This is a genomic window from Modestobacter lacusdianchii (assembly GCF_054177765.1).
This window is the reverse complement of record NZ_JBJJTJ010000004.1, coordinates 168,498-215,763: the sequence shown is the minus strand read 5'-3', so window position 1 is coordinate 215,763 and position 47,266 is coordinate 168,498. Positions and strand designations below refer to the sequence as shown.

The following is a 47,266-nucleotide window of genomic DNA, read 5'->3' as shown; positions in this document are numbered from 1 at the left end:
CGCGGGCGGGGGTCCAGCCGCCACCGGGCGGGGGTGAGGTCGACGGCCTGGTCGACCAGCAGGGCGGCCGCGCGGCCGATCATGGCGGCGCCGGCGCCGCGGGCGGGCAGCTCGGGCAGGTGCGGCAGGTCGGGCAGCTCCCCGACCACCAGCCGCATCGCCTCCAGCGGGTCGGTGCCCGGCAGCGACCCGACGCCAGAGGCCGGCCCCCACGGTGTGGGGACCGGCCTCAGGTCATCGCTGCCGGCAGGGTCGCCGGCCGGGGTGGTGACGTCGTCGGGGAGGTCGTTCGGCGTGGCCACGGTGTCGACCGTAGCCCGCCGTCCCGGCCTCACCGGCAACGGTCAGGCCCCGCCGGTGCTCACCGGCCGAAGAGCAGCTTCAGCCGCTTGACCAGCTCCAGCCAGTACGGGTCGAGGGTGAACGTGTCGCTCGCCGTCTCCCCCGACGCCCCGGTGAGGGTCACCGTGTGCTCACCGGCCGGCAGCAGCAGCGGCACCCGCCCGGTGGCGGTGACGTCGCCGTTGCGGTCGGCCTTCACGGTGCCCAGCTTCGCGCCGTTGGACAGCGTGACGGTGACCTTCTCCCCGGGCGTGAACGCGGTGCCGATGACGGTCACCCGGTCACCACGGAAGGGGGTGTCGTCGCTGATCGCCGCGGTGGCGTCGCAGGCCGGACCCACCCGCCCCGGCCCGTTCAGGCCGGAGGTGCCGTCCACGGTGGTCGACGGGGCCGGCTCCACCGTGCTGCCACCGAGACCGGTCGCCGGCTCCGGCGTCGGGAACGTGGCCGCCTGACCGTGGTCGGCCGCCGGCGGCGTCACCGGGGAGTTCGCCTCGAAGTAGGCGACCGCGGTGTCGACGTCGACCGGGCCGGTGGCCGGGTCGGTGCCGTTGGTGAACGCGGTGAAGGCGTCACCGCCACCGATCAGGAAGGAGTTGGCCACCACGCGGTAGGACGCCGCCGGGTCGACGACCTCGCCGTCCAGGGTGATCGACGCCGGGTCGACCCGCTGCCCGTAGGGCTGGCTCAGGTCGTACCGGTAGGAGAAGCCCTCCGAGGTGCCCAGCCGCAGGTTGTTGCCCCGCGGTCCGCCGTTGGCCTGGAACTGCTGCTCCAGCACCGCCCGGATGTCGGCGCCGGTGAGCGTCACGACGTTCACCGTGTTGCCGAACGGCTGCACGTTGAACAGCTCGGCGTAGGTGGTCTCGCCGGCCAGGATGTCGGTGCGCAGGCCGCCCGGGTTCATGAACGCGACCACCGGCTCCCCGAAGGAGGGGTCGGCCTGGATCGCGGCCAGCTGCATCTCGGCGACCAGGTTGCCCAGGCTCGACTCGCCGTCCCGGACCGGGACGAAGACGCCGTCGGGACCGAAGGTGCCGGCCCGGCGGATGTCGGCCGCGGCCTCACCGACCACCCGGTCGCCGGCCTCGGCGGCCTGGGCGGTCCAGTAGTCGACGATCCGGTCGAGCTCCGGGTCCTCGGCGTCGCGCACGTTCAGCACGTTGCCGGCCCGGTAGTCCGCGCAGAGCCGGTCGACGTCACCGGTCCGCCCGTCCAGGACCAGGCGGATGTCGGTGAACATCCGGCCGTAGTACTCGGCCTGGGTGACCAGCCGCGGCTGGCCCTCGGGGTCGGTGAGCATGCAGTTGTAGCCCTGGTGGCTGTGCGCGCTGACGATCAGGTCGACGGCCGCGACGGTCTCGGCGTTGATGTCGACGATCGGGCCGGTGAGCTGGGCGCACCCGTTGGGGTCGGTGGCGTCCGTGCCCGGGTTCTCCCCGCCCTCGTGCACCAGCGCGACGATCGCCTCGACGCCCTGCGCCTGCAGCTCGGGCACGTAGCGGTTGATCGCCTCGGCCTCGTCGACGAACTCGACGTCGGCGATGCCGGACGGCGAGACGATGGTCGGGGTGGTGTCGGTGACCACGCCGATGAAGCCGAGCTTCTTCCCGCCGCCGACCTCCACCACGGAGTACGCCGGCAGCATCGGCTCGCCGGTCTCCCGGGAGACCACGTTCGCGGCCAGGTAGGGGAACTCGGTGCCGGCGAACGCCTCGCCGGTGCTGTCGGTGAAGCAGCCGGTGACGCCGGGCTCGACGCCCTCGCAGGCGGTCACGTCGTCGGTGGCGGTGCCGTCGGTGGCGCCGGAGACCCGGCGCAGCTCGTCGGTGCCGCGGTCGAACTCGTGGTTGCCGACGACGGAGACGGCCATGTCCAGGGCGTTGGCGACCTCGATGGTCGACTCGTCCCGGAAGACGCTGGACTCGAACGGCGAGGCGCCGATCACGTCGCCCAGGCCGATCAGCAGGGAGTCGTCCGCGGCGCCGCCGTCGGCGACGAAGTCCGCGGTGGCCCGGTCGATGGTCGCGGCGAGGCTCGCGGCGCCGCCGACCTCGACGACGACGTCGTCCGCCGTGCCGTACAGCCCGTCGGTGCCGGGCGAGGTGCCCTCGCCGTCGTCGCCGGTGGGCTGGTTGATCCGGCCGTGGAAGTCGTTGACGGTGAGCAGCTGGACCGGGACGTCGGCGGCCGGGGCCGTCGGCTTCGACGGACCGTGCGGGGCGGCAGAGGCCACCGTGGGCAGCCCGACGACGGCGATCGTCGCCGCCGTCAGGGCTGCCAGGGAGAGGCGCGTTCGGCGCAAGGAGGGTCCTCCTGGACAGGCGTCACCGGGCCGACCTCAGGGGCGGCCACCAGCGACACGATCGACCCCGCCCGGGCGAGCGGGACACTGCGGACCGGCCGGAACCGATCCGTCACGGCACGCTAGCTCGCCCGATCGGGTGAGCCAAGAGCCAGCTGTGAAACGTCGGGTGCGGTTAACCCGCGCGACAGACGGCGGCCTGGCCGAGCACCCGGTCACCCCGGGCGGCATCGGGTGCGTACAGCACCGCCGACTGCCCCGGTGCCACCCCGCGCTGCCGCTCGAGCAGCTCGATCCGCAGGCCGCCGCCCTCGGTGGCCGAGACCGCGCAGGGCACCGGGGAGCCGTGCGCCCGCAGCTGCACCTGGGCGGTGAAGGGCAGGTCGGGCACCGGCCCGGTCCAGCTGGGGGTGCCGGTGACGACCTCGCCGACCTCGGCCTGCTCGGCGGTGCCGATGGTGACCGTGCGGCTGACCGGCTCGATGCCGAGCACGTAGCGCGGCCGCTGGTCGCCCGCGGTGACCCCCAGGCCGCGGCGCTGCCCGACGGTGAAGCCGTAGGCGCCGGCGTGCGTGCCCACGGTCGCCCCGGTGGCCGCGTCCACGACCGGGCCGGGCTGCTCGCCCAGCCGGCGGGCGAGGAAGCCGCGGGTGTCACCGTCGGAGATGAAGCAGATGTCGTGCGAGTCGGGCTTGGTCGCGACCGCGTAGCCCCGCTCGGCGGCGAGCTCGCGCACCCGCTCCTTGGTCATCGACCCGAGCGGGAACACCGCGCCGGCGAGCTGGTCGGCGGTGAGCACCCCCAGCACGTAGGACTGGTCCTTGGCCGCGTCCACCGACCGCCGCAGCTCACCGTCGGCGAGCCGGGCGTGGTGGCCGGTGACGACGGCGTCGAAGCCCAGGGCCCGGGCCCGGTCCAGCACCGCGGAGAACTTGATCTTCTCGTTGCAGCGCAGGCAGGGGTTCGGCGTCCGGCCGGCGGCGTACTCGGCGACGAAGTCCTCGACGACGTCCTCGCGGAACCGGTCGGCGAGGTCCCAGACGTAGAACGGGATGCCGAGGGAGTCCGCGACCCGGCGGGCGTCGTGGGCGTCCTCGACGCTGCAGCAGCCGCGGGCGCCGCTGCGCAGCGTCTGGCGGTCCGGGGAGAGCGCGAGGTGCACGCCGGTGACGTCGTGGCCGGCCTCGACGGCCAGCGCGGCGGCGACCGCGGAGTCCACTCCCCCGCTCATCGCGGCGATGACCCTCATCGGGCACCCGCCCGGCGGGCCCGCTCGACGACCGGGCCGATCACCTCGAGCAGGGCGTCGACGTCGGCGTCGGTGGAGGTGTGCCCCAGGCTGAACCGCAGCGAGCTGCGGGCCCGCGCGGCGTCGGCACCCGCGGCGAGCAGCACGTGGCTCGGGCGCGCCACACCCGCGCTGCACGCCGACCCGGTGGAGCACTCGATGCCGCGGGCGTCCAGCAGCATCAGCAGGGCGTCACCCTCGGCGCCGGGGAAGGACAGGTGCGCGTTGCCCGGCAGCCGGCCGGGGCCACCGGCGACGACGTCGTCCAGGGCCGGGCCGTTCAGCTGCGCGTCGGGCACCTGGGCGATCACGCCGGCGACCAGCCGGTCGCGCAGCGCGGTGAGCCGTGCGGTGCGCTCGCCCCGGTCGGCGACGGCGGCCTGCACGGCCGTGGCCAGGCCCACGATCGCGGCGACGTCGAGCGTGCCGGAGCGGACGTCGCGCTCCTGCCCACCCCCGTGCAGCAGGGGCGTGCACTCGGCGTCCCGGCGCAGCAGCAGGGCCCCGGCGCCCATCGGCCCACCCAGCTTGTGGCCGGTCATGGTGAGCGCGTCGACCCCGCTGCCGGAGAAGTCGAGCGGCAGCTGACCGACCGCCTGCACCGCGTCGGTGTGCAGCGGCACCCCGACCTCGTGGGCGACCTCGGCCAGCGCGGCGAGGTCGCTGACCGCGCCGATCTCGTTGTTGGCCCACATCACGCTGGCCACGGCGACGTCCCGCCCGTCGCCGAGCGCGTCGGCCAGCGACTCGGGCGCCACCCGGCCGGAGGGCTCGACGCGCAGCCAGGTGACCTCGGCCGCGTCGTGCTTCTCCAGCCACTCCACGCTGTCCAGGACGGCGTGGTGCTCGGCCGGGCTGGCCACGATCCGGCGCCGGCGCTGGTCGGCGGTGCGCCGGGCCCAGTAGAGGCCCTTGACGGCGAGGTTGTCGCCCTCGGTGCCACCGGCGGTGAACAGCACCTCCGACGGCCGGGCGCCCAGCGCCGCGGCCAGCTGCTCACGCGACTGCTCGGCCACCCGCCGGGCCTCCCGGCCGCTGGCGTGCAGCGAGGACGCGTTGCCGACCCGGCCCAGCTGCTCGGCCATCGCCGCGAGCGCGGCGGGGAGCATCGGCGTCGTGGCCGCGTGGTCGAGGTAGGTCATGGCACGGCCAGCGTAGGCGTCGCCCACCGGGGCGTGCCCGGCCGCGTCCGGCTGGTGGAAGTGCGCACGGCCTGTCGTCTCCTCGACCCGGTCGGACGTGCGTCGGGCGCCGACCCGGAGGCCGGCGCCCGACGCGACGTGCTGGTACCGCCCTCCCGAGGGAGGGCCCTGCTGCTACTTGCGGGCGGCGATCTGCTCGGTGGCGGCCGGGACGACGGTGTTCAGGTCACCGACGACGCCGAAGTCGGCCAGCTCGAAGATCGGCGCCTCGGGGTCCTTGTTGACCGCGACGATCGTCTTCGAGGTCTGCATGCCCGCCCGGTGCTGGATCGCACCGGAGATGCCGACGGCGATGTAGAGCTGGGGCGAGACCGTCTTGCCGGTCTGCCCGACCTGGAAGGAGTGCGGGTAGAAGCCGGAGTCGACGGCGGCCCGGGAGGCGCCGACGGCGGCCCCCAGGGAGTCGGCGAGGCCCTCGATGACGGAGAAGTTCTCCGCGCTGGCCACGCCGCGCCCACCGGAGACCACGATCGAGGCCTCGGTCAGCTCGGGCCGGTTGGACTTCTGCTCCACCACGCGGTCGAGCACCCGGGTCTGCTTGGCGGCCTCGGAGACGGTGACCGGCACGGTCTCCTCGGTGCCTGCGGCCGGGGCCGGCTCGGGGGTGACCGAGTTGCCGCGCAGGGTGTAGATCGGGGTGCCGACGGTGACCTGCGAGTGCACGATCGTCGCCCCGGCGAAGGCCACCTGGGTGGCGGTGCCGTCGGCGGCGATCTCGGTGACGTCGGTCAGGAAGCCGCTGCCGGTCTTGATGGCCAGCCGGCCGGCGATCTCCTTGCCCTCCGGGGAGGACGGGATGACCACGGCGGCGGGCTGCCTGTCGGTGACCAGCTGGGCCAGCACCTCGGCCTTGGGCGCGACCAGGTAGGCGTCGACGTCCTCGGACTCGGCGACGTAGACCTTGGCCGCGCCGTACTCGGCCAGCGTGTCCTTGATGCCGGCGGCGGTGCCGGGGGCGCCGATGACGACGGCCGAGGGCTCACCGAGGGCACGCGCCGCGGTCAGCGCCTCCAGGGTGGTCTTGCGGGGCCCGCCGGCGGCGGGGTTGAGCTCGGCCAGGACCAGGACCTCAGCCATGGGGATCGTCTCCTCTTCGAGTACGGGTGTCGGGGCTCGGCGGCCGGGTCAGACGATCTTCTGGGCGGCCAGGTAGCCCACGAGCTTCTCGGCCCCGTCGCCCTCGTCGGTGACCTTCACGCCCTCGCCCTTGGGCGGGCGGCCGGCGAACTCGAGGACCTTGCTGGTGGCGGTGGCCAGGCCGACGGTGCCCGGGTCGATGCCCAGGTCGGCCAGCGTCTTGGTCTCCACCGGCTTCTTCTTGGCGGCCATGATCCCCTTGAAGGAGGGGTAGCGCGGCTCGTTGATCGTGTCCCAGGTGGAGACGATCGCCGGCAGCGGCGCCTCGACCTCCCAGTACCCACCGTCGGTCTGCCGCTCGATCTTGGCCATCGAGCCCTCGATCGTGAGCTTGCGGGCGCCGGACAGCTGCGGGATGCCCAGCCGCTCGGACAGCAGCGCCGGCATCACCGACACCTGCCCGTCGGTGGACTCGGCGCCGCACAGCACCAGGTCGTACTCCAGCTGCGACAGCGCCGCGGCGATGATCGCGCTGGTCTGCGGCGCGCAGGCGCCGTGGATCGCCGGGTCGGAGACGTGCACCGCCTTGTCCGCGCCCATCGACAGGGCCTTGCGGATGGCGTCGGTGGCGGTGTCGGGGCCGACGGTCAGCACGGTGACCTCGCCGCCGTGGGCCTCCTTGACCGTCAGCGCCTCCTCGATGGCGTACTCGTCCATCTCGTTGATCACGTTGTCGGCGGTCGCCCGCGCGACGGTGTTGTCCGACGGGTCCAGCTTCCGCTCGCTGCCGGAGTCGGGGACCTGCTTGACCAGAACGACGATGTTCATCGTCAGACCATCCTCCGTGTCGTCTCGTGGCACGGGCGGTGCCCGCCTCGCTGCCGATCATCGAGGCTACTTGCGGGTAACACCCGCTGGGCAGGGAGGGGGTTGGTGACCCGGGTCACCCGGCGGGCGCCCACTCCCCGGTGCGGGCGAAGTGCTCCAGGACGGCGGTGTGCGGCGCCAGGTCCAGGCCCTGACCGGCCACCCACTGGTCGTCGTAGTAGGTGCAGGCGTAGCGCTCGCCGCCGTCGCACAGCAACGTGACCACGCTCCCGGTGCGCCCGGCCGCGACCATCTCGGCCACCAGGGAGAACGCCCCCCACAGGTTGGTCCCGGTCGACGCCCCCGCCCGGCGGCCGGTCGCCCGCTCCAGGTGCCGCATCGCGGCCAGCGACGCGGCGTCGGGCACGCACACCATCCGGTCGACGATCGTCGGCACGAACGACGGCTCCACCCGCGGGCGCCCGATGCCCTCGATCCGCGAGCCGCGGCCGGTCGTGGCCGGGTCGGCGTCCCGCCAGCCGGGGAAGAACGCCGAGCCCTCCGGGTCGACGACGGCCAGCCGGGTGGGCAGCCGGCGGTACCGCACGTACCGGCCGATGGTCGCGCTGGTGCCGCCGGTGCCGGCGCCGACCACCACCCACTCCGGCACCGGGTGCCGCTCCCGGCCCATCTGCTCGAACACCGACTCGGCGATGTTGTTGTTGCCCCGCCAGTCGGTGGCCCGCTCGGCGTTGGTGAACTGGTCCAGGTAGTGCCCACCGGTCTCGGCGGCGATCCGGCGGGCCTCGTCGTAGACGCTGCCGGCGTCGGCGACCAGGTGGCAGCGGCCGCCGTGGAACTCGATCAGCGCGATCTTCTCCGCGCTCGTCGTCGCCGGCATCACCGCCACGAACGGCAGGCCCAGCATCCGGGCGAAGTAGGCCTCGCTGACCGCGGTCGAGCCGCTGGAGGCCTCCACCACGGTGCTGCCCTCGTGCAGCTGCCCCGAGCACAGCGCGTAGAGGAACAGCGAGCGGGCCAGCCGGTGCTTCAGGCTGCCGGTCGGGTGCGTCGACTCGTCCTTGAGGTAGAGGTCGACGCCCCACTCCGGGGGCAGCGGGTAGACCAGCAGGTGGGTGTCGGCGCTGCGGTGCGCGTCGGCCTCGACCAAGGCCACCGCTCGCTCGACCCAGGCGCGGTCGGTGCGGTCGGAGCGGTCGACGTCAGCGGGGCCCGGAGCGGTCACCCCGGCATGATCCCGCACCACCGCCGTCCGGCTCGGTGTGCCTGGGGACGGTCAGCGGCCGGTGAAGGTCGCCTTGCCGGGGCCCTGCTCCAGGAACGAGCGCATGCCGGTCGCCTGGTCCTCGGTGTCGAACAGCTCGGCGAACAGCCGGCTCTCCAGCGCCAGGCCGGTGTCCAGGTCGCCGTCCAGCCCCTCGTCGATCGCGCGCTTGGCCGCGGCCAGGGCCAGCGGCGGGCCGGCGGCGAACTTGCGGGCCATCGCCACGGCGGTCGGGTAGACCTCCTCGTCCGGGACGACGGCGTCGGCCAGCCCCATCTCCAGGGCCTCCTCGGCGCCCACGTGCCGGCCGGTGAACACCAGGTCCTTGGCCTTGGCCGGACCGACCAGCCGGGCCAGCCGCTGGGTGCCGCCCGCGCCCGGGATCACGCCCAGCTGGATCTCCGGCTGCCCCACCTTGGCGCTGCTGCCCAGCACCCGGAAGTCGGCGCACAGTGCCAGTTCGTATCCCCCGCCCAGGGCGTAGCCGGTGACCGCGGCGATCACCGGCTTGGGGATGCGGGCCACCGCGGTGAACGACGCGGTCAGCTCCCGACCCCAGGCGACCATGCTCGCGCCGGTCAGCTGGGACATCGCCTTGATGTCGGCGCCGGCGGCGAACACCCGCTCACCGCCGTAGAGCACGACGGCCCGCACGTCGGCCCGCTCGGTCGCCTGCAGTGCCGCCGCCCGGACCTCCCGGTGCAGCTGCTCGTCGATCGCGTTCATCTTCGGCCGGTCGAGCCGGATGGTGCCGACGCCGTCCTCGACCTGCAGGGTGACGAACTCCGGGTCTGCCATGACTGCCTCCTGCTGGTGGTCCGGGACGTCCTCGTCCGCCGCAGCCTAGGGCGGCGTCTCAGGCAGCGCGGCGCGCGCTGAACCGGCCGCCCTCGCGCTTGACGTCCAGCGGCAGGCCGAACGCCTCGGACAGCAACGGGGCGGTGAGCACCTCGTCGACCGGGCCGGCCGAGACGACCTCACCGCCGCGCAGCAGCAGCGCGTGGGTGTAGCCCGGCGGGATCTCCTCGACGTGGTGGGTGACCAGCACCTGCGCCGGGGCGTTCGGGTCCTCCGCCAGCGCGGACAACCGGGCGACCAGGTCCTCCCGGCCGCCGAGGTCCAGTCCGGCGCCGGGCTCGTCGAGCAGCAGCAGCTCCGGGTCGGTCATCAGGGCACGGGCGATCTGGGTGCGCTTGCGCTCCCCCTCCGACAGCGTGCCGAAGGGCCGGTGCGCCATCCGGGCCACGCCCCACTGCTGCATCAGCACCGCGGCCCGGGTCAGGTCGGCGACGTCGTAGCGCTCCCGCCACCGGCCGACGACGGCGTACCCGGCGCTGACCACGATGTCGCCCACCCGCTCGCTCGGGTTGATCCGCTGGGCGAGCGCCGCGCTGGTCAGCCCGATGCGGGGGCGCAGCTCGAAGACGTCGACCGCGCCGAGGGTCTCCCCGAGGATCCCGACCTCCCCGCGGGTGGGGTGCAGCTGCGCGCCGACCAGCTGCAGCAGCGTGGTCTTCCCCGCCCCGTTGGGGCCCAGCAGGACCCAGCGTTCCTCGGGCCGGACGGTCCAGTCGACCCCGCGCAACAGGTGCGCCTGGCCTCGGACGACGTCCACACCCCGGATCTCGACGACCGGCTCAGTCCACACGTGGCCCATCAGACCATCCCGCCCCGCGTCGCGGGCACCGGGCTCGGGGCGAGTCGGGCACGATGGCCGACGTGACCGATCTGAGCGCGTCGACCGCCGGCCGGCAGGTGGAGGTGTGGCCCGGCGTCCCGGCGCCGCTGGGCGCCCACTGGGACGGCACCGGCACCAACTTCGCCCTCTGGTCGGCGGGCGCCTCAGCGGTCGACCTGTGCCTGTTCGACCCCGACGGCAGCGAGCACCGCCAGCGCCTGCAGGAGACCACCCACCAGGTCTGGCACGGCCGGCTGCCCGGCGTCGGGCCGGGCCAGCGCTACGGCTACCGGGTGCACGGGCACCACGACCCGGCCTCCGGGGCCCGGTACAACCCGGCGAAGCTGCTGCTGGACCCCTACGCCCGGGCCGTGGACGGCGAGCTGCGCCTGGACGACGCGCTGTTCGGCTGGGACCGCACCGACCCCACCCGCCCCGACCCCGCCGACTCCGCACCGTTCGTGCCCCGCGGCGTGGTCATCCACGACTCCTTCCCGTGGGAGGGCGACACGGTGCTGCGCACCCCGTGGTCGGACACCGTCGTCTACGAGGTGCACGTCAAGGGCGCGACCATGCGGCACCCGGACGTCCCGCCGGCGCTGCGCGGCACCTACGCGGGCCTGGCCCACCCGGCGTTCGTCGAGCACCTGGTCTCCCTGGGGGTGACCGCGGTCGAGCTGCTGCCGGTGCACCACTTCGTCAGCGAGCCGCACCTGCTGCGCCGCGACCTCACCAACCACTGGGGCTACAACACCCTGGGCTACTTCGCCCCGCACGCCGCCTACAGCTCGATGGGCTCGGGCGGGGCCCAGGTGACCGAGTTCAAGGCGATGGTCAAGGCACTGCACGCCGCGGGCATCGAGGTGATCCTCGACGTCGTCTACAACCACACGGCCGAGGGCGACCACACCGGCCCGACGCTGTCCTTCCGCGGCATCGACAACGGCGGCTACTACCGGCTGAACGGCGAGGACCCCTCCCGCTACACCGACTACACCGGCTGCGGCAACACCCTCGACGTCCGCCGTCCGCCGGTGCTGGCGCTGCTGATGGACTCGCTGCGCTACTGGGTGACCGAGATGCACGTGGACGGGTTCCGCTTCGACCTCGCCTCGGCGCTCGCCCGCTCCATGCACGACGTCGACCGGCTGTCGGCCTTCTTCGACGTCGTCCACCAGGACCCGGTGGTCAGCACGGTGAAGCTGATCGCCGAGCCGTGGGACGTCGGCGAGGGCGGCTACCAGGTGGGCAACTTCCCGCCGCCGTGGACCGAGTGGAACGGCAAGTACCGGGACACCGTGCGCGACGTCTGGTCCGGCGCCCGGGTCGGGGTGCGGGACCTCGCCTACCGGCTGACCGGCTCCTCGGACCTGTACCGCTCCGACGGCCGTCGCCCCTTCGCCTCGGTCAACTTCGTCACCGCCCACGACGGCTTCACCATGGCCGACCTGGTGACCTACGAGCAGAAGCGCAACGAGGCCAACGGCGAGGACAACCGGGACGGCGAGAGCCACAACCGCAACTGGAACTGCGGCGTCGAAGGCCCCACCGACGACCCCGCGGTGACCGAGCTGCGGGCCCGCCAGGTGCGCAACCACCTGGCCACGCTGCTGCTGTCCACCGGCGTGCCGATGCTCACCGCCGGTGACGAGCTGGGCCGCACCCAGGGCGGCAACAACAACGCCTACTGCCAGGACAACGAGGTCTCCTGGCTGGACTGGGGCGCCATCGACGCGGACCTGTGGAGCTTCGTCGCGCACGCCATCGCGCTGCGCCGCAGCTCACCGGCGCTGCGCCAGGAGGCCTTCTTCGAGGGCAGCGAGGTGCCCGGCACCGGCGGGACCCGCGACCTGGCCTGGTTCGCCCCGGGCGGTGAGCAGCTGGCCAGCAGCGACTGGTTCGACACCGGCCTGCAGACCATCGGCATGTACCTCGACGGCCGGGGGCTGCGGCTGCGCGACCAGCGCGGCCGGCCGGTCATCGACGACTCCTGGCTGATCTGGCTGCACGCCGGCGCCGACCCGGTGGACGTCGTCCTGCCCGGGGCCCCGTGGGGCGACGGCTACGAGCTGGTGCTGGCCACCGAGTACGCCACCGGCACCCCGCCCGAACCCACGGCGCTGGCGCCCGGGCGCGCGCAGCTGCCCGGCCGGTCGGTCTGGGCGCTGCGCGTGCTGCGCAACGTCTGAGGCGATCCTCCGGATCGCTCCGCGGCCAGCGGCCGTCCCGACGACGGTGAGCCGCCCCGTCGCTCGACCGCGGGACCCTCCGGGCCCCACTCCTCCCGATCACCCGGCCCCGGCTCACCCACGCCGTCCAGGTCCGCCGGAACGCGAGAGGCCCCGTTCCCGGGTGGGAACGGGGCCTCTCGGCGTGGGACTGCCTACTCGGCGGCCTGCTCGAAGGTGATGACGGTCCAGCCGAGCAGCAGCCGGTCGCCGTCGGCGAGGGGGTGCGGCACGCCCGGCTCCAGCTGGGTCCACTCGGTGGCCTCGGGGCCGGCGACGTGGGTGCCGTTCAGCGAGCCGAGGTCGGTCAGCGAGACCTCCCGGCCGGAGCGCTGGATCGCGGCGTGGGCCGAGGACAGCACGTTCTGGGTGTCGGCGATCGGGACCGGGCGGGCCGTGCCGCCGGTGACCAGGTCGTGGCCGTCGGGACGGCGACCGAGCACGAGGTCCTCGTCGACGGTGACGACCATGCCGTCGTCGAAGCGCAGCACCGGCGCGGCCGGCGGCTCGGGCCGCCAGAACGCGGTCTGCTCGCCGCCCTGGCCGACCGGCTGGCTGGCGATCCGGCCGGAGTTGCCGAAGCCGGCGTCGGACCCTGCGGTGAACGACTCGCCGCTGGGCAGCGCGGTGGCCGGCGGGACGACCGAGGCCGACGCGGGGGCGGCCAGCTGCAGCAGCGCACCGGAACCCGGGACGGTGCCCTCGACCAGGTCGAGGGCGACGCCCGGTGGCATGGCGGCGGCCGGCTGCCCCGGGCCGACGTAGAGGGTCTGGCCGAGGGAGAACCCGGCGGCGAGCGTGCAGCCGTCGACGGCGGAGCCCGACACCGGCACCCCGTCCACGGCCGGCTGGCCCTTGCCCGACCACAGCGCCACGCCGGTGCCGGTGCCGCCGGTGGTGTCGGCGAGCACCAGGGCGAAGGAGGCCGGGCCGTCGGCCAGCCGGGTCACCTGCCCGGCCACCGCCGCCAGCACCCGGTCGGCGCCGGGACCGGCGACCCCCAGGCAGGCGTGCAGCGCCGCCACCAGCGCCGGCGACCCGGGGGCGTCGACCCACAGCAGGCCACCGCCACGGCGGGCGACGACAGAGTCTCCGGGGAGCACCTCACAGCGGTCGGGCATGACGGCCAGCCTAATGACCGCACGGGGCTCCGGTGACCGCGCGGCACCGTGGCACGCCGTGTCATCCGTCCGTTGTGCACGACCAGTACCAGCGGTCACACCCGTCGCAGCACGGTGGACACCGACCGGGGTCGGATGACCACCTACTGTGCCTGACCGGACGACGAGCATGCGACGGTCCGCACCCGAAACGGCCCTGCTGCAGGGGCCCGCGCCGAGCTCGCGAGGCGTGGGGGGCAGCAGGGTCCTTCATCAGGCGTTGACCACGAGCCCCAGCTCGGCCGGCACCACGAGGGCCGCCGAGTGCGGCAGCACCCGCACCGTGTACCCGAAGGCGCCGGTGCGGGTCAGCGGCACCGTGCCGGTGAACCAGTGCCGCGACCCCTCGGTGTGCTCGTGCCGCAGCGGCGCCGTCGTCACCGCGTGCAGCCGGTCGGCGTCGTCCACCCGCCCGTAGGCCGCCTCGACCAGGACGTCGGACGGGGCGAGCCCGGGCAGCTCGACCTCGGCCCGCAGGTCGATGCCGCCACCGATCTCCGGGGTCTCCCCCACCCCGGTGGCCTCCACGTGCGCCACCCGCACGCCGGGCCAGTTCTCCAGCAGTCGCGCCCGCCAGACCGCCTCGGCCCGGGCCGCCTCGTACCCGTCGCCCGCCATCGCCCGCGCCGACCCGGCCGCGGGCACGTACAGCCGCTGCACGTAGTCGCGCACCATCCGGGTGGCCAGCACCTTGGGGCCGGTCTCCCGGAGGGTGTCGCGGACCATCTCCACCCAGCGGGTCGGGACGCCGTCGCCGTCCACCTCGTAGAAGCGGGGCAGCACCTGCCGGTCGAGCAGCTCGTAGATGGCCTGGGCCTCCACCTCGTCCCGCCGGTCGGGGTCGGCGACCCCGTCTGCGGTCGGGATCGCCCAGCCGTTCTGGCCGTCGAACCACTCGTCCCACCAGCCGTCGCGGATGGAGAGGTTGAGCCCGCCGTTGAGCGCGGACTTCATGCCCGAGGTGCCGCAGGCCTCCAGCGGGCGCAGCGGGTTGTTCAGCCAGACGTCGCAGCCCCAGTACAGGTAGCGGGCCATGCCGATGTCGTAGTTGGGCAGGAAGGCGATCCGGTGCCGGATCTCCGGGTCGTCGGCGAACTTCACCATCTGCTGGATCAGCTGCTTGCCGCCGTCGTCGGCCGGGTGGCTCTTGCCCGCGATGACCAGCTGCATCGGCCGCTGCTCGTCCAGCAGCAGCGCCTTGAGCCGCGCCGGGTCGCGCAGCATCAGGGTGAGCCGCTTGTACGACGGCACGCGCCGGGCGAACCCGACGGTGAGCACGTCGGGGTCGAAGGCCGTCTCGATCCAGCCCAGCTCGGCCTCGGCCGCACCGCGGGACAGCGCGGTCGCCCGCACCCGCCGCCGCACCTCCTCCACCAGCCGGCCACGCAGCAGCCGCCGGGTGGCCCACAGCTCCCCGGAGGAGATCCGGTCGACCCCGTCGAAGTGCACGTCGCCGTCGACGTCCAGGGGGTCGCCCTGGCTGGTGGTCTGGGTGCCCAGCTCCACCAGCTCCCGGGCCGTCCAGGTCGGGGCGTGCACCCCGTTGGTGATCGACCCGATCGGGACGTCGTCGGCGTCGAAGCCGGGCCACAGGGCACCGAACATGTCCCGGCTGACGTGCCCGTGCAGCTGGCTCACCCCGTTGGCCCGCTGCCCCAGCCGCAGGCCCATGTGCGCCATGTTGAACTTGCTCGGGTCCTCCTCGGCGCCCAGCGGCAGCAGCTGGTCGACCGGGACGCCGAAGCCGGCGAAGTAGCGCTCGATCAGCGCCCGCGGGAAGCGGTCGATGCCCGCGGGCACCGGCGTGTGCGTGGTGAACACCGTGCCGCCGCGCACCGCCTGCAGGGCCTCGGCGAAGGACAGCCCGTGCGACTCGGTCAGCTCCCGGATGCGCTCGACGCCCTGGAAGCCGGCGTGGCCCTCGTTGGCGTGGAACACCTCCGGCTGCGGGGTGCCGGTGAGCGAGCAGAAGGCCCGCAGCGCCCGGACGCCGCCGATGCCCAGCAGCATCTCCTGGCGGAGCCGGTGGTCCTCCCCGCCGCCGTAGAGCCGGTCGGTGACCCCGCGCTCGGCCGGGGCGTTCTCCTCGATGTCGCTGTCCAGCAGCAGCAGCGAGACGCGGCCGACCTGGGCCCGGTACACGTGGGCGTGCAGCAACCGGCCCTCCGGCAGCGGCACGGTGATCAGCACCGCGTTCCGGTCGGCGTCGCGCAGCAGCTTCAGCGGCAGGCCGTGCGGGTCGAGCGCCGGGTAGTGCTCCAGCTGCCAGCCGTCGGCGGACAGCCCCTGGGAGAAGTAGCCCGACCGGTACAGCAGGCCGACGCCGATCAGCGGGACCCCGAGGTCGGAGGCGGCCTTCAGGTGGTCCCCGGCGAGGATGCCCAGCCCGCCGGAGTACTGCGGGAGGACCTCGGTGATGCCGAACTCGGCGGAGAAGTAGGCGATCGAGGTGGGCGCCCCGGGACCGAGGGACTGGTACCAGTGCGGCGCCTGCAGGTAGTCGCGGAGGTCGTCGGCGGCGGCCTGCAGCCGGCCGAGGAACTCCCGGTCGTCGGCCAGCGTCGCCAGCCGCTCTGCGGACACCTCGCCGAGCACCCGGACCGGGTCACCGCCGCAGCTGCCCCACAGCTCGGGGTCCAGGGCCTCGAACAGGTCGCGGGTCTCGGGGTGCCACGACCAGCGCAGGTTCGTGACCAGCTGGGACAGCGGCAGCAGCGCCTCGGGGAGGGCGGCGCGGACGGTCAGTCTGCGGAGGGCTCGCACCCGGCCGACCCTAGCGGCCGGAGACGTCCGGCAGCGGTCCGAGAGCGAGCTGGGTCACATCCGCCCGGCTCCGCGGTGTCCACGCCGTCCCCCGGTCTCCCCCTCCCGGCTGACTGCGCAGGCCGCCGAGGTGCCCGCTGGCTTCGATCTAGATAGCGTTGCGGCGATGACTGGCCGCGCTGACCTCCGCCTCGGCATCTCCGATGTCGCCCCCGTCGTGTCCTGCGGGTCGTTCTCGACCCGCGCCGTGGTCGGTGAGCACCTGCCGATCACCGCCACCGTCTTCCGCGAGGGCCACGACGCCGTCGCGGCCAACGTCGTCCTCACGCCCCCGGACGGGGACGCCGCGGCGCAGCCGCTGGTGCGGATGACCAAGTTCGGCCCCGAGCCCGACCGGTGGGTCGCCACCGTCGTGCCCGACCGCGAGGGGCTGTGGAGCTACCACGTCGAGGCGTGGGACGACCCGCTGAGCACCTGGCACCACGACGTCGAGGTGAAGGTCGAGGCCGGGCAGGGCCCCGACGAACTGGCCAACGACCTCGAGTCCGGGGCACGGCTGCTCGAGGAGGTCGCCGGCGGCGCCCCCGACGAGCACCGCGACGCCCTCCTCGGCGCGGCCGCCGCCCTCCGCGACGGGTCGCTGGAGCTGACCGCCCGGATCGCCCCGGCGCTCTCCCCCGCGCTGCAGCGCGTGCTGCACGACCACCCGGTGCGCCGGCTGGTCACCCCCTCCCAGCGGATCGAGCTGTGGGTCGACCGCCCGCGCGCGCTCTACGGCTCCTGGTACGAGTTCTTCCCCCGCTCGGAGGGCCCGGTGGTCGGCGGCACCCCGACCCACGGCACCTTCGCCCAGGCCGCCGAGCGGCTGCCGGCGATCGCCGACATGGCCTTCGACGTCGTCTACCTGCCCCCGATCCACCCGATCGGCAAGGTCAACCGCAAGGGCAAGAACAACACCCTGGTGGCCGAGCCCGACGACGTCGGCTCACCGTGGGCGATCGGCAGCGACGAGGGCGGGCACGACGCCGTCCACCCGCAGCTGGGCACCCTCGACGACTTCAAGGCCTTCGTCGCCCGCACCCGTGAGCTGGGCATGGAGGTCGCGCTCGACCTGGCCCTGCAGGCGGCGCCGGACCACCCCTGGGTGCAGTCGCACCCCGAGTGGTTCACCACCAAGCCCGACGGCACGATCGCCTACGCGGAGAACCCGCCGAAGAAGTACCAGGACATCTACCCGATCAACTTCGACAACGACCCCGAGGGCATCTACGCCGAGGTCCTGCGGGTCGTGCGGCACTGGACGGACGCCGGCGTGCGGGTGTTCCGGGTCGACAACCCGCACACCAAGCCGCTGAACTTCTGGCACTGGCTGATCTGGGAGGTCAAGAAGACCGACCCGGACGTGCTGTTCCTGGCCGAGGCGTTCACCCGGCCGGCGATGATGCACCAGCTGGCCCGGATCGGCTTCACCCAGAGCTACACCTACTTCACCTGGCGCACCGAGCGCTGGGAGCTGGAGGAGTACGGCCGGGAGCTGGCCAGCAACGCGCACTACATGCGGCCGAACTTCTTCGTGAACACCCCGGACATCCTGCACGAGACCCTGCAGGTGGGCGGCCCGCCGATGTTCAAGATCCGCGCGGCGCTCGCCTCGATGATGAGCCCGACCTGGGGCGTCTACTCCGGGTACGAGCTCTTCGAGCACGTCGGTCTGCGGCCGGGCAGCGAGGAGTACCTGGACACCGAGAAGTTCCAGCTGCGCCCGCGGGACTGGGCCGCCGCCGAGGCCTCCGGCCGCACCCTCGCGCCCTACCTGCGCCGGCTCAACGAGATCCGCCGCGCGCACCCGGCGCTGCAGCAGCTGCGGACGCTGCGGTTCCACGCGGTCGACAACGAGAACCTCATCTGCTTCTCCAAGACCGACCCCGGCTCGGACGACGCGGTGCTGGTGGTGGTGTCGTTGAACAGCACCTACACCCAGATCGGCACCACGGCCCTGGACATGCCCGCCCTCGGGCTGGACTGGTCCGACCGGTTCGCCGTCACGGACGAGATCACCGGCGCCCGCTACGACTGGGGGCAGGCCAACTACGTCGAGCTCGACCCCTACCGCGAGCCGGCCCACGTGTTCACCGTGCACCGCAGCCTGCCCACCCCGATCCAGCCCCAGTGACCCCCTGACCCGTCCTCACCCGCCGTCGTGGCGCCGGCCGAGCCGCCGGCCGGCGCCCTCGTCGCCCAGATCCACTCCCAGCAACGAACGAGGACCGAGTTCATGACCCTCCCCGTCCCCGCACAGTCGACCCCCGGTGCGGGCGAGCAGTCGGCCGAGTCAGCGCTGCCCCCGCCGGGGAGCGACCCCGAGTGGTTCAAGCGCGCCGTCTTCTACGAGGTGCTCGTCCGCGGGTTCGCCGACAGCAACGCCGACGGCATCGGCGACCTGCGCGGCATGATCGGCAAGCTCGACTACCTGCAGTGGCTCGGCGTCGACTGCCTCTGGCTGCCCCCGTTCTTCGCCTCCCCGCTGCGCGACGGCGGCTACGACGTCAGCGACTACACCGCGGTGCTGCCGGAGTTCGGCGACATCGAGGACTTCAAGGAGCTGATCGAGGCCGCCCACTCCCGCGGCATGCGGATGATCATCGACTTCGTCATGAACCACACCTCGGACCAGCACCCCTGGTTCCAGGCCAGCCGCAGCGACCCCGAGGGCCCCTACGGCGACTTCTACGTGTGGGCCGACGACGACACCGGCTACGCCGACGCCCGGATCATCTTCGTCGACACCGAGAGCTCGAACTGGACGTTCGACCCGGTGCGCAAGCAGTACTTCTGGCACCGCTTCTTCAGCCACCAGCCCGACCTGAACTTCGAGAACCCGAAGGTGCAGGAGGCGATCCTCGACGCCCTGCGCTTCTGGCTGGACCTGGGCATCGACGGCTTCCGTCTCGACGCCGTCCCCTACCTGTTCGAGGAGGAGGGGACCAACTGCGAGAACCTCCCGAAGACCCACGCGTTCCTCAAGGAGGTGCGCAAGGTCGTCGACGCCGAGTACCCCGACCGGGTGCTGCTGTGCGAGGCGAACCAGTGGCCGGCCGACGTCGTCGAGTACTTCGGCGAGAACGGCGACGAGTGCCAGATGGCCTTCCACTTCCCGGTGATGCCGCGCCTGTTCATGGCCGTGCGCCGGGAACAGCGCTTCCCCATCTCCGAGATCATGGCCCAGACGCCGGCCATCCCGGAGAACTGCCAGTGGGGCGTCTTCCTCCGCAACCACGACGAGCTGACCCTGGAGATGGTCACCGACGAGGAGCGGGACTACATGTGGGGGGAGTACGCCAAGGACCCCCGGATGAAGGCCAACATCGGCATCCGCCGGCGGCTGGCCCCGCTGCTGGACAACGACCTGGACACCCTCGAGCTGTTCACCGCCCTGCTGATGTCGCTGCCCGGCTCGCCGGTCATGTACTACGGCGACGAGATCGGGATGGGCGACAACATCTGGCTCGGTGACCGCGACGGTGTGCGCACCCCGATGCAGTGGACGCCGGACCGCAACGGCGGCTTCTCCACCGCGGACCCCCAGCGCATGCACCTGCCGCTGGTCGCCGACCCGGTCTACGGGTTCCAGGTCACCAACGTCGAGGCCCAGCTGCGGAACTCGAACTCGCTGCTGCACTGGACCCGGACGATGATCTCGATCCGCAAGCAGCACCCGACCTTCGGCGTCGGCAGCTTCACCGAGATCGGATCGCGCAACCCCACGGTGCTGTCGTTCGTCCGCGAGTTCGGCGACGACATCGTGCTGTGCGTGAACAACCTGTCCCGGTTCCCGCAGCCGGTGGAGCTGGACCTCCGCCGCTTCGAGGGCTACACCCCGGTCGAGCTGACCGGTCGCGTGCAGTTCCCCCAGATCGGGGTGCTGCCGTACATGCTCACCCTCGGTGGCCACGGCTTCTACTGGTTCGAGCTCTCCAAGCCCGCCGCCCCGGCGGCCGAGGAGGAGGAGAGCTGGGAGACGACGGTGAGCAGCAGCGTGGCGCAGTCCCTGCTCGACGCCGGCGTCGTCGGCGCGACCGAGGCCCCGGCCGGAAGCGGTGGCCTCGGTGCCGAGGCCCCCACCACCACGACCCACGGAGAAGCCTGATGAGCGCTCTGACCGACATGCTCGCGGACTGGATGCCCGGGCAGCGCTGGTTCGGCGGCAAGGGCCGGGAGTGGGCCGGGGTGGCCGAGGAGGGGTTCTTCCTCGACCAGTCCGACCCGGCGCTGTCGGTGCACCGGGTCCGGGTCACCTACACCGACGGCGCGTCGGAGACCTACCTGGTCCCGCTGTCCTGGCGGAACGCCCCCGCCGAGGAGCTGTCCACGGCCTTCGTCGGCGCGGTGCCCGGTGCGCAGGGTGAGAACTACGCCTACGACGCGATGCGCGACCGGGACGCCACCGTCCCGTGGCTGACCCACCTGGTGGCCGCCTCGACCGTCGGCCCGATGCGCTTCCACCCGGCCGGGGTGTCCTACATCCCCGAGGGCGTGCCCGGCGACGTCATCTCCACCGAGCAGAGCAACACCTCCCTGGTCTACGGCGAGAGCGCGATCCTCAAGCTGTTCCGCCGGCTGGAGCCGGGGCTGAACCCGGACGTGGAGATCCACGACGCGCTCCGCCAGGCCGACAACGAGCACATCGCGCCACTGCTCGGGCACATCGAGATCGACGACCCGAACGGCCTCGAGCCGGCGACGGTGGCGATGCTGCAGACCTTCGTGCCCAACGCCAGCGACGGCTGGCGGCTGGCCACCTCCAGCGTGCGCGACCTCTACGCCGAGGCCGACCTGCACGCCGACGAGGTGGGCGGGGACTTCGCCGGGGAGAGCGAGCGGCTGGGCGAGGCCACCGCCTCGGTGCACGCCGACCTCGCCCGGGTGCTGCCCTCCGAGCCCGCCGACCGGGCCTGGTACGCCACCGTCGCCGAGCAGATGACCGCCCGGCTGGAGGCGGCGCTCGCCGTCGTCCCGGACCTGGCCGAGCACGGGGACGCGCTGCGCGCGCTCTACGCGGCCGTGGCCGGGACCGACGAGCCGGTGGTGCGTCAGCGGGTGCACGGCGACCTGCACCTGGGCCAGGTGCTCCGGACGACGACCGGCTGGATCGTGCTCGACTTCGAGGGCGAGCCGGCCCGGCCGCTGGCCTCCCGCCGCGAGCTGGACACCCCGCTGCGCGACGTGGCCGGCATGCTCCGTTCCTTCGACTACGCCGCCCGGCACATGCTCGTCGAGCAGCCGGATGACCCGCAGCGGGCCTACCGCGCCCAGGAGTGGGCCGAGCGCAACCGCGCCGCCTTCTGCGCCGGCTACTCCGCCGGTGGCGGCGTCCCCCTTTCCGATGACTCTGCGCTGCTGCGTGCTCTCGAGGCCGACAAGGCGGTGTACGAGTGCGTCTACGAAGCGCGCAACCGCCCGCACTGGTTGATGATCCCGCTCAGCTCGCTGTCCCGGTTGACCTCCGGCGACTGATGGAGGACCCCTCTGCCCCCACCACTCGCAAGCTCGCGGCGGGTCCCTGCAGAGGGGCCTGACGGCCCGGACGACCAAGAAGACGTGAGGACCCCATGACGACCGACACCCCCGAACAGCCCGCCGACCGGGACGAGCTCATGCGCCGGGTCGAGGAGAAGACCGAGGCGGTGCGCGAGGCCAGCGAGGCCAGCGACGACACGCCCCCGGCCAGGAAGGCGACCCGCAAGGCCGCCGCGAAGAAGGCCCCGGCCAAGAAGGCGGCCGGCGACGCCCCGGTCAAGAAGGCCACCGCCCGCAAGGCGCCGGCCAGGAAGGCCACCGCCGCGGAGGCCGGGGACGGCGACCAGACGACCCTGGCCGTCGAGGGCACCGAGGCCGCGCCCGCCGCGAAGAAGACCACCAAGCGGGCAGCGAAGAAGGCCACTCCCGCCGCCGGGGAGGCCCCCGTGCCGGCGAAGCGGGCTCCGCGCAAGGCCGCCAAGCAGGTCACCGCCTCCCCGGTGGTCGCCCCGGCGCCGATCGCCGAGCCCGGCAACCCGGCCGCACCCTCCGCTCCGCAGCCCGAGCCGCCGAACCCGGACCCGGCCGAGCCCAGCACCCCGCAGGCGCCGGAGAGCGGCGAGCACGCCGGCACCGGCGGCGACTCGCCGGCCGACACCGCCTCCGAGCCCGGCGACGAGCTGGCCCCGGACACGGTGCCGGCGGAGCCCGGCACCGACGCCGACGCCGAGGCCGCGCCGGCCCCCGGCACCTCGCCCACCGCCGGCACCTCGCCCACCGCCGGGGCGAGCGAGCCGGCCGCCGCCGAGCCGACCCCGGCCGAGCCTCCCGCCGAGGGCGGCAGCGCCGACCTCACCACCGCCGACCTGGTCGTCGGTGAGGTCTCCGACCTCCCGCCGGCACCGGACCAGGCACCCGAGCCCGCTGCCGCCCAGCTGGTCGACGCCCTGCCCGAGGGCGAGGCCCCGGTCAGCAGCTCGGTGCCGGCCGACGCCGTCCCGGCCGCCCGCGAGGTCGGCGAGGAGCAGCTGGCCGCCGTCGTCGACGGCTGGTCCTTCGACCCGCACGGGGTGCTCGGCGCCCACCGGGTCGCCGAGGGCTGGGTCGTGCGCACCCTGCGGCCGGACGCGGTCGCGGTCGTCGTGGTCGACCAGGACGGCACCCGCTACGAGGCGCGCCAGGTCTTCCGCGGCGGGGTCTTCGAGGCGCAGCTCCCCCAGCAGCCGGGTGACTACCGGATCGAGGTCGTCTACCCCAACGGGCAGGGCGGCACCGACACCTTCACCGTCGACGACCCCTACCGCTGGCTGCCCACCCTCGGCCAGCTCGACCAGCACCTGCTCCGCGAGGGCCGGCACGAGAAGCTCTGGACCGTGCTCGGCGCGCACGTGCGCAGCTACGACACCCCGGGCGGGGTCGTCGAGGGCGTGTCGTTCGCCGTCTGGGCGCCCAACGCACGCGGCGTGAAGGTCACCGGCGACTTCGACTACTGGGAGGCCCGCGCCTACCCGATGCGGTCGCTGGGCTCCTCCGGCGTCTGGGAGATCTTCGTGCCCGGCGCCCAGGTCGGCACCCGCTACCGGTACCACGTGCTCGGCGCCGACGGTCAGTGGCGGGTCAAGAGCGACCCGTTCGCCTTCGCCACCGAGGTCCCCCCGGCCAACGCCTCGGTCGTCACCGCCAGCACGCACGAGTGGCGCGACGACGAGTGGCTGGCCCAGCGGGCCGAGGGCAACTGGCACCAGCGTCCGATGAGCGTCTACGAGGTGCACGCCGGCTCGTGGCGGCAGGGCCTGTCCTACCGGGAGATGGCCGACGAGCTGGTCGCCTACGTCAAGGACGCCGGGTTCACCCACCTGGAGTTCATGCCGCTGGCCGAGCACCCCTTCGGTGGCTCGTGGGGCTACCAGGTCACCTCCTACTACGCGCCGACCTCGCGCTTCGGCAGCCCGGACGACCTGCGGTACCTGATCGACACCGCACACCAGGCCGGCATCGGCGTCATCGTCGACTGGGTGCCGGCGCACTTCCCCAAGGACGAGTGGGCGCTGGCCCGCTTCGACGGCACCCCGCTCTACGAGCACGCCGACCCACGCCGCGGCGAGCAGCCGGACTGGGGCACCTACGTCTTCGACTTCGGCCGGCCCGAGGTGCGCAACTTCCTCGTCGCCAACGCCCTGTTCTGGGCCCAGGAGTTCCACGTCGACGGCATCCGGGTCGACGCGGTCGCCTCGATGCTCTACCTGGACTACTCGCGCAACGACGGTGAGTGGACGCCGAACCAGTACGGCGGCCGGGAGAACCTGGAAGCGGTGGCGTTCCTCCAGGAGATGAACGCCACCGTCTACCGCGAGGTGCCCGGCGTGGTCACCATCGCCGAGGAGTCGACCGCCTGGCCGGGGGTCACCCGCCCCACCTACCTCGGCGGCCTGGGCTTCGGCTTCAAGTGGAACATGGGCTGGATGCACGACTCGCTGGGCTACATGGCCAACCAGCCGGTGTACCGCAGCTACCACCACGGCCAGCTCACGTTCTCCCTGGTCTACGCGTTCTCGGAGAACTACGTCCTGCCGATCAGCCACGACGAGGTCGTGTACGGCAAGGGCTCGCTGATCCGGAAGATGCCCGGTGACCGGTGGCAGCAGCTGGCCAACCTGCGCGCCTACCTGGGCTACATGTGGGCGCACCCGGGCAAGCAGCTGCTGTTCATGGGCTCGGAGTTCGGCCAGCTCTCCGAGTGGGCGGAGAGCCGCTCGCTGGACTGGTGGCACCTCGACGACCCGGCGCACCGCGGCGTGCTCGACCTGGTCCGCGACCTCAACACGGTCTACAAGGACACCGAGGCGCTCTGGTCGCAGGACGTCGACCCGGCCGGTTTCCAGTGGATCGACGCGAACGACGCCGGGGGCAACACGCTGACCTTCCTCCGCTACGGCAAGGACGGGCAGGTCCTGGCCTGCGTCGCGAACTTCTCCGGGGGGCCGCACCACGACTACCGGGTCGGGCTGCCGCGCGGCGGGCGCTGGCGCGAGCTGATCAACACCGACTCGGAGGGCTACGGCGGCTCCGGGGTCGGCAACCTGGGCGGTGTCGACGCGGTGGCCGAGGCATGGCACGGGCAGCCGTGGTCGGCGACGCTGACCGTCCCCCCGCTGGGCACCGTCTGGTTCGTGCACGAGGGCCCAGAGCCCGAGCTGCCCGACGACGGCGAGCCGGCCGACCCCGCCCAGGTCGCCGCAGCCGAGGCGTCGGGGGCGGCGGAGGCGGCCGGCGAGGTCGCCGCCCCGGACAGCGAGCCGGTCCCCGACCGCAGCTGATCGCCGGCGGCGGGGTGGGGTCCTCCGGGGTCCCACCCCGCCGTCGTCGGGTCGGGTCCACCAGGAGTCGCCGGCCCGTCGCCGGGTACGTGCCGCTGCACGACGATGGAACACCTGGCTGCCGGGCCCGGCAGCACCGACCGATCGGGAGCCCATGCCGTCCTCGCCCCGCCGGCTGCTCACCGGGGCCGTGCTGGGCGTCCTGCTGGGCAGCACCGTGCTCACCGGCTGCGCGGTCACCCTCATCGAGGGCACGGGCACGCCGCTGTCGGGCGCGTCCGGTGACGTCACCCCGGAGGAGTTCCCGATCATCGGGGCGACCGACGGAGAGATCGACCGGATCGCCCGCAACGCCCTCGCCGACCTCAACCTCTACTGGGGCGACCAGTTCCCCGGCACCTTCGGCCAGGACTTCGCGCCGCTGACCGGTGGCTACTACTCGGTCGACCCCGGCGCGCTCGACCCCGCGGCGTACCCGGGCGGGCAGATCGGCTGCGGCGAGCCGCCGGACGCCGTCGAGGACAACGCCTTCTACTGCGGGCCGGGCGGCGAGTACCCCAACGGCGACGCCATCCAGTACGACCGCGCCTTCCTCGACGACCTCGCCGCCGGGTACGGGCGGTTCATCCCCGCCCTGGTGATGGCCCACGAGTTCGGGCACGCCGTGCAGGGCCGGGTCGGGTACCCGCTGCAGGCGTCCATCGCGATCGAGACCCAGGCCGACTGCTTCGCCGGCTCCTGGACGGCGCGGGTCGCCGAGGGCAGCGCCCCGCACAGCTCGATCCGCCCGGCCGAGCTGGACGACGTGCTGCGCGGCTACCTGCTGTTGCGCGACCCGGTGGGCACCGGCCTGAGCGAGGAGGCGGCGCACGGCTCGTACTTCGACCGGGTGTCGGCCTTCCAGGAGGGCTTCGACGACGGCCCCACCGCCTGCCGCGACGAGTTCGGCGCCGACCGCCAGTACACCCAGGGCGAGTTCCAGACCGACCAGGACCTCGCCACCGGCGGTGACGCCCCCTACGAGACGACGGTGTCCACCTTCGCCCCCGAGGGGCTCGCGGAGTTCTGGGAAGCCGCGCTCGCCGAGCGCGGCGCCGACTTCACCCCGCCGGCGATCGAGCCGTTCGCCCGGCGCACCGACTGCGACGGGGCCGACGCCGACGTCGACCTGCTGTACTGCCCCGACGACGAGACGGTGCGCTACGACCAGGTCGACCTGACCGAGCCGCTCTACGCCGCCGAGCAGGGCGGCGACTACGCCGTGCTGACCGCACTGGCGATCCCCTACGCGCTGGCCGCCCTCGACCAGCTGGGTGAGCCCGCCGACGGCCAGGACGCGCTGCGCACCGCCGTCTGCTCGGCGGGGGCCTTCACCGCCTCGGTGTTGAGCGGGCAGAGCACGGTGCTGACCATCTCCCCCGGTGACGCCGACGAGAGCGTGTCCTTCCTGCTGGAGTACGCCACCGACCCCACCGTGCTGCCGGACGCCGAGCTCACCGGCTTCCAGCTGGTCGACGTCTTCCGGGGCGGTGTGCTGGAGGGCCTGGAGGCCTGCGACCTCGGCTCCTGACGTAGGCTGCCGGATCCGTCCCCCTCACCGGCTCGGGGTGCGCCGCCGGACCACGCCCGGCCCCCACCACTCGCGAGCTCCCGGTGGGCCTCCGCGAGGAGACCGGACGGCGTGCCAGCGGTGGGGGCAGCGGGCCTCCTAGAAGAGGGCGGTCATGAGGGCGCGGCGGGCCGGGCCGACCCGCGGGTCCTCGTCGCCGACGATGCCGAACAGCTCGACCAGGTGGGTCCGGGCCCGGTCGCGGTCCTCCCCGGCGGTGCGCCGGACGACGTCGAGCAGCCGGGCGAAGGCGCCGTCGACGTCGCCGGTGCCGAGCAGGAAGTCCGCGGCCCGGGTCTGCGCGGCGACGTCGTCGGGGGCGGCGTCGGCCGCGGCGAGCGCGTCGGGGCCGGCCTCCTCCGCGCGGCGGAAGAGCTTCACCTGGCGCAGCGCCAGCCCGGCGACCGGGTGGTCGGGCTCGGCGTCCAGGATGGCCTGGTAGGCCGCCTCGGCACCGGCCAGGTCACCCGCGTCCAGCGCCGCCTCGGCCAGGTCGAGCCGGGGGTCCTCGGCCTCGGCGGGCTCCTCGCCCTCGGCGGCACCCGGCACGGCCCCGCCGCTGGTGGCGGCGACCAGTTCGGTGATGAACTGCCGGGCCTGCTCCTCAGGGATGGCGCCGGTGAACTCCGCGACCAGCTGGCCCTGCCAGACGGCCTTCACCGCCGGGATGCCCTGGACGCGCAGCCCCTGGGCGAGCGCCGGGTTGGCGTCGACGTCGACCTTGGCCAGCACCCAGGAGCCGGCCCCCTCGGTGGCCAGCCGCTCCAGCACCGGGGAGAGCTGCTTGCACGGGCCGCACCACTCGGCCCACAGGTCCAGCACGACCGGCACCTGGAACGACCGGTCGAGCACCTCGGACTGGAACGTCGCCTCGGTGACGTCGACGACGGCGCTGCCCGGTGCGCCGGCCGGCGCCGCGGCACTCGGCGGCGGGGCGGCCGCGGCGCGAGCTGCCGCCTCGTTGCGCGCCTGGACCGCGGCGAGGTCGACCGCGCCGGCCAGCGAGGCCGCCATCCTGGCCTGCTGGGCAGCGGCCCGGGGATCGGTTCGAGCGGGACGATTGGGCTGCATGACCTCGATCATCCCACCCCGCCGCTGGGCGTGTCGGCCCCGTCCGGGGGGCCCGGCCGCCCTCCCCTGGCTCCGCCGACCGGGTGCGGACCGCGCGGCGGCTCAGAAGCGGGCGGGCTCGGTGTAGGTGCCCCACTCGGCGCGCAGCGCGTCGCAGATCTCGCCCAGGGTCGCCTCGGCACGGGCGGCGTCCAGCATGGCCGGCACCATGTTGGCCTCGGTCCTGGACACCTCGACCATCCGGGCCACCGCGGCCCGGGCGGCCTCGTCGTCCCGGGCCTGCCGGCGGGCGGCCAGCTCGGCCCGCTGGTCGGTCTCGACCTGGTGGCTCACCCGGAGGATCTCCAGCTGGTCGTCGCCGGCCACCGAGCCGGTCAGCGTGTTCACCCCGACGACCTTCTTCTCGCCCTTCTCCAGCGCCCGCTGGTAGGTGAACGCCGCCTCGGCGATCTCGCCGGTGAACCAGCCGTCCTCGATGCCGCGCAGGATGCCGCTGGTCATCGTGCCGTCGGAGCCCATCTCCCGGATCCGGGTGAACACCTCCTCCGCCTGGCGTTCGAGCTCGTCGGTCAGCGCCTCCACGTACCAGGAGCCACCGAGCGGGTCGGCCACGTTGAGCACCCCGGTCTCCTCGGCGATCACCTGCTGGGTGCGCAGGGCGATCTGGGCGGCCTTGGCGCTGGGCAGCGCGAGCACCTCGTCCAGGGCGTTGGTGTGCAGGGAGTTGGTGCCGCCGAGCACCGCGGCCAGCGCCTCCACCGCCGTCCGGACGACGTTGTTGTCCGGCTGCTGGGCGGTCAGCGACACCCCGGCGGTCTGGGTGTGGAAGCGCAGCTGCTGGGCCTTCTCGGTGCGCGCGCCGTAGACGTCGCGCAGCCAGCGGGCCCAGATGCGCCGGGCGGCGCGGAACTTGGCGATCTCCTCGAAGAAGTCGATGTGCGCGTCGAAGAAGAAGCTCAGGCCGGGGGCGAAGACGTCGACGTCCAGGCCGCGGGAGAGGCCGAGCTCGACGTAACCGAAGCCGTCGGCGAGGGTGTAGGCGAGCTCCTGCGCGGCGGTCGAGCCGGCCTCCCGGATGTGGTACCCGGAGACGCTGATCGGCTTGTACGCCGGGATCTCGGTGGCGCAGAACTCCATGAGGTCGCCGATCAGGCGCAGGTGCGGCTCGGGGGCGAACAGCCACTCCTTCTGCGCGATGTACTCCTTGAAGATGTCGGTCTGCAGGGTGCCGTTGAGCTGTGCGGTGTCCGCGCCCTGCCGCTCGGCGGCGACCAGGTACATGCAGAACACCGGGACGGCGGGGCCGCTGATCGTCATCGACGTCGTCGTCTGCTCCAGCGGGATGCCGTCGAAGAGCACGTCCATGTCGGCGGCGGAGTCGACCGCCACCCCGCAGTGGCCGACCTCGCCGAGGGCCCGCGGGTCGTCGGAGTCCCGGCCCATCAGGGTCGGCATGTCGAAGGCGACCGACAGGCCTCCCCCACCCTCGGCCAGCAGTGACCGGAACCGCTCGTTGGTCTGCCGGGCGTTGCCGAAGCCGGCGAACTGGCGGATGGTCCAGGCCCGGCCGCGGTAGCCGGTGGCGTGCAGGCCGCGGGTGAACGGGAACTCACCCGGCCAGCCGATCCGCTCGAAGCCGGGCACCGCGCGCTCGTCGGCCGGCCCGTAGGCGGGGTCGACCTCCAGCCCGGACAGGGTGGTGAAGTCGGCGTCCCGCACCCGCCCGGCGGCCAGCGCCGCGTCGTAGCGCTGCTGCCACCGGCTGCGGGCCTCGTTGCCCGGCTGCTGCGTCATGGCCAGATGCTAGGACGTCCAACTACTTTGCGGCCACCTCCGCAGGGGTCAGTCGCCGGCGACGTCCCCCGCGCCCAGGCGCACCTTCTTCAGCACCTCGAACAAGACGTCCAGCTCCGCCTCGGGCAGGTCGGCCAGCCCGAAGTCCTGGCCGGTCAGCGCCGCGGTGGCCGCCGGGACGACGTCCCGCCCGGCGTCGGTGATCGCGGCGAGCACCCCACGCCCGTCGGCCGGGTTGGGCCGCCGCTCGACGTACCCGGCCGCCACCAACCGCTCGATCGCGTTGGTGACGCTGGTCGGGTGCACCATCAGCCGGCTGCCGATCACCTTCAGCGGCAGCTGACCGGTGCGGGAGAAGGTCAGCAGCACCAGCACCTCGTAGCGGGCGAAGGTGAGCCGGTGCGGCTTCAGCGCCTCGTCGAAGCGGGCCAGCAGGATCTGCTGCACCCGGAACACGCTGGTGGCCGCCCGCATCGAGGCGGCCGGGCCGAAGCGCTCCTCCCAGCTCCGCGCGGCGCGCTCGATCGGGTCGAAGGGCAGGCCCAGCGGTCGCACCATGGCCCCAGAGGCTAGTTCTCCCCCACGCCGCTCCCGGTCCAGCCGTCGAGTGAGGAGCCGTCGACGTCTGTCGATGCGGTGACATGTCGACAACTCGACACTCGGAGCTGGTCGTCCGGGCGCCTGTGGACGACGCGAGCGGCGTCGGCGTGCGATCGGTCAGTCTCGCCGGGTGGTCGTCCCTGCACACCGTCCGCCGGCGCTGCGCGGGCGTGTCTTCCGAGGCACCGCGGCGGTGCACGCAGGCCTGCTGAGCCGACGGCAACTGGACAGCAGCGCCTGGCACCGGCTCTTCCGTGACGTCTACGCCTGTGCCGACCTGCCCGTCACCCACGAGCTGCGCGCCGTGGCGGCTGCGTCGGTCCTGGTGCCCGGCGCCGTCGTCACCGGGGCCAGCGCCGCCGTCCTGTGGCGGGTGGACGCGGCCGGCCCCGAGGACGACGTCGAGCTGACCGTGCCCCCCGGCAGCAGGGTCTGCGCGGTCACCGGAGTGCGAGTGCGTCGCGCACTGCTGCAGCCCGCCACCGTCACCCGTCGGCGCGGTGTCCCGGTCACCACGCCCGAGCGGACCGCGGTGTCGCTGGGCGCCGACCGGCCCCTCGACGAGGCCGTCGTGCTCATCGACCAGCTGGCCGCCGCAGGCCTGGTGGACGTCGGCGGCGTCCGGACGCTGGCCGCCGCGACCACCGGCCGAGGTTGCCGGCGGGCCCGGGCCGCCGCCGCGCTGGCCGACGGGCTGGCCGGCTCACCGCAGGAGACCCGGCTGCGGCTGTTGCTGCACCGCGCCGAGCTGCCGCCCCCGGTCGCGCAGCACTCCGTGTACGACGGGCGGGTGTTCGTCGCGCGGGTCGACTTCGCCTGGCCCGAGCGGCGGCTGGCCCTGGAGTACGACGGCCTCTGGCACGCCGAGCCCGGCCAGTTCGCCACCGACCGCCGTCGCCTCAACCGGCTGCTCGCCGCCGGCTGGCGGGTCCTCTTCGTGACGGCGGCCGACCTCCACCGCCCTGAGCAGCTGATCGCTCGCATCACCGCCGAGCTCGCTCGCTGAGTGTCGGACCGTCAACGCCTCGACCCGCCCCCGGACGTCGACGTCCCGACACTCGGCGAGGCCGGCCCAGATGTCGACGTCAGGCGGGTGGGGCGGGGCGCAGGGGCGGGGCGTGCCGGATGCCGAAGACCTCGCGCAGCGCCACCCGGGCGGCGTTGTCGCCGCAGTGCCCGTGCACCGCGGGCCCGGGCGGGGTGGCCGAGGAGGCCAGGTAGGTGCCGCGCACCGGCGTCCGGTAGGTGTTCCACCGCGGCACCGGCCGGGCCAGCATCTGCCGCAGCGACGCCTCGCCGTTGGAGATGTCCCCGCCCACGTCGTTGGGGTTCCACCGCTCCATCTCACCGGCGTGCATGGTGTGCCGGGCCAGGATCGTGTCGCGGAAGCCGGGGGCGAACCGCTCGACCTGCGCCTCGATGGCGTCGGTCATGTCCACCGGCGACCCGTGCGGCACGTGCACGTAGGCCCAGAAGACGTGCCCGCCCCCCGGCGCCCGGGAGGGGTCGACGACGGTCGGCTGGACGGCGAGCACGTAGGGCTTCTCCGACGCCCGACCGGCCGCCGGCGCGGCCTCCCCGGCGATCGTCTCCTCCATGGTGCCGGCGACGTGGATGGTGCCGGCCCGCCGGACGTCGGGGTTGGTCCACGGCACGGGCTCCGACAGCGCCCAGTCGACCTTGAAGACCCCCGGCCCGTGCTTGTACCGCCGCACCCACCGCCGGTAGCCCTCGGTGACCTGGTCGCCGGCCATCGCGACGAACGCGCCGGGCGAGGTGTCCAGCAGCACCGCCGGGACGCCGTCGAACTCGCGCAGGTCGGTGACCTCGTGCCCGGTGACGACCTCACCGCCCTGCTGCTCGAGGGCGGTGACCATCGCGTCGGCCAGCTGCTGGGAACCGCCCTCGATCAGCGGCCAGCCGTTGTGGTGGCTCATCATCCCCAGGAACATGCCCAGCGCCGCGGTGAGCGGCCGGCTCAGGTCGAGCATCCCGTGCGCGGCGGCTCCGGCCAGCAGGGCACGAGCCGCGTCGTCGTCGAAGTAGCGGCGGGCCAGCCACGACACGTTGGGCAGCCCCTGCAGCCCGAAGCCGGCCACCCCGGCGAAGCCGCGGGTCGGGAGCCGGCGGAACGCCGAGGTCAGGAAGAAGTCGGTGATCTCGTCGGCCTGGCGCAGCAGCGGCCCGAACAGCTTGCGGTAGCCGGCGCCGTCCCGGCCCAGCCCGTCCGCGGTCTGCTCCAGCGAGTGGTGCGAGAACGCCGCCCGTCCCCCGTCCAGCGGGTGGGCGAAGTTGATCTCCGGCTGCAGCAGCCGCACGCCGCGCGAGGCCAGGTCGAACTCCTGGAAGAACGGGGCGGTCGCGGCCATCGGGTGCACCGAGGCGCAGATGTCGTGCTGGTAGCCCGGCAGCGTGACCTCCTCGGTGCGCAGGCCGCCACCGGCCCGGTCACCGCGCTCCACCACCCGCACCGACAGGCCGGCCGCGGCCAGGCGCAGCGCGGCCGCCAGCCCGTTCGGGCCGGCTCCGACGACGACGGCGTCCGGGGTCCCGTTCACCCGCGCCATCCTGCCCGCCGGGCCGCCGCGGTGCGCGACGAGGGCGGGCCCGCGCCGCCCCGCGAACCGGGCTAGAGCTGCGCGATGAGCTGGTCGGCGGCGCGGTAGGGGTCGGTCTCCCCGCCCACCACCTGCTCGGCGAGCGCGCCCAGCGCCGCGGAGCCGCCGACGTCCCCCATCCGCTCGCGCAGCCCGGCGATCGCGATCGCCTCGACCTCCCGGGCCGCCCGCTCGACCCGGCGGCGGCGCCCCTCGCCGGAGGAGGTCAGCCACTCCCCGTGCTCGGCGATCCGGGCCACGACGTCCTCGACCCCGTTGTCGCTGTCGCGGGAGGCGACGGTCTTCAGGATCGGCGGCCGCCAGGCGCCGGCCTCGGTGTGCCGGCCGCCCAGGGACAGCATCGCCCGCAGGTCGCGGACCGTCTGGTCGGCGCCGTCCCGGTCGGCCTTGTTGACCACGAAGACGTCGGCCACCTCGAGGATGCCGGCCTTGGCGGCCTGGATGCCGTCGCCCATCCCGGGGGCGAGCAGCACCAGCGTGGTGTCGGCCAGCGAGGCGACCTCCAGCTCGGACTGCCCCACCCCGACGGTCTCGACCAGGACGACGTCGCAGCCGGCCGCGTCGAGCACCCGCAGCGCCTGCGGCGTCGCCCAGGACAGCCCGCCCAGGTGCCCGCGGGAGGCCATCGAGCGGATGTAGACGCCGCCGTCGCCGGCGTGGTCCTGCATCCGCACCCGGTCTCCGAGCAGTGCGCCGCCGGAGAACGGCGACGAGGGGTCGACCGCGAGCACGCCGACCCGCTGCCCGGCCTGCCGGAACGCGCGCACCAGCGCGGTGGTGGTCGTCGACTTCCCGACCCCGGGCGGGCCGGTCAGGCCGAGCACCCGGGCCCGCCCGGTGTGCGGGGCGAGCGCGGCGGCGACCTCGCGCAGCAGCGGGCTGGCGTCCTCCACCAGGGAGATCAGCCGGGCGACCGCGCGGGCCTCCCCCGCGCGGGCGCCCGCGACCAGCGCGGGGACGTCGGCCGCCCGCCGGCCCCGCCGTCCGGGGGGCGACGGCGGGACCGCGGCGGTCACGCCTGGGCGGACAGCGGCCGGGCGGGGACGTGCAGGATCAGCGCGTCGCCCTGGCCCCCGCCACCGCACAGCGCCGCGGCACCCACGCCGCCGCCCCTGCGGCCCAGCTCGAGCACCAGGTCCAGCACGATCCGGGCACCGCTCATCCCGACCGGGTGGCCCAGCGCGATCGCCCCGCCGTTGGGGTTGACCTTGGCCGGGTCGATGCCCAGCTCGCGGGTGGAGACGATGGCCACCGCGGCGAAGGCCTCGTTGAGCTCGACCAGGTCGAGGTCCGCGGGCTCGATGCCCTCCCGCTGGCACGCCTTCTGGACGGCGCGGGACGGCTGGGTCTGCAGGGTGGCGTCGGGGCCGGCGACGACGCCGTGCGCACCGATCTCGGCGAGCACGGTCAGCCCCAGCTCCTCCGCCTTCGCCGCGGACGTCACCACGACCGCGCAGGCGCCGTCGGAGATCTGCGAGGCCGACGCCGCGGTGATCGTGCCGTCGGCGGCGAAGGCCGGCTTGAGCTTGGCCAGGCTCTCTGCGGTGGTGTCGGGGCGGATGCCCTCGTCCTCGCGGAACTCGATCGGGTCGCCCTTGCGCTGCGGGATGAGCACCGGGGTGATCTCGGTGTCGAAGATGCCGTCCTTGGCGGCCCGGGCGGCGCGCTGGTGGCTCTCTGCGGCGTAGGCGTCCTGCTCCTCGCGGGTCAGCCCGTAGCGGCTGTTCGACTCCTCGGTCAGCCTGCCCATCGCGACCTGGTCGAAGGTGTCGGTGAGGCCGTCGTGCGCCATGGCGTCGACCAGCGACACGTCACCGAACTTGGTGCCGGTGCGGGAGCCGGGCAGCAGGTGCGGGGCCTGGGTCATCGACTCCATGCCGCCGGCGACGACGACGTCGAACTCGCCGGCGCGGATGAGCTGGTCGGCCAGGGCGATCGCGTCCAGGCCGGAGAGGCAGACCTTGTTGAGGGTGAAGGAGGGCACCGACATCGGGATGCCACCGGCGACGGCGGCCGGCCGGGCGGGGTTCTGACCGGCGCCGGCCTGGATGACGTGGCCCATGATCACGTAGTCGACCTGGTCACCGGTGATGCCGGCGCGCTCGAGCGCCGCCTTGATCGCGATGCCGCCGAGGTCGGCCGCGGAGAAGTCCTTCAGCGAGCCGAGCAGGCGGCCCATCGGCGTCCGGGCGCCGCCGACGATGACGGAACGGGTGGGTGCGGGCTTGCTCATCGAGGCTCCAGTGGCTCCCGGTCGCCGCCGTTGGCGACCGTCTCGGCAGGGCAGCGCGCAGGCCCTCGGGGCACCACGGGCTGCCGCCAGGATAGGGCGCGGCCCGTTCCCGGCAGCCTTCGCGGTGACCGACGTCACGGTCGGACGCCCGGGCGAGGAGTCGACCGCCCCTCCCCCACCCGCGCGACCGGCGGCAGGATGCAGGAGGTGACCGACGACGCGCACCCCGGCCTGACCGGCGACCTGTTCACCACCATCGACCACGTCGGCATCGCCGTCCCCGACCTGGACGAGGCGATCGCCTTCTACGCGGCGACCTTCGGCATCCACTCCGTGCACGAGGAGACCAACCAGGAGCAGGGCGTCCGCGAGGCGATGCTGACCGTGGGGTCGGGCGAGACGCGGGTGCAGCTGCTCGCACCGCTGACGCCGGAGTCGACGATCGCGAAGTTCATCGGCCGCTCCGGTCCGGGGCTGCAGCAGCTGGCCTTCCGGGTGGCCGACCTCGACGCGGTCAGCGCCACGCTGCGTGAGCGCGGGCTGCGGCTGCTCTACGACGCCCCCCGCCGCGGCACGTCGGGCAGCCGGGTCAACTTCGTGCACCCGAAGGACGCCGGCGGCGTGCTCGTGGAGCTGGTGGAGCCCGCCGCGCACGGGTGAGTTGCCTGCGTCACACAGCCTGGCCAGCCGGAGCTACCGGCCAGTAACCTCCGCGCACCGCACTGCTTCTCCGAGCCAACGACGACCCGGGAGCGCACGCATGGACCAGATCAGGGACGCCATCCTCGCCGATGACCTCGACGCGATCGGAGGGCTCCCGACACCGGGGTCCTACCGCGCGGTGCTGGTCCGCAAGGACGAGCAGGAGGTGTTCGAGGGCCTGCCGACGAAGGACAAGGACCCGCGACGGTCCCTCCACGTCGAGGAGGTGCCGACCCCGGAGCTGGGCCCGGGCGAGGCGCTGGTCGCGGTGATGGCCTCGTCGGTCAACTACAACACCGTGTGGACGTCGATCTTCGAGCCGGTGTCGACCTTCGGCTTCCTGGCCCGCTACGGCCGGCTCAACGACCTGACGAAGAAACACGACCTGCCCTACCACGTGGTCGGCTCCGACCTGGCCGGCGTCGTGGTCCGGGTCGGCCCCGGGGTGAACAGGTGGGAGCCCGGCGACGAGGTCGTCGCGCACTGCCTGTCGGTCGAGCTCGAGGACCCGGCCGGCCACGACGACACGATGATGGACCCGCAGCAGCGCATCTGGGGCTTCGAGACCAACTTCGGCGGCCTGGCCGAGCTGTCCCTGGTCAAGAGCAACCAGCTGATGCCCAAGCCGGCCCACCTCACCTGGGAGGAGGCCGCCTGCCCCGGGCTGGTCAACTCCACCGCCTACCGACAGCTGGTCAGCCGCAACGGCGCGGCGATGAAGCAGGGCGACGTCGTCCTCATCTGGGGTGCCTCCGGCGGGCTGGGCTCCTACGCGACCCAGATGGCGCTCAACGGCGGCGCGATCCCGGTCTGCGTGGTCGGCAGCCCGGAGAAGGCCGAGATCGTGCGGTCGATGGGCGCCGAGCTGGTGATCGACCGCTCGGCCGAGCAGTACCGGTTCTGGAAGGACGAGGAGACCCAGGACCCCGACGAGTGGAAGCGGCTGGGGGCGCGGGTCCGCGAGCTGACCGGCGGGGACGACGCCGACATCGTGTTCGAGCACCCGGGCCGGGAGACCTTCGGCGCGAGCGTCTACGTCGCCCGCCGGGGCGGCACGATCGTCACCTGCGCCTCCACCAGCGGGTACCTGCACTCCTACGACAACCGCTACCTCTGGATGAACCTCAAGCGGATCGTCGGCTCGCACTTCGCCAACTACCGCGAGGCGTGGGAGGCCAACCGCCTGATCCAGCGGGGGTTGATCCACCCGACCCTGTCGAAGACCTACGCCATGCACGACGTCGGCCAGGCCACCTACGACGTCCACCGCAACCTGCACCAGGGCAAGGTCGGGGTGCTCACCCTCGCCCCGGAGGAGGGCCTCGGCGTGCGGGACACGGCGCTGCGCGAGCAGCACCTGACGGCGATCAACCGGTTCCGGGACCAGTAGCCGGCGGCTCCTGCTCCACCGCCCACGGCCCGCGGTGGGCTCCTGCGCAGCGCCCTGCCGGTCCGCGACAGGACCGGCGGGGCGGGGTCTGGGAGTTCGCTGGGAGCGGTCCACGACACGCTGACCGCACCCCCGGATCAATGCGAGGATGACGGCATGAGCGACCCCCGCGACGAACTGCTCGACTACCGCGACAGCGGGCCGACCTTCGACGTCGTCCGCAAGGGGTACGACCGGGAGCAGGTGGCCGAGACGCTGGCCGGCCTGGACGCCGACCTGCGCGTCGCGCTCGCCGACCGCGACGCCGCGGTCGCCCGCTCCGCCGATCTGGCCCGCCAGCTGCAGGCGCTGCACGGCGAGGTCGAGTCGCTGCGCCGTCGCGCGGCCACCGCCAGCGCGCCCACCTTCGAGAACATGGGCGAGCGGATCTCGAACATGCTCCGGCTGGCCGAGGAGGAGGCCGCGGAGATCCGCCGCGCGGCCGAGGAGCAGGCCGCCCAGTTGCAGGCAGCCGTGGCCGCCGAGGCCGAGGCGATCCGCGAGCGGGTCGCCGGCGAGGAGCGCGCGCTGGGCGAGCGGTCGGCCGCCAGCCGGGCGGAGGCCGAGCGGCTGGTCGTCGAGGCCCGCCAGCACGCCGAGCAGATCGCCGCCGTGGCACAGGCCCGCGCCGACGACCTGGTCACCAAGGCCCAGGAGCGGGTGGCCCGGCTCGACGCCGACTCGCAGGCCCGCCGCGCCAAGGCCGAGCAGGACTTCGAGATCGCCCAGCGCGCCCGCCGCACCGAGGCGGCCCGGCTGGAGGAGGAGCGCGAGCGCACCTCGATCGCCACGGCGCAGCAGCGGGTGGCCGAGGCCGACGAGCGGGCCCGCCGCACCGTCGCCGAGGCGGAGGCGGCGGCCGCCGCGATCCGCGCTGTCCGCGACGAGCTGGTCGGCCGGCTGACCGACGTCCGTTCGCTGCTCGGTCAGCTGCCGGACCTGTCGGACCGTCCGCAGCAGGGCAGCGACACCCCGGCACCGGCCGCCGCGCCGCGGCAGCAGGCCCCGGCCGATGCTCCGCAGGACCGGGCACAGCAGGCGCCGGCCCAGCAGGCGAACGAGGCAGCCGCGGCCCAGCCGACGCAGCGCGAGCAGGCAGGAGCGCAGCGCGAGCAGGCGGCGCAGCGCGAGCAGGCACCCCAGGGCGACCAGGCACCGGCAGCGCAGGCCGCGAGCCGGCCGGCCCCGGCTCAGCAGGCACCGGCCCAGGCGCCGGCAGGCAGCTCGGCGGCGGGCGCCCAGGCAGCCGCACCGGCGCGGGCGGCGCAGACCCAGGAGGTCCGCATGCCGGCGCCGGCCGGGTCCGGTGTGGCACCGGCGCCCGAGCAGGCCGGTGCCCCGGCCACGGGACAGCGCCAGGTCGTCCGGACCCCGCCCCCCGCCCACCCGACGCAGCAGGTCGCGGCCCAGCGGCCGGAGACGGCACCGGCCGCGGCGCAGTCCACCGGTGACGAGGCCGATGCCACCCAGCCCGGCACCGCGGAGCAGCCGGCCGTCGACCGTCCGGCGGCCCAGCAGCGGCCCCAGCCGACCCCGCGGCAGACGCCGCCGGTCCCGGCCCGTGGCCCGGCCACCCGGGTGCAGCCGAACCCCGCGGTGCCGGCCGGCCAGGGCGGCCCCGCCGCCCCCGGCCGGAGCTGACCTCCGCACCTCCCTCCCGACGGACCCGTCCGGCGCCGATGGCGCGGGCGGGTCCGTCGTCGTCTCCCCCGATGGCCGCGCCCGGACGGCCGTGTCAGGGTCGGCCGGGTCACCTGCTGCTGAGCCGGCCCGGCGGTCGTGGGGCGTCCGTCGGCAGCGCGGCACGGCGGGGTGCCCGCGGCGAGGGCACGATGGGACCGTGACCGGTCCCGGTCAGCGACCACCGGGACCGCAGCCAGCGCGGGGGGGAGGACGACGGCCGTGGCCGAGTCGACGACACGGCCGGACGGCGCCCCGACGTCCGGCACCGGCGAGCCGCGACGGCTGCACGCAGCGGGCCACCGCGCTCACGACCAGCAGGTCAGCTGGGCCGTGCCGACTGGCGAGCCAGGAGCCGAGCCACCTGCTGCCACGCCGGAGGGCCGGGCGGCGTCCGGCGCCGAGGGCCCTGTCCGCGACGCGCAGCCTCGCTCTGCCCACGCCGCGCGGCCCGACACCGGCCGCACCCGCACCAGGCGCCCGGGCGCGGACACCGGCCGTGCTGCGGACGACCGCGGCCCCGCCGGCCGAGGCGCCGGCGGCGTGCCGCGACGGGCCCGGCACCGGGCCGCACGACCGCCCCTGCTGGCCCGTGCCCGGGCCGGTCTGCTGTGGCCGCTGGCGGCGCTGGTCGTGGTCGGCCTGGTCGCCGGGCGCACGCTGCGCGGCGGGCCGCTGCCCGGCGACGGCGCCCTGATGGCGCCGGCCTTCCTGCTCGCCCGCGGCGAGGGCTCGCTGGCCGCGCTCTCCCCCGAGGGGCTGGGGGCCGCGCACGCGGCGGTCCACGCGACGGTGACCCGGGCCGTGGCGCGGCACGCCACCCTCGCCGGTGCCGAGCGGGAGCTGCTGCTCGTCGTGCTCCTGGTCAGCGCCGTGCTGCTGTGGCGCACCGCGCGGCGGATCGGGGTACCGGACGCCGCCTGCGCGCTGAGCGTGCTGGCACTGGGCGCGGTGCCCACGCTGGCGCCGCTGCACGCGGTCGCCACCCCGGCCGTGTTCGCGAGCGCCTGGTCGCTGCTGGCGGCGTGGCTGCTCGCCGGCCTGCTCGGCGGCGGCCGGGCAGCCGGCAACCGCCCGCCGGTCGCCGCCGCCGTGCTCGCCGCGGTCGCCGTCGTGCTGGCCGGGCTGCTGGCGCCCGACGTGCTGCTGCTCCTCGTCGCCGGGGCCGCCGCCACCGCGGCGCTGACCGGTCCGGTACGCCGGCGCGCACTGGCCGCCGGTCTGGGCCTGCTGCTGCTGGCCGGCACCCGGGTGCTGGTCGGCCGTTGGCACCCCGACGCCGGGGACCCGGCCCGCTGGGGTGCCGACCGGCTCGACCTCTGGCTGCTCAGCGCCGCCCTCGTGGCCGTGGGTCTGCTCGCCGCCTGGTCGCTGCCGGGCCTGCGCGCCCTGGGCGCCTCCCTCGTCGCCGTCACCGTGCTCGCCGTCGCCCCGCCGGTGAGCCGGCTGTCCGCGCTGGTCGTCGTCCTGCCGCTCGCCGCGCTGCTGCTGGGCGCGGTGGCCACCGTCGCGGCGTCCCGGGTCGCCCGCCCGGTCCTCGCCCGGCGCCCGCAGGCCCTGCTGGCCGCCGGGCTGGTCGCCGCCGTCCTCCTGGCCGGGGCGGGGGCCGGTGCGGCCGCGGCGCTGGCCGGCGCGCCGCGGCGCGACCTCGGGGCGGCTGCGTACGCGCAGCTGGCCGCCTGGACGGCCGACCAGCTCCGGGACGACGCCGTGCTGGTCGCCGGGCCCAGGACGGGCGCCGAGCTGCTGCACGCCGGCGTCGACGAGGCGCAGCTGGTCCGCAGCGGGGACGTGCCGGTGCCGGCGTCGGCGCCCGCTCCCGACGGCCTGGCGCTGCTGGTGACCACGGACCGGCCCGCGGCGGGCAGCGCACCCCTGGCCCGCTTCGGCGACGCGGCCGACGGCCCGGTGCTCACCGTCGCCGACCCCCGCCCGGTCGCACCGACCGAGGAGCAGCTGGCGGCCCGCCGCGACCTGGCCGCCGCCCTGCTGGCCAACCCCACGACCGACGTCCCCGCCGAGGCGGCGGCGGTGCTCGCCGCCGGCCGGGTCGACCCGCGGCTGCTGTCGCTGCTGGCCGGCCTCGGTGCGCGGTACGGGGTGGGGGTCGGCTCACTGCTGCCGGTGCCCGGCGAGCCGGGCGAGGCGCCCGTCCGCCAGGCGGTGATCAGCAGCCTCGGCGGCACGTCGATCGCCGGGGACGACGCCGCGGCCCAGGCGGCCGCGGACCGGCTGCGCGCGCTGCTGGACGCCCAGCGCCGGCCGTACGCGCCCGACCGGGTCGTCGAGGTCGAGGGCGGACTGCTGGTCGGCTACCCGCTCGTGCGCGACCCCGACGCACTGGTCAGCATCACCGGGGGACGATGAGCGTGCACCGCCACACCCTGGGTAGTGACGCACCGGACCACCACCACCGAGGAGGAGCCTCATGCCCCGGCTGACCCGAGCGCCGCTGCTCGCCCTGCTCTGCGCCGGGCTGTTCGCCCTGGGGCTGCCCGCCGCGACCGGGGCCGCCGCCGCGCCCGCCGTGTCCGGCGAGGAGGGGCTGGTGCGGATGATGCACCTGTCCCCCGACACCCCCTCGGTGGACGCCTACATCGACTCGGTGTCCGACCCCGACGTCGGTGTGGTCCTGCCCGCGGTGACCTACGGGGACGTCTCCCCGTACCAGGTCGTCCCGACCGGCACGTACACGGTCAGCGCCCGCGCCGCCGGCGCCGACCCTTCCAGCCCGCCGGTGCTCGCCAGCACCGTCACGGTGGCCCCCGGTGCGGCGACCACGATCGCCGGCGTCGGCTACTTCGCCGACCTGGGCTTCGCCGTCCTGTCCGACGACCTCACCCTGCCGCCCGCCGGGCAGGCACGCGCCCGGGTGGTCAACGCCGCCAGCACCGGGGCGCCGCTGGACCTGACGCTGGCCGGTGGCGGCGCGCTGGCCAGCGACCTGCCCTTCGCCGAGTCGACCGACTACGTCGACGTGCCCGGTGGTGCAGGCGACCTGACGGTGACCACCAGCGCCGGCGAGGCGAGCGAGCTGCCGGTCGAGCTGGCCGCCGGGTCGGTCTACACCGTGCTGGTGCTCGACCGCAGCGGTGGCGGGCTGACCGTGACCAGCGTGCTGGACGCCGCCAGCCCGGGCGTCGTCCCGGTCGGTGGCGTCGAGGCCGGTGCCGGCGGCACGGCGGCGCGCGAGGGCCTGCCGGTCGGCCGGGCGGCCCTCGCCGTCCTCGCGCTGGCCACGCTGGCACTCGCCGTGGGGGTGCGCCTGCCCCGCCGCGGACGCGCGCCACGGCACCTGGCCTCCTGATCCACCCGGCAGGAGCAGTGAGGCGGGCGAGCGGCCAGGAGCGGTCCGGCCGGCACCGCCGGCCGGGGCGCCACCGGCTGACCGCGGTGCGCGGCGGGCTGCTCGCCGTGGCGGTCGTGGCCGGCACCGTCGCCCTGGTCGACCGTCCGGGCGACGCGGTGCCGTCGGCGACCCCGCCGGCGCCGGTGGTGCTCGGCTCCCCCGCCGCGGTGCCCGCCGCCCGCGCCGTCGCGACCCCGGCCGCGCTGCGGATCGACGCCATCGGCCTGGACACCGACCTCACCCGGATCGGCGTGGACGACGCCGGGGCCCTCGTGCCCCCGGCGGACTTCGAGCAGGCCGGCTGGTTCGCGGACGGCCCGGCGCCGGGCGAGGTGGGGCCGGCGGTGCTGGCCGGTCACGTCGACGACCGTCGCGGCCCGGGCGTGTTCTTCCGGCTGGAGGAGCTCGGGCCCGGTGACCGGGTGCAGGTGACCCGCAGCGACGACACCGTGGTCGAGTTCGTGGTCTCCCGGGTGGCCGCCTACCCCAAGGACGACTTCGCCACCGACGAGGTCTACGGGCCGACGACCGGCGCGGAGCTGCGACTGATCACCTGCGGCGGCACCTTCGACCGCTCCCGCCGCAGCTACACCGACAACGTCGTCGTCTACGCCCGGCTCACCTGACGCCCCCGGCCCCGCCCCCGCCCCCGGCCCTGGCCCCGCTGCAGGGGCCCGCGCCGAGCGGAGCGAGGTGTGGGGGGGCAGCGGGGTCCTTCTTTCAGCGGCGGCGGCCGCGGGCCCGCCAGCAGGCGGTGTGCCAGTGCCGGCGCCAGTCCGCGGCCGACTCGGTGTCCCAGGGCTCCAGGTCGGAGTCGCGGGCGTACGCCGGCCAGGTGACCACGTGCGGGGTGCCCGGCCGGATCTCCTGGTCGCAGCCCGGGCAGCGGTAGGTCTTGTCGCTGCCCGCGCCGGTGAGCGGGCGGACCACCCAGTCGCCGTCGCCGGCCTCCTCGATCGGCTGGGCCGGGCGACGACCCGGCGGCGGCCCGGACCGCGCTCGGCGGTTGCCGCCCCGGCGACCCACGGCGGCTACCGGTCCGAGTGGTCGCGGAAGCCGCGGCCGGCCTTGCGGCCCAGGTAGCCGGCGGTGACCAGGTGCTCGAGCAGCGGCGCCGGGGCGAAGCCGGGCTCGCGGAACTCGGTGTAGAGCTCCCGCTCGATCGCCAGCGCGACGTCCAGGCCGACGACGTCCAGCAGCTCGAAGGGGCCCATCGGGTAGCCGCAGCCGACCTTCATCGCGGCGTCGATGTCGTCGGCGGTGGCGTAGTGCGCCTCGAGCATCTTGACCGCGTCGTTGAGGTAGGGGAACAGCAGCGCGTTGACGATGAACCCGGCCCGGTCGGTGCAGGAGACGGCGTGCTTGCCCAGCTGCGCGCAGACGGCGCGCGCGGTGGCGGCGACGTCGGGGTCGGTGGCGATGGTGGAGACCACCTCGACCAGCTTCATCGCCGGTGCGGGGTTGAAGAAGTGCAGCCCGACCACGTCACCGGGGCGCTCGCTGGCCTTGGCGCACTCGATCACCGGCAGGCTGGACGTCGTGGTGGCCAGCACCGCGCCGGGCCGGACGATCTCACCCAGCGCGGCGAACAGCGCCTGCTTGGTGGCCAGGTGCTCGACGACGGCCTCGATGACCAGGTCGGCGTCGGCCAGGTCGTCGAGCCGGGCGCTGCCGGTGACCCGGGCGAGGGCGGCGTCCCGGTCGGTCTGCTCCAGCCGGCCGCGGACGACCTGCTTGTCCAGCGCCCGGGTCAGCTCGGCCTGCACCGTCTCGACCTTGTCGGGGGTGCGGGCTACGAAGGTGACGTCGTAGCCGCCCGTGGCGACGACCTCGATGATCCCGGTGGCCATCGTCCCGGACCCCACGACACCGATCCGGCGCAGCGGGCGTACCTCGGCGGCGGCGTCCTCCGCGGGCGGGGTCTGGGCGTCCGGCACGACCTCGGCGGAGTCCCGGCCGGCGTAGGTGTAGAAGCCGCGGCCGGTCTTCCGGCCGAGCAGGCCGGCGGTCATCATCTGCTTGATCACCGGTGACGGGGCGTGCAGCCGGTTGCGCGACTGCTGGTACATCGTCACGAGGATCTCGTAGGCGGTGTCGATGCCGATGAGGTCCATCAGCGCCAGCGGGCCCATCGGCAGGCCGCAGCCCAGCCGCATGGCCGCGTCGATGTCCTCCCGGCTGGCGTAGCGGTTCTCGAACATCTCGACGGCGTGGTTGAGGTAGCCGAAGAGCAGCGCGTTGGCGATGAAGCCCGCCTTGTCGCCGATGGTGACGTCGATCTTGCCCAGCCGGGCGGCGAGCGCCTCGACGTCCTCGACCACCGAGGGCTCGGTGACGACGGTGCGCACCACCTCGACCAGCTTCATCACCGGCGCCGGGTTGAAGAAGTGCATCCCGATGACCTTGCCCGGGCGCCCGGTGGTCACCGACAGCTCGGTGACCGACAGGCTGGAGGTGTTGGTCGCCAGGATCGTGTCCGGCGGGCAGATGGCGTCCAGCCGGGCGAACAGCTGGGCCTTGAGCTCCATCCGCTCCGGGATGGCCTCCACGACGAGCTCGGCGACGGCGAGGTCCTCCATGGCGGTGGTGAACCGGATCCGGGACAGGATCTCGTCGCGCGCCGCGGGCTCGAGCTTCCCGCGGGCGACGGCCTTGCCGGTGGACTGCTCGACGTGCGCGCGGCCGCGCTGCAGCGCCTCGTCGGTCACCTCGACCGCCGTCACCGAGAGCCCGGCCCGGGCCAGCACCTCGGCGATGCCGGCGCCCATGGTGCCCAGCCCCACCACGCCGACCTCGGTCAGTTCTCTGGCCACGGTGCCGTCCCTCCGCCGTCCGGTGATCGCCGGTGAGTCTCCCACCTCCGACCAGAGAGCTACCCGCCGGTAGTCCCGGCCCCGTCGCCGGGACCCGCCGCGCGCGGAGCGTGTGGTGGGGTGCGACGGGGTCCTTTCAGAACAGCCGCTGGGACGGGTCGTCGGTGCCCTTCAGGACGGCGTAGTCGACGGTCAGGCAGTCGATGCCCCGGTCGGCGGCGAGCACCCGCGCCTGCGGCTTGATCTCCTGGGCGGCGAACACGCCCTTCACCGGGGCCAGCAGCGGGTCGCGGTTGAGCAGCTCCAGGTAGCGGGTGAGCTGCTCGACGCCGTCGATCTCCCCACGGCGCTTGATCTCCACCGCCACCGTCGTGCCACCGGCGTCCCGGCACAGCAGGTCGACCGGGCCGATCGCGGTCGGGTACTCCCGGCGGACCAGCGACCAGCCCTCGCCGAAGGTCTCCACGTGCAGCGCCAGCAGCCGCTGCAGGTCGGCCTCCACGCCGTCCTTCTGCAGGCCGGGGTCGACGCCCAGGTCGTGGCGGGAGTCGTGCTCGACCGACTCGATCGTGATGACCAGCTGCTCGCCGGCCTTGTTGGTGACCGTCCAGGTGCCGGAGCCGTCGGTGAGCTCCTCCTTGAGCGAGCACGGCGGGCTCATCCAGTTCAGCGGCTTGTAGGCCCGGTCGTCGGCGTGGATGGACACCGAGCCGTCGGCCTTGACCAGCAGCAGCCGGGTCGCGGGCGGGAGGTGGGCGGTGAGCCGCCCGATGTAGTCCACGGAGCAGCGGGCAATGACCAGGCGCACGGACGGCGACGCTACCGGCCGGCCCATGGGCCCCCGCCCACCGGCGCGTCATCGACGTGCGTGGAACCCGGGGACGTCGGCAGCCGTGTACTCCCTGTGCGCCCTGCCATCGCTCTGCGTCCTGCCGGCCTCGTGCTGGCCCTGCTGCTGACCGCCTGCGCAGAGGGCGGCGACCCGGGCACGACACCGGCACCCGTGCCCGAGACCGCCGCGGAGCCCGAGACCGCCGCGCTGCCGGAGGCCGAGGACGCGGTGGTGCTCCAGATCGCGCAGACCGGCGGGTTCGTGACCCCGGAGGTGCTGGCCGGCCGGCTGCCGATCGTGAGCGTGTACGGCGACGGCCGGGTGATCACGCAGGGGCCGGTGATCGCGGTCTACCCCGGCCCCGCCTGGCCCAACGTGCAGGTGCAGCAGGCCGACCGGTCGACGCTGCAGGAGCTCGCCGAGCGGGCGCTGGCCGCGGGCATCGACGAGACCGCCGACCTCGGGTCGCCGCCGCTCGCCGACGTCCCCTCGACCCGGTTCACGCTCGTGACCGAGGAGGGGCCGATCACCCGGGAGGTCCACGCGCTCCAGGAGGGGGTGGGTGCCGGCGGGCTGACCGAAGAGCAGGAGGCCGCCCGGGCCGAGCTGCGTGGGCTCCTCGACGAGCTGACCGACCTGTCGGCCACCCTCGGCGGCGACGCCGCACCGGAGTCCTACCAGCCCGCAGCGGTGGCCGCCCTGGCCCGCCCGTGGTCCGCCCCGGCCGACGGGACGACCCAGCCGGAGCTGACCTGGCCCGGGCCGGCGCTGCCGGGCGAGCCGATCGCGCCGGGGGTGACCTGCGTGACCGCCACCGGCGAGCAGGCCCGGGCCCTGGCCGACGCGGCCCGGGGCGCGACGACGCTCACCCCCTGGGTGGGCGCGGACGGCGCCCGGTGGTCGATCACCTTCCGCCCGCTGCTGCCGGAGGAGTCCGGCTGCGCCGACCTGACCGGCTGACCGCCGTGCCCCCCGGGTCCGCGACCCGGGGAGCACCAGCGCGTCAGGCCTGTGCGGCCACCGGCGGCTGCGGGGTGCGCAGGTCGTCGTCCACGCCGCCGTCCTGGTCCACCGGCGCGAGCGGGTCGGCGGTGCGGGTGGCGTTGTAGCGGGCCACGTCCAGCAGCCCCTCCCGCTTGGCGACGATCGTGGGCACCAGCGCCTGGCCGGTGACGTTGGTGGCGGTGCGCCCCATGTCCAGGATCGGGTCGACCGCGAGCAGCAGGCCGACGCCGGCCAGCGGCAGGCCCAGGGTGGACAGCGTCAGGGTGAGCATCACGACCGCCCCGGTGACCCCGGCGGTGGCCGCCGAGCCGACCACCGAGACCAGCGCGATGAGCAGGTAGTCGGTGATCGACAGCGGGACGTCGAAGAACTCGGCCACGAAGATCGCCGCCAGCGCCGGGTAGATCGCGGCGCAACCGTCCATCTTGGTGGTGGCGCCCAGCGGCACGGCGAACGAGGCGTAGCTGCGCGGCACGCCGAGGTCGGCCTCGGTGACCCGCTGGGTCACCGGCAGGGTGCCGATCGAGCTGCGCGAGACGAAGGCCAGCTGGATCGCCGGCCA

At 74.5% G+C, this 47,266-nt stretch carries 34 protein-coding genes and 1 pseudogene (1 of these 35 running past the window's edge); 14 read left to right on the top strand and 21 right to left on the bottom strand.

Annotated elements, in window-relative coordinates:
• From ACJTNH_RS04650 to ACJTNH_RS04610, 9 genes and pseudogenes are all read right to left on the bottom strand, one after another.
• Nucleotides 1-302, bottom strand: a pseudogene (locus tag ACJTNH_RS04650) (methionine synthase); the annotation flags it as partial.
• 59 nt (nucleotides 303-361) lie between these two features.
• Complete coding sequence (locus tag ACJTNH_RS04645) at nucleotides 362-2,647, bottom strand: bifunctional metallophosphatase/5'-nucleotidase (protein ID WP_458173101.1); 2,286 nt, start codon at nucleotides 2,645-2,647, stop codon at nucleotides 362-364.
• Nucleotides 2,648-2,822: 175 nt separating this feature from the next.
• Nucleotides 2,823-3,896, bottom strand: a complete 1,074-nt coding sequence (gene mnmA / locus ACJTNH_RS04640; protein ID WP_458173100.1) for a tRNA 2-thiouridine(34) synthase MnmA — start codon at nucleotides 3,894-3,896, stop codon at nucleotides 2,823-2,825.
• Nucleotides 3,893-5,077, bottom strand: a complete 1,185-nt coding sequence (locus ACJTNH_RS04635; RefSeq protein WP_458173099.1) for a cysteine desulfurase family protein — start codon at nucleotides 5,075-5,077, stop codon at nucleotides 3,893-3,895. The genes mnmA and ACJTNH_RS04635 overlap by 4 nt, the downstream gene beginning before the upstream one ends.
• Nucleotides 5,078-5,251: 174 nt before the next feature.
• Nucleotides 5,252-6,214, bottom strand: coding sequence for an electron transfer flavoprotein subunit alpha/FixB family protein (locus ACJTNH_RS04630; RefSeq protein WP_458173098.1), 963 nt, complete (start codon nucleotides 6,212-6,214; stop codon nucleotides 5,252-5,254).
• Between the two features lie 48 nt (nucleotides 6,215-6,262).
• On the bottom strand, nucleotides 6,263-7,042 hold the full coding sequence (locus ACJTNH_RS04625) for an electron transfer flavoprotein subunit beta/FixA family protein (RefSeq protein ID WP_458173097.1): 780 nt from the start codon (nucleotides 7,040-7,042) through the stop codon (nucleotides 6,263-6,265).
• A gap of 115 nt (nucleotides 7,043-7,157) precedes the next feature.
• Nucleotides 7,158-8,267 (bottom strand): L-cysteine desulfhydrase Cds1, encoded by a 1,110-nt coding sequence (gene cds1, locus ACJTNH_RS04620; protein WP_458173096.1) that lies wholly within the window; start codon nucleotides 8,265-8,267, stop codon nucleotides 7,158-7,160.
• Nucleotides 8,268-8,318: 51 nt separating this feature from the next.
• Nucleotides 8,319-9,104, bottom strand: a complete 786-nt coding sequence (locus ACJTNH_RS04615) for an enoyl-CoA hydratase/isomerase family protein (RefSeq protein WP_458173095.1) — start codon at nucleotides 9,102-9,104, stop codon at nucleotides 8,319-8,321.
• Between the two features lie 58 nt (nucleotides 9,105-9,162).
• Nucleotides 9,163-9,921, bottom strand: coding sequence for an ABC transporter ATP-binding protein (locus tag ACJTNH_RS04610; RefSeq protein WP_458173094.1), 759 nt, complete (start codon nucleotides 9,919-9,921; stop codon nucleotides 9,163-9,165).
• Nucleotides 9,922-10,025: 104 nt separating this feature from the next.
• Between ACJTNH_RS04610 and glgX the strand changes: the two genes are divergently transcribed.
• Entirely contained in the window at nucleotides 10,026-12,173 is a 2,148-nt protein-coding gene (gene glgX, locus ACJTNH_RS04605) for a glycogen debranching protein GlgX (protein WP_458173093.1), read from the top strand.
• Between the two features lie 194 nt (nucleotides 12,174-12,367).
• On the opposite strand, the gene ACJTNH_RS04600 is transcribed toward glgX, so the two are convergent.
• Nucleotides 12,368-13,333, bottom strand: a complete 966-nt coding sequence (locus ACJTNH_RS04600) for an FHA domain-containing protein (protein ID WP_458173092.1) — start codon at nucleotides 13,331-13,333, stop codon at nucleotides 12,368-12,370.
• 252 nt (nucleotides 13,334-13,585) lie between these two features.
• On the bottom strand, nucleotides 13,586-16,135 hold the full coding sequence (glgP, locus tag ACJTNH_RS04595; protein WP_458173091.1) for an alpha-glucan family phosphorylase: 2,550 nt from the start codon (nucleotides 16,133-16,135) through the stop codon (nucleotides 13,586-13,588).
• Between the two features lie 166 nt (nucleotides 16,136-16,301).
• Here glgP and ACJTNH_RS04590 point away from each other — a divergent pair, with 166 nt between their 5' ends.
• The 5 genes from ACJTNH_RS04590 to ACJTNH_RS04570 all read left to right on the top strand — a co-directional run bounded on the left by ACJTNH_RS04590 (nucleotide 16,302) and on the right by ACJTNH_RS04570 (nucleotide 26,539).
• Nucleotides 16,302-18,308, top strand: coding sequence for an alpha-1,4-glucan--maltose-1-phosphate maltosyltransferase (locus tag ACJTNH_RS04590; protein WP_458173090.1), 2,007 nt, complete (start codon nucleotides 16,302-16,304; stop codon nucleotides 18,306-18,308).
• A gap of 102 nt (nucleotides 18,309-18,410) precedes the next feature.
• Entirely contained in the window at nucleotides 18,411-20,282 is a 1,872-nt protein-coding gene (gene treS / locus ACJTNH_RS04585) for a maltose alpha-D-glucosyltransferase (protein WP_458173089.1), read from the top strand.
• Nucleotides 20,282-21,649 carry a maltokinase N-terminal cap-like domain-containing protein gene (locus ACJTNH_RS04580; RefSeq protein WP_458173088.1) on the top strand — a complete coding sequence of 456 codons (1,368 nt, stop codon included), beginning with the start codon at nucleotides 20,282-20,284 and terminating at the stop codon, nucleotides 21,647-21,649. Before treS ends, ACJTNH_RS04580 begins: the two co-directional genes overlap by 1 nt.
• Before the next feature lie 95 nt (nucleotides 21,650-21,744).
• Nucleotides 21,745-24,969, top strand: a complete 3,225-nt coding sequence (glgB, locus tag ACJTNH_RS04575; RefSeq protein ID WP_458173087.1) for a 1,4-alpha-glucan branching protein GlgB — start codon at nucleotides 21,745-21,747, stop codon at nucleotides 24,967-24,969.
• 154 nt (nucleotides 24,970-25,123) lie between these two features.
• Nucleotides 25,124-26,539 (top strand): neutral zinc metallopeptidase, encoded by a 1,416-nt coding sequence (locus ACJTNH_RS04570; protein ID WP_458173086.1) that lies wholly within the window; start codon nucleotides 25,124-25,126, stop codon nucleotides 26,537-26,539.
• A 138-nt stretch (nucleotides 26,540-26,677) separates the two neighbouring features.
• On the opposite strand, the gene ACJTNH_RS04565 is transcribed toward ACJTNH_RS04570, so the two are convergent.
• The 3 genes from ACJTNH_RS04565 to ACJTNH_RS04555 form a co-directional block, all read right to left on the bottom strand.
• Nucleotides 26,678-27,592, bottom strand: coding sequence for a tetratricopeptide repeat protein (locus tag ACJTNH_RS04565; protein ID WP_458173085.1), 915 nt, complete (start codon nucleotides 27,590-27,592; stop codon nucleotides 26,678-26,680).
• 159 nt (nucleotides 27,593-27,751) lie between these two features.
• Nucleotides 27,752-29,443 carry an acyl-CoA mutase large subunit family protein gene (locus tag ACJTNH_RS04560; RefSeq protein WP_458173084.1) on the bottom strand — a complete coding sequence of 564 codons (1,692 nt, stop codon included), beginning with the start codon at nucleotides 29,441-29,443 and terminating at the stop codon, nucleotides 27,752-27,754.
• Between the two features lie 48 nt (nucleotides 29,444-29,491).
• Nucleotides 29,492-30,001, bottom strand: a complete 510-nt coding sequence (locus ACJTNH_RS04555; RefSeq protein WP_458173083.1) for a MarR family winged helix-turn-helix transcriptional regulator — start codon at nucleotides 29,999-30,001, stop codon at nucleotides 29,492-29,494.
• 235 nt (nucleotides 30,002-30,236) lie between these two features.
• On the opposite strand from ACJTNH_RS04555, the gene ACJTNH_RS04550 reads away from it, so the two are divergent.
• A complete protein-coding gene (locus tag ACJTNH_RS04550; RefSeq protein WP_458173082.1) occupies nucleotides 30,237-31,049 on the top strand; it encodes a hypothetical protein in 813 nt (270 codons plus the stop codon).
• A gap of 79 nt (nucleotides 31,050-31,128) precedes the next feature.
• Here the strand turns inward: ACJTNH_RS04550 and ACJTNH_RS04545 are convergent, their stop codons facing one another.
• The 3 genes from ACJTNH_RS04545 to ACJTNH_RS04535 all read right to left on the bottom strand — a co-directional run bounded on the left by ACJTNH_RS04545 (nucleotide 31,129) and on the right by ACJTNH_RS04535 (nucleotide 34,894).
• Nucleotides 31,129-32,610 (bottom strand): phytoene desaturase family protein, encoded by a 1,482-nt coding sequence (locus ACJTNH_RS04545; RefSeq protein ID WP_458173081.1) that lies wholly within the window; start codon nucleotides 32,608-32,610, stop codon nucleotides 31,129-31,131.
• Nucleotides 32,611-32,672: 62 nt separating this feature from the next.
• Nucleotides 32,673-33,677 carry a methylmalonyl Co-A mutase-associated GTPase MeaB gene (gene meaB, locus ACJTNH_RS04540; protein ID WP_458173080.1) on the bottom strand — a complete coding sequence of 335 codons (1,005 nt, stop codon included), beginning with the start codon at nucleotides 33,675-33,677 and terminating at the stop codon, nucleotides 32,673-32,675.
• Nucleotides 33,674-34,894, bottom strand: a complete 1,221-nt coding sequence (locus ACJTNH_RS04535) for an acetyl-CoA C-acetyltransferase (RefSeq protein WP_458173079.1) — start codon at nucleotides 34,892-34,894, stop codon at nucleotides 33,674-33,676. The genes meaB and ACJTNH_RS04535 overlap by 4 nt, the downstream gene beginning before the upstream one ends.
• Before the next feature lie 207 nt (nucleotides 34,895-35,101).
• Here ACJTNH_RS04535 and mce point away from each other — a divergent pair, with 207 nt between their 5' ends.
• From mce to ACJTNH_RS04505, 6 genes are all read left to right on the top strand, one after another.
• Complete coding sequence (gene mce, locus ACJTNH_RS04530) at nucleotides 35,102-35,554, top strand: methylmalonyl-CoA epimerase (RefSeq protein ID WP_458173078.1); 453 nt, start codon at nucleotides 35,102-35,104, stop codon at nucleotides 35,552-35,554.
• 100 nt (nucleotides 35,555-35,654) lie between these two features.
• Nucleotides 35,655-36,986, top strand: coding sequence for a crotonyl-CoA carboxylase/reductase (gene ccrA, locus ACJTNH_RS04525; RefSeq protein ID WP_458173077.1), 1,332 nt, complete (start codon nucleotides 35,655-35,657; stop codon nucleotides 36,984-36,986).
• A gap of 156 nt (nucleotides 36,987-37,142) precedes the next feature.
• Nucleotides 37,143-38,666 (top strand): hypothetical protein, encoded by a 1,524-nt coding sequence (locus ACJTNH_RS04520; RefSeq protein WP_458173076.1) that lies wholly within the window; start codon nucleotides 37,143-37,145, stop codon nucleotides 38,664-38,666.
• A 582-nt stretch (nucleotides 38,667-39,248) separates the two neighbouring features.
• A complete protein-coding gene (locus tag ACJTNH_RS04515; protein ID WP_458173075.1) occupies nucleotides 39,249-41,072 on the top strand; it encodes a hypothetical protein in 1,824 nt (607 codons plus the stop codon).
• Nucleotides 41,073-41,133: 61 nt separating this feature from the next.
• Nucleotides 41,134-42,012 carry a DUF4397 domain-containing protein gene (locus ACJTNH_RS04510; RefSeq protein ID WP_458173074.1) on the top strand — a complete coding sequence of 293 codons (879 nt, stop codon included), beginning with the start codon at nucleotides 41,134-41,136 and terminating at the stop codon, nucleotides 42,010-42,012.
• Nucleotides 42,013-42,029: 17 nt separating this feature from the next.
• On the top strand, nucleotides 42,030-42,680 hold the full coding sequence (locus ACJTNH_RS04505; RefSeq protein WP_458173073.1) for a class F sortase: 651 nt from the start codon (nucleotides 42,030-42,032) through the stop codon (nucleotides 42,678-42,680).
• Between the two features lie 94 nt (nucleotides 42,681-42,774).
• Here ACJTNH_RS04505 and ACJTNH_RS04500 read toward each other — a convergent pair whose 3' ends face one another.
• The 3 genes from ACJTNH_RS04500 to nucS form a co-directional block, all read right to left on the bottom strand.
• Nucleotides 42,775-43,080 (bottom strand): hypothetical protein, encoded by a 306-nt coding sequence (locus tag ACJTNH_RS04500; RefSeq protein ID WP_458173072.1) that lies wholly within the window; start codon nucleotides 43,078-43,080, stop codon nucleotides 42,775-42,777.
• Between the two features lie 5 nt (nucleotides 43,081-43,085).
• Nucleotides 43,086-44,867, bottom strand: coding sequence for a 3-hydroxyacyl-CoA dehydrogenase family protein (locus ACJTNH_RS04495; protein WP_458173071.1), 1,782 nt, complete (start codon nucleotides 44,865-44,867; stop codon nucleotides 43,086-43,088).
• 136 nt (nucleotides 44,868-45,003) lie between these two features.
• Complete coding sequence (nucS, locus tag ACJTNH_RS04490) at nucleotides 45,004-45,675, bottom strand: endonuclease NucS (RefSeq protein ID WP_458173070.1); 672 nt, start codon at nucleotides 45,673-45,675, stop codon at nucleotides 45,004-45,006.
• A gap of 195 nt (nucleotides 45,676-45,870) precedes the next feature.
• On the opposite strand from nucS, the gene ACJTNH_RS04485 reads away from it, so the two are divergent.
• Complete coding sequence (locus ACJTNH_RS04485) at nucleotides 45,871-46,659, top strand: hypothetical protein (RefSeq protein WP_458173069.1); 789 nt, start codon at nucleotides 45,871-45,873, stop codon at nucleotides 46,657-46,659.
• A gap of 43 nt (nucleotides 46,660-46,702) precedes the next feature.
• On the opposite strand, the gene ACJTNH_RS04480 is transcribed toward ACJTNH_RS04485, so the two are convergent.
• A protein-coding gene (locus ACJTNH_RS04480) for a dicarboxylate/amino acid:cation symporter (RefSeq protein WP_458173068.1) crosses the window boundary here: on the bottom strand, nucleotides 46,703-47,266 show its 3' end. Its footprint extends 825 nt past the window's final position; the window shows 564 of its 1,389 coding nt (coding positions 826-1,389); the start codon falls outside the window, past its right edge; its stop codon occupies nucleotides 46,703-46,705.

Coding starts and splice junctions, on each gene's coding strand:
- ACJTNH_RS04625 (WP_458173097.1), bottom strand. CDS start 7,042: ATGAACATCGTCGTTCTGGTCAAGCAGGTCCCCGACTCCGGCAGCGAG.
- ACJTNH_RS04630 (WP_458173098.1), bottom strand. CDS start 6,214: ATGGCTGAGGTCCTGGTCCTGGCCGAGCTCAACCCCGCCGCCGGCGGG.
- ACJTNH_RS04570 (WP_458173086.1), top strand. CDS start 25,124: ATGCCGTCCTCGCCCCGCCGGCTGCTCACCGGGGCCGTGCTGGGCGTC.
- ACJTNH_RS04590 (WP_458173090.1), top strand. CDS start 16,302: ATGACTGGCCGCGCTGACCTCCGCCTCGGCATCTCCGATGTCGCCCCC.
- ACJTNH_RS04635 (WP_458173099.1), bottom strand. CDS start 5,077: ATGACCTACCTCGACCACGCGGCCACGACGCCGATGCTCCCCGCCGCG.
- ccrA (WP_458173077.1), top strand. CDS start 35,655: ATGGACCAGATCAGGGACGCCATCCTCGCCGATGACCTCGACGCGATC.
- ACJTNH_RS04510 (WP_458173074.1), top strand. CDS start 41,134: ATGCCCCGGCTGACCCGAGCGCCGCTGCTCGCCCTGCTCTGCGCCGGG.
- ACJTNH_RS04535 (WP_458173079.1), bottom strand. CDS start 34,894: ATGAGCAAGCCCGCACCCACCCGTTCCGTCATCGTCGGCGGCGCCCGG.
- ACJTNH_RS04580 (WP_458173088.1), top strand. CDS start 20,282: ATGAGCGCTCTGACCGACATGCTCGCGGACTGGATGCCCGGGCAGCGC.
- ACJTNH_RS04520 (WP_458173076.1), top strand. CDS start 37,143: ATGAGCGACCCCCGCGACGAACTGCTCGACTACCGCGACAGCGGGCCG.
- mnmA (WP_458173100.1), bottom strand. CDS start 3,896: ATGAGGGTCATCGCCGCGATGAGCGGGGGAGTGGACTCCGCGGTCGCC.
- ACJTNH_RS04560 (WP_458173084.1), bottom strand. CDS start 29,443: ATGACGCAGCAGCCGGGCAACGAGGCCCGCAGCCGGTGGCAGCAGCGC.
- treS (WP_458173089.1), top strand. CDS start 18,411: ATGACCCTCCCCGTCCCCGCACAGTCGACCCCCGGTGCGGGCGAGCAG.
- ACJTNH_RS04615 (WP_458173095.1), bottom strand. CDS start 9,104: ATGGCAGACCCGGAGTTCGTCACCCTGCAGGTCGAGGACGGCGTCGGC.
- ACJTNH_RS04545 (WP_458173081.1), bottom strand. CDS start 32,610: ATGGCGCGGGTGAACGGGACCCCGGACGCCGTCGTCGTCGGAGCCGGC.
- ACJTNH_RS04565 (WP_458173085.1), bottom strand. CDS start 27,592: ATGGCGGCCTCGCTGGCCGGCGCGGTCGACCTCGCCGCGGTCCAGGCG.
- glgB (WP_458173087.1), top strand. CDS start 21,745: ATGACGACCGACACCCCCGAACAGCCCGCCGACCGGGACGAGCTCATG.
- ACJTNH_RS04555 (WP_458173083.1), bottom strand. CDS start 30,001: ATGGTGCGACCGCTGGGCCTGCCCTTCGACCCGATCGAGCGCGCCGCG.
- ACJTNH_RS04600 (WP_458173092.1), bottom strand. CDS start 13,333: ATGCCCGACCGCTGTGAGGTGCTCCCCGGAGACTCTGTCGTCGCCCGC.